Genomic DNA, 56484 nt, shown 5'->3' with positions numbered 1-56484 from the left:
CGTAATGACGGATGTGCGGACGGCTCAGCCCCGCCTCGGCGGAGATCAGCTCCTGGGTCGCGCCGGCGAGGCCGTGCAGGGCGATGGCCCGTTTCGCGGCGGCGATGATCTGCGGTCGACGCTCGTCTGCGAGGCTCCTTCGGCCCATCCCGGTTCCTCTCCATCGATTCATCGCGAGCCTAGTCACCTCGGCGCCCGCGTCCGCGTGCCGCCCCCGGCACGCCGCGTCGGCGGCCGTCGCACCGATGTGCCGGGGGGCGGAACGAGGGGTGCCGTCGCCCAGGGGTCCGCGGCAGGCTGATCCCGACATCCGCATCCGTCGAGGAGGACACCGGTGAGTCACGTCGACATCAACGCCGTCGCCCAGATCGCCCGTCACGCCGCGTGGCACGGCGAGCGGGTCGCAATCGTCTACGAGGAGCGCCCCGTCACCTATGCCGAGTTCGCCGACATCGTCGGCCGGTACGCGGCGGCACTCAAGGCCGACGGCGTGGGGCCGGGCGACCGCGTCGCCTACGCCGGCCTCAACAGCCTGACCTTCCTGACGACCTACTTCGCGTCGATCTGGGTAGGGGCGGCCTTCCTGCCTCTGAACTTCCGGCTGGCCGCTCCCGAGGTTCACGCGGTGCTGCGGGACGCCCGTCCCGACGTGCTGGTCGCCGAACCCGCGCAGGCGGCCTCGATCGACGGCCACCTCGAGGATCTCGGCATCCGCTGTGCGCTCCTGGTCGACGACGACCCCGCCCTCGAGCCGCCGGGACCGCTCACCGGGCACTGGCAGTCCTTCGCAGCCTTCTGCTCGTCCGACCAGGAGGTCTCTCCCCACGTGGCGCTCGTCGACGACGATCTGGCCGCGCTGCTCTACACCTCCGGCACGACCGGCACGCCAAAGGGTGTCATGCTCACGCACGGCAACCTGTGGTGGAACTGGGTCAATGTCGACTCGGTGGTCGACACGCGCATGGGCGACGTGTGCCTCGCCGTGGCGCCGCTGTTCCACATCGGCGGGTTCAACGCGCTGACGCTGCGAACCCTCGTCCGCGGTGGCACGGTGCTGCTGCGGCGGTCGTTCGACCCGGCGCGGGCGCTGGAGGACATCCAGGCCTTCGGGGTGAACACGATGTTCCTCGTGCCCGCGATGCTCGCAGCGATCGCACGCCAGGACGGCTTCGAGAGCGCAGATCTCAGCTCGCTGCGATCGGCGATCGCCGCCGGGGCTCCGGTGCCGCCCGCGCTCATCTCGCTCTACGCGAAGAAGGGCGTGCTGCTGCAGCAGGCCTGGGGGCTCACCGAGACGGCCCCGTTCTCGACCTACCTCGAGGCATCCATGACGGACGCCAAGCTCGGCTCGTGCGGGATCGGGATGCCGTACACGCAGGTGAAGGTCGTCGATCCGGCGACCCTCGAGCCGATCGACCGGCCCGGCGTCCGCGGCGAGCTCTGGGTGCGCGGCCCGAACGTGTCGAGGGGGTACTGGAACAATCCCGAGGCGACCCGGGCGGCATTCACCGACGACGGCTGGTTCCGTACCGGAGACCTCGGCTACGCCGACGAGGACGGCTACCTGTTCATCGTCGACCGGCTCAAGGACATGATCATCTCGGGCGGCGAGAACATCTATCCCGCCGAGATCGAGAACGCGCTGAGCGGGCATCCCGCCATCGCCGACGTCGCCGTGGTCGGCGTGCCCGACGAGAAGTGGGGCGAGGCGGTGTGCGCCGTGGTGGCCTTCGCCGGTGCCGAGCTGAGCATCGACGACATCCGCGAGCACCTGACCGGCGAGCTCGCCCGCTACAAGCTCCCGAGCCGGCTGGTCGTGTGGCCCGCCATCCCCCGCAACGGCGCCGGCAAGCTCGACAAGTCCACCATCCGTGCGCGGGTGAAGGAGACGGATGCCGCAGGCATCGCCGTCGCCGACGGCGCGCCCTTCACCGAGAACGTGCACGTCCCGTCTCGGCGGGACCGAAAGGAACGAGCCTCATGACCGCATTCGCCGACGGGTACGACCCCGGTCCGCAGATCGCTCACTGCGGGGCGATCAACCTGGGCACGAAGGACCTCGCGACCTCGCTGCACTTCTTCGGGGACCTCCTCGGAATGGAGATCGTGCACCGCGAGGGGAGCACCGCCTACCTGCGGGGGTACCAGGAACTCGCGCACCACTCGCTCGTGCTCACGGAGCAGCCCGAGAGCGTGGTGAACTCCTACAGCTTCCGCGTCCGGCGTCCGCAGGATGTCGAGCTGTTCGCGGCCGAGTTCGAGCGCCAGGAGATCGAGACCGTCGAGGTGCCCGCAGGCGCGGAGGTGGGCCGCGGCACGGCGGTGCGGTTCCTGGTTCCCGGAAGCGGGCATCCGTTCGAGCTCTACTACGACATCGACAAGCCCGGCGCGCCGGAGGAGATCTCGTCGAAGCTGCCGAGCAACAGCTCCCGCCGCCGGGGTCTCGGTGTCCGACGGATCGACCACTTCAACGTGCAGACCTCGAGGGAGACGATCAACCAGGCCGAGGGCTGGGTGCGTGAGAACCTAGGTTTCCGCCGCCGCGAGTACGCGCTGCACCGGGATGACACGACGGTGCTGGCCTCGTGGATGTCGGTGACGCCCCAGGTGCACGACCTGGCGATGGTCGCGAACTCGTTCGGCAAGACCGCCCAGCTGCACCACGTCGCCTTCAACCTCGAGAATCTCTCGGACGTGCTGACGGCGGCCGACGTGCTCCGCGACTACGACGTCACCTTCGACCTCGGCCCCGGCAAGCACGGGATCGGGCAGGCGATGTACCTCTACGTGCTCGACCCGGGCTCGGGCCATCGGGTGGAGATCTACGCGGGCGGGTATCTGATCTTCGAGCCGGACTGGGAGCCGATCAAGTGGGAGCGTGAGGCCTTCCCCGATGGACTCACGTGGTACGGCGACCCCTTCGTGTTCGGCGGCGACGCGCGCAGCCTCGGGACGACGCCCTCCGCCGTCCTCTGAGACGATCGGCCGGGCGAGCCGCATCGGCGATGATGGGGGGAGCATGCCGCCACGCGAAGGAGCCGGAGCCATGGATGCGAACGACATGGTCGCGCGGAACCTCCGCCGCTTCCGCGAGGACCGCCGCCTGTCGCTCGCCGAGATTGGACGGCGGGCGGGACTGTCGAAGCAGACCGTCGCGAGCATCGAGTCCGGCGAAGGGAACCCCACCGTCGACACGATCGAGCGGCTCGCCTCTGCGCTCGGCGTCAGCATCCGCGCGCTCGTGAGCGAGTTGGGCAACGAGGTGCTCGTCCAATGGCGCGACGCCGTCCCGTGGCGGGATGACGGCACGCTGCAGGTGCGTCAGCTCGACCACGCGTTCGGCTCGGGATACGTCACGAACAGCGTGCTGCGCCTCGAGGCCAACCGCGGCCCATCGACGCGCAAGCCGCAGGGCCGGGGAGCCCTGCGACACTGCCTCGTGCTCGAGGGCCGGGTGCGCATCGGCCCGGCCTCGGCCCCGGTGATGGCGCAGGCGGGAGACTTTCTGCGCTTCCCGGCGGATGCGCCGCATCTGTTCGAGGCGATCACACCTCAGGCGACGGTCTTCGTGTGCACGACGATCCCGCAGCTGTCGATGGACGGGCAGAGCAGCACCTTCTGAGCCGCTTCGGCGTGCACGTGTCGCACGTCATCGCCGACGCCGTCGCGCACGTCCTAGAGCCCGCCGCAGCCGACGCGGCTGCGGATTCATCACGGAAGGAACAGACAGCATGACCACCACCGACACCCATGCCGAGCACAGCCTGGCGGAGCACGCGCACGGCGCCGATTGCGGCCACGAGGCCGTCGAGCACGGCGATCACTTCGACTACGTGCATGACGGGCACAAGCACGCCGCCCACGCCGACCACTACGACGAGCACTGACCGGCGCTCGTCCGCGCAAGGGGGCGTCCCGCTTCGGCGGCACGTCCCCTTCGTCATGCCGGCTCAGTCGGCCGACCGAAGGCCGGCTGACCGGGTGCGTGAGCACGCGCACCCATGAGCAGGATCCGAGGCGGCGACGTCGAGTGATCGCCAACGGAGCGTCGGCGCGGAGCAACGCACGAGAGGGGCACGCACCTGAACGTCGACCGGTGTGGCGAGGGGCGCACGGCCAAGAACCAGCCTCACCTCAGCCGCCGCGCGTCAGCTTTCTGAATCTCAGGCAGAAGGCAGCCTCGCCCCACCTGCCCATCCGGCTCGGTCCACTCCCTCTGATTCGAGTGTCGCGGACTCATCTCCAGTCGTCATCAATTTGACAGACGGTCCACCGAGCCGCCAAGATACGGACGGTGGTAATGATAACCATTCTCATTTATGGATAGCGATGTTCACGTCGTGCGTGGGTTGCGGGCAGAAACGGGGTAGGCGATGGGCCGGGTCAGGAGTCGCCGACGAATCCTCGCTCGCGTCACCACGCTGTCGCCTCGCGATTCGAATCGCGACAGCGTCGCAGGTCTGAGGATGCACGCACGGCGCATGCATGGCCGGGGTCACCTTGCCCGCGGCGAAGCACCTCGCTGCGGCTGCGGCCCTGACGTCCTGTTGCGCGCGGCCTGGAACCTCCAGCCGAGACGCGTCGGACGTGCGATATGGGTTCCGGTCCGATGCCAGCACGTCGGATTTGTGCGGACGCAGTTCATCTACTCGGACCGAATGCTGGGCGCGCTCCGGTAGCAGGGCAGTCTGAGCCCCCCTTGCGTAGACCGTGTCTGCGCCTGCTGGAGCGTGCGAGCCATCCATCCACGCAATCAACTCAAGGAGAACGAACATGTCCACCATCACCCATGACCGCCAGAGCGCAGTCCGCAGGAACAAGACCCTTCTCGGATCGGTCGTCGCTGGAATCGCGGCGGTCGCCCTCAGCATCGGTGCGCCGGTCGCCGCGAACGCCGCGACCGTCGTCACCGGGGCGCAGACCGGTGAATGGGACCTCATCGCCGTCAGTAACACCCCGCTCGAAGTCGTCAACTTCGATCACTCGGGCGCGGGCAGCTACAAAGACGTCGACGCCCCGGCGGGCTGGTTCGCCGTCGGCTCGGGCAAGGTCGTCGACGGTGACGACGCCACCTCGATCACCCCGGTCGGTGGTGGCGGCATCCGCATCGACGATGCCTTCGCTTCCCCCACCGTGAACCGCACCTACACGGTCCAGCTCACGAGAGTTCCCGCGGGGACCAACGTGAAGATCACCGATCCGACCAACCCCTCGACGGTCTACTTCGACACTTCCGTCGGCGACAACACCGAGTCGTTCGTGCTCCCGGCGGGCGCCACGGCGGACTTCCACGAGCACTTCACGTGGACGTTCACGACCTCGGCGTCGCAGGCGCAGATCGGCGTCAAGGTGACGGGCTCGGGTCTGGGCCCCGGCGGCAAGACGAACAACATCCTCTTCACGTTCTAATCGGCTGCCCTCTGACCACGCGCTCCTGGCTCCGTCCATCTGGCGGAGCCAGGAGCTGCGTGCAGCTCCCGCTTCCTGTCCCGCACTGTCTGCTGAAAGCCTCCCGATGAAGAAGACTCCCTTGAAGCTGCTCCTCGCGCTGGTCGCGGTCGTCGCCCTCGTCGGGGGGATGGCACAGCCCGCTGTCGCTGACACCCCGATCCTGCTCGACGGCGCCGTGCTGCCGGGCGTCGCCGTTGCGGCGGAAGGCACTGCCCTGGTGGCCGCCACGGCCGATGGTCGGGGCTCGGTGGAGTCTGTGTTCGCGGTGACCGAAGGCACAGCCAGCACGCGTGTCGTGGTGGATGCCGCCGGGCTGCCCACCGGGGCATCGCTGAGCGGGGTGCGACTCGAGCTGCGTTCGGTCATGACCCCGCAGGGCGGTGCGGTTCACGCCACACCTGCGGGCGGAGCGCGCGTCTGGGGGACGGCAGAGGGACAGGCCCAGACGCTCGACGTCGACGCGGAGGGGGCGATGCTCGACTGGGCCTTCACCGTACCCGGCGACTACGAGCTCGTGGTCGGTGCCGAGACGCGCTACGCCCTGCCAGATCAGCCCGAGGCCACCTCCACGGCGGCGGACACGACCTACCGGTTCCACGTGACCACGGCAGAAGAATCTGCAGAGGACTCTCCCGACCTGGGGCGGGATTCCGACGATCGGGAAGCCGTCTCCGAGCCGGCTACCGAGCACCCTGACCAGGCTCTGGCCGCGGCGCCGGCGGGTGTGCCGCCCGTTCACGTGCTGAGCGAGGGCACTGTCGACATCTCGAACCGCTGGGAGGACGGCAATCTGCGTCTGCGACTGATCGATGAGAGCGGCACGGTCCTCGATCCCGGCGAGACGGTGTTCTCGCTGCCGAACGTCGAGTCCTGGCCCGGCACCGGGTTCGAGCCCGCGGAGCAGGGCTGGAAGAACTGGAATCTGCTGGTCCCGTCTCACAGCGATGTGTGGCGCACTGAGGCAGCCGCGGACTCCTCGGCAGGCAACGACCTGCTGCTGCGCACTGACGCGCACGGGGTGTCTGCGGAAAACGGCTTCGAGCTGATGATGAGCGTCGCCGAGGCGGTGTCGCCGGAGGGCGGTGCGTTCACCACCTTCCGCGGTGATGATGGATATCCGGCTGGTCGGTGGCATTCTGGCGCCATCGGGGCGGTGTCGCCCCGGCAGTCGTTGACGCCGGACGCCGAGGGCCCGGTCGAGAGCGAGGCATCTGGGTTCGCGTTCACCGCTGCCGGAATCTATTGCCTCACGCTGGACAGCGAAATGCTCGACCTGGAAACGGGTCTCATCGCGAACAACCGCGCGACGCTCACGTTCGCGGTGGGTGTGGATCCGGCCACTGTGACCCCCTGCGCCCAGCCCACTGCGACCGGGTCGTACGACCCGTCGCCCACCCCGACCGTCGAGCAGGGGGTCACGGTGATCGGAGCCGGCGACGTGCACCTCTCGCCCGTACCGGCCGATGACGGCACCCTGCGGATGGATCTGAACCGGGTGGTCGGCGGTCGCACCACCACCCTCACGCCCCAGAGGACGGTGTTCTCGCTGCCGCGACAGGATGCCGCCTGGCCAGCGGAGGGCACGGACGCCACGAACCAGAAGCTCTGGGGGCAGATCGCCGCACCCGGCACACGGCTGTGGCGCACAGCCGGCAGCCCCGCCTACGCTCCCTTCTCCGACCCAGGGATTCCCCTGACTCTGCTGCCGCAGGCCGACACCACCCCCGCCGAAGAGCTGGTGGACGGCGCGTACTCGCTGCGATTGGTGGCCACCGAGACCCCGGCAGGAGGCTACGTCGCAAGCTATGCATCGGGGAACAACGATTGGATCACCGATTCGAGCGTCGTGGCGCAATGGGACTCGCGCGAGGAGGGAAGCGCTGGGTCAGTATGGGCCACTGGGGTCGAAGACGGCTACTACCCGTTCGCTGACCCATTCAACATCGTGGGGCTGGCGTTCACCGCACCCGGACGCTACTGCCTGACCGTGGAGTCTCGAGGCACCTTCGTGGGGGCGGAGGCTCCTGCGATCGGTTACTCGACGCTCACCTTCGCCATCGGCATCGATGCCACGACTGTCCAGCCCTGCGCCCAGTCCCATGGCGGCGACGGGCCGACCGATCCCGGTGATGAGGACATCTACGATGACCTGGATCCGACCGTCACCTGGTTCCACCAAGGACACCTCGACATCGGACCCATGCTCGTCGACGGGGAGCTGGAGCTGCACACCGGCGACGTCCACGACACCGGTGCATTCCCCACTGTGGCAGATGCGGTGTGGGTCGGCCGCGGACCGAACATCGACTTCACTGTCCCGGACACGGCCACTGGGAGCGGAGCAGACTACAGCGCGATAGGGCCTCTCGGTACGCCGTACTACGGGTTCTCTGCGAGCAACGCGTTCATGACCTCGACGCTCTGGCCGGGTCTGACGCATGAAAGCCTCCCACAGGCGTTGACCGAGGGGAAGCCGACCTGGACTCTTCTCGGCTACACCGGTCCCGAAGGGGGCACCTTCGCCATGCCCGACAGGAATGTGAGTTCGACCGCGCTGCCGGCATCGTTCATCGGTCCGACGAGTCACCAGCATCTGGAATGGGCGTTCACGAAGGAGGGCGTGTATTGCCTGAACTTCGAGGTCCGCGCCCGCGACGCCGCGACCGGGACGGACGAGGTCGTGCGTGACCAGCTCACGATCGCGATCGGCGACTCGGTCGACCTGCACACCGTGCAGCCCTGCGCACGGACCCATCCTGATGGTCCTGTTTCCGAGCTCGCCCCTATCGATCTCGATGGTCTCAGCGACGAGGGACTGGTGCCCTCCGCGGGCGACCGCGTCCAGTTCGCTCCGGTGTTGAGCCCGGACGGGCTCGATGTCGCGACCAAAGTCGTTACCCACCCGTGGGCGACGAGCTGGCACGACCCGGAGTCCGTCGTGATAGGCGGCTTCATCGACCAGGGCGACGGCTGGCGCATCCCCTCCTGGCAGGGCGTGGAGTTCACTCACTCCGGTGAGTATCTCCCGCGGGGCGACATCCGGGGAGACGCAACCATCCGTGTGGGGGAGGTCGACGGGCCGGGAACAGTCAGCTTCGACTACTACAAGAACCGATCGTTCGGCACCCGCGCCGGCGAGTCGCGCAGTGTCACGCTGTGGCCGCAGTTCATCTTCGCCAATCAGCCGTCGTTCTCCCTGCCCGGGATCTACTGTGTTCCGTTGACCTGGTCCGCGACACTCGCCGATGGCACGGTCTCCGCAGCCACGAAGACGATCACCTACGCGGTCGGGGTCGAGGATCCCGCCACCGTCACTCCTTGCGCGGAAGGAGGGGAGGGCACGGATCCCGGAGGGGAAGGCCCTGGGGAGCCGGAGCCCGTGGAATGGGATGTGCCGAACGGTACGAAGACCGCTTCCGGGGCGACGATCCTCGGCCTCGGTCACGTCGACGTCGCATCCGTTCTGAACGGCGACGTTTTCGGCACGCGCATCAAGGACACCACCGAAAGTAGCGAGCCTGTCTGGCGCGACCCGGCGAAGACCGTGCTGCAGGCGAAGCCGGCCGCGCGGACGAGCGTTCCCGATCTCCCCGAGTATGCGTTCCTCGGGGCCGCCGGTTCTGCCACGTGGATCCTCCCCGAAACCCAGGACGACGCGCTGCTTTGGCCGGGCTGGTCCACGGAGGCGATCGCGGATGACGCCACGCGAGACGCATTCCGCTGGTCGCTCGTCGACAGCAGCGGGCCGGGCGAATTCGCCCTGTTCCAGACAGGGGTGTTCGGCGAACCCAGCGTGATGTTCAACACCCGGGACGGCATCACCGCCGCCGACACATCCGCAATTCCCAAGCACACCCACGCCCATGGGACTTGGGCGTTCAGCGCCGAAGGCGTCTATTGTCTCGCCTTCGAGCGCGCAACGACCCTCAGCTCCGGCAAACCAGTGAGCGATAGCTTCACTCTTGCCGTTGCGGTCGGCGCCGTCGACGTGCGCAAGGTCGACCCCGCCGCCTGCTTCACCGCCGCCCCGGGGCACCCTGCCGATGACGACCGCACCCCCGTCCCGGATGAGGAGCTCACGGACGCGACCGCAGGCACGGTGAGCGTTCTGGGCGGGGAGAACGGATTCATCCCGGGTCAGCTGCTGACTGCACAGCTCGACCGGGATCGTGCTGGCTCCTGGGTGTCGGTGTGGTTGCACTCCACCCCGCACTGGCTCGGTTGGGCGCAGGTCGGCCAGTCGGGCGCGGTCCAGGTCCGCTTGCCGGCGGGTGCGACGACGGGTGGTCATCGACTGGTGGTGAAGACCGCCGGGGGAGACCTCCTCGGCTGGGACTCCCTGTCCATCGTCCGCGCGCCTACCACACCATCGCCTCCGGGATCTGTCCCGGGCGGCGACGCCCCGGGAGCGGTCCAGGTGTCTGCGACACAGTGCGTCGCAGGGGCGACGATTTTGTCGTCCGGTCACATCGACTACGGCTCCCGCATCGTGGGCGGCAAGCTTGAATCGCTGATCGGTGACGACACGTCCGGCGCGAAGGTCTACCGGGAGCCGGGCGGTACGATCTTGTGGCTCAAGCCGTCCAGCCGTGTCACCCTCCCGTCCGGCTATGGGCAGGTGGGGGCGGCCGGGTCGAGCGTGTGGCAGGTGCCGCAGACGCAGAACCCGGACCTGATCTGGCTGGGCTGGTCGACCGAGGCACTGAACGCCGCCAACACCCGCGGGCCTGTCACCTGGACGATCAACTCGATCGACGGCCCCGGCGCGCTGCGCGTCTACCTGTCCGGCTCGTTCGGCGGCGTGCAGTCGATGGTGTTCAACAACGGCGGCAGCTACAGCATCCCGCTCGGCGTTCACGCCCACGCGAACTGGGCGTTCTCCGCCGAGGGCGTCTACCGGATCAGCACGACGCAGACCGCGACCCTCGCGAACGGGCAGGTCTCCTCCGACACGGAGACCCTGACGATCGTGGTCGGGAATGTGGACCCGGCGTCGGCGGCGGGCTCGGGATCGGGCTGCGGCACCATTTCCAACGCGGTGCTGACCGACGATGACGGAACGAGGCTGTCCGCCGATCAGGCCGCGGCGGCTGCGGCGGCTGCGGCCCGTGACCTGCTGCCCGGCCAGGGCACCCCGGTTCCCGGCGGCGGGATCACTGACCCGTTCACCGCGCTCGCGACCGGCAACCCGGTCCCGCTGCTGCTGTCGATCCTCGGCGCGCTCCTGATCGGGGGCGCTGCGGGTACGGGGGTGCTGTGGTGGCGGCGACGGAGGGGCGGCCTTCCGGCGTGATCGACGCATACGAGGGCATGGGCGAGTTCCATGACCTGTTCATGACCGATGTCTGGGGTGGGCTGCGGCCCGCCCTGGCATCGGCCTTCGCCGACCTCGACCCGAACGCGACCGTCCTCGACGTCGGCGCCGGCACCGGGATCGGCACACGGCTGCTCGCTCGGTCCACGGCGCCCAGGTGGTCGCGATCGAGCCGTCGCTGACGATGCGGGCAGTGCTGCTGGCCCGTGTCGCCGACGACCCCGAACTGATCGACCAGGTGAGCGTGCTCGCCGGCGCCGCCCCGGACATCCTCGACGAGCTGACCGGGCCGGTCGCCGGGTTCGTCTGTGCGAACAGGCTCGGCCACCTCACCGCAACCGGGCGGCAGGAGACGTTCGCGCGCCTGGCGACCCTGCTGGAGCCGGGGCTGCGTGACGCCGGCCTGCACTTGGTCGACCCAGACGAACGGATCGGCATCGTCCGGCAGGCGGAGGCCGTCGCATGAGCCGCCGCATGTTCGCCGCCACGGCCGCGCTCGCCGCGACGGTGCTGACGCTGACCGGATGCGCGAGCAAGCCGCTGCTGTCGGCCGAGACCGACCGGCTGCAGGTCATCACGACGACAGGGCTGCTGCGCGATCTCGTGCAGAACGTCGGCGGCGACCGGGTGGACGTCGCCTCAATCGTGCCGGACGGCGCGGACCCGCACATCTACGAGCCGACGCTGCGGGATGCCCGCAACGTCGTGTACGCGGACGTCGCTTTCTCCAACTATGCGCTGCTGGAGGAGCACAACGTCATCAAGACTCTCGACTCCAACCTGCAGGCCGGCGCGGTGAACGTCTCCCTCGCAGAGGAAGCGGTGAAGTACGCCGCGGAGATCATCCCGCTGGTGGAGAACGTCAACCTCGACACGGTGTGGCTCGGTCTGCGTGCGCACGGCGACGGCGCCGCCCGCTACGGCGCGACCCGCACCTCCGAGGTGCTGCTGTCGGCCACCGAGGTCACCGGGCCGGGCGACGTGTTCGCGTACCTGACGGGCACGTTCGGCGACACGGACGTGTACTTCGACTCGTCCAACGGGTTCGACGCGAGCAACGGCTACAAGGACGACACCATGTCCCTGCCGGCCGACGCGCACACGCACCTGTCGTGGACATTCACCGAGCCCGGCATCTACACCGTCACGCTCGACGCCCGCGTGCAGGTCGACGACACCTCGCGCCCGCAAGAGCTCGGGCAGGCGACGTTCACCTTCGCAGTCGGCGTCAACCCCGCCGACGCGGGGATGCCGGACGCGGTGGTGCTGAACCAGGGGCACGCGGACCTGACGGCCAACCTCGAGGACGGGGCGCTGGAGGTCCGGTACGACCCGGAGGGCGGCGGGGAGCACACGCAGGTCTCCTACGCCCCGGAGGAGGTCGTGATCGACGTGCCGTCCAAGGCGCTGTCGGAGATCCCAGCCGGGTCGCAGTTCTCCTTCCTCGGCCGCGCGGGCACGCAGGTCTACCAGCTGCCGCAGGCCGTGCTCGGCAAGCACGTCCACGGCGAGATCGACCCGCACCTGTGGCAGGACGTCCGCAACGGCATGGCCTACGTGCTGCTCATCCGCGACACCCTGATCAGCGCCGACCCCGAAGGTGCCCGCGACTACACGGCGAACGCCGCCGCCTACCTCGCCGAGCTGGAGGACGTGGACGACTACGTGCGCGAGCAGATCGCGACGATCCCCGAGGCGAACCGCTACCTCATCACGACGCACGACGCCTTCGGCTACCTCGCCCACGCCTACGACATGCAGATCGCCGGATTCGTGACCCCGAACCCAGCGGCGGAGCCATCGCTGGCGGATCGCCGGAAGCTGTCGGAGACGCTGCGGACGCTGCGCATCCCGGCGGTGTTCCTCGAACCGAACCACATCGCCCGCGCGAACGTGCTCACCGAGCTCGCCGCCGAGCAGCACGTCCAGGTGTGCCTGATCTATGGCGATGCGCTGGACGACCGGGTGCCGAGCTACGTCGACATGATGCGGTTCAACGCCGACTCCCTCCGCGATTGTCTCAGCGGATGAGCGCACTCCAGCTCGCCCGGCAGGGCGACCCCATGACCGAACCGATGAGAGAGAAAGCAGTCCCCGATGACGACCCTCACCCGACCCCGCAGGCGAGCCGCCGGCGCCATGCGCGCCGGGATCGCCGCCCTCGCCCTCATGTTGCTGGCCGCGCCGACCGCCGCGTTCGCCGAGGACGGTGACGACGACCCGAACCTCGATCAGACCCTCGACGCGAACCTCGCGGTCGTCCACGGCGAGCGGACGTTGGATGCCGGGCACGTCGACATGGGGCCGAAGTTCGTCGACGGCGAGTGGACGTTCCTCATCCACGATGACGTCGCCAAGGCCGACGCGAACGCGGCGAGCGTGTGGCGCTACCCCGACGAGACCGTCTTCCACGTCCTCGACCAGGCGCAGCTGTCCGTCCCGGATGATCCGGCCTACGCCTTCGTCGGCGCGGACCCCGGCGAGCCGGTGTGGGTCGTGCCGCAGACGCAGAACCCCGAGGTCGTGTGGCTGGGCTGGAACACGCAAGACCCGGAGGTGATGCAGACGATCGACCGCGGTGTCACCCTGTCGCTCACCGGCGCGCAGGGGCCGGGGGTCGTGACGACCTACCTCCAGTCGGGGTCGTTCGGGGAGCCGCAACTGCTGTGGGACTCCCGCCTGCCCGACGCGCAGCCGATATGGGTCGACGTGAACACGCACACGCACGCGAACTGGGTGTTCACCGAGCCTGGCATCTACCTGCTTCAGCTCGAGGCGACCGCTCACCTCGTGGACGGCTCGACCGTCTCCGACACGCAAGTCATCCGGTTCGCCGTCGGCACCGCGACCGCCCCGGCCGACGCGCTCGCCGCGAGCTGGGACGGCGCTGCCGCCCCGGCCCCCGGCGAGGGCGCGGATGCGGAGGACGTGACGCTGGACGAGCCGGCGACCGCCGCCCCGGAGCCGGCCGGCGACCCGCTCGTGCCCATCCTGATCGGCGCGATCGCCCTGGTCGCGGTCGCCCTGGTCGCCGGCGTGGTCGTCGTGATCGTGCGCGGCAACCGCGCTAAGCGGCGCGCGCTCGCCGCCCGCACCCAGGACAGCGACCTCGTCCTCGATCGGGTATCCGAGGACGCGCGATGACCGCGGCGCTCGTGATCGAGAACGTGTCCGTCGAGCTCGGCGGCCGGCTCGTCCTCACCGGCACGGACATGGCCGTCGACCGCGGCGAGCTCGTCGGACTGATCGGCCCGAACGGAGCCGGGAAGACGACCCTGCTGCGCACCGTCCTCGGAGTGCTCGCCCCGAGTACCGGCCGCGTGCTGGTCGAGGGCCGCGTCTCCAAGCCCGGCCGCACCCCGATCGGGTACGTCCCGCAGCGGCACGAGTTCGCCTGGGAGTTCCCAATCTCGGTCGCGAACGTCGTCATGACCGGCCTGACTGGGCGGCTCGGGATGTTCCGCCGGCCTGGCGTCGCTCAATGGGAGGCCGTCGCGGATGCGCTGGAGCGGGTGCGCATGACGGACCTCGCGGATCGCCCCGTGGGGCAGCTCTCCGGAGGTCAGCGCCAGCGGGTGCTCGTCGCCCGCGCGCTCGCCGCGCAGCCCGCGGTGCTGCTACTCGATGAGCCGTTCACCGGCCTGGACATGCCCACCCAGGAGCTACTGTCCGTGCTGTTCGCCGACCTCGCCCGCGAGGGCCGCGCCGTGCTGATGACGACCCACGACCTGCTGTCGGCGCTGGACGGCTGCGACCGGATCGCGCTGCTGAACCGCACGATCATCGCCACGGGCACACCCGCCCAGCTCGCCGCCGACCCCGCCTTGTGGATGACCACGTTCGGCGTCGGCGCCGACTCCGCCCTGCTGCGCATCCTGGCTGCCACATCTCCTGAACGGCGCGTGACTGCATGAACCCGATCGACTTCCTCACCGACCTGCTCAACCCCGACCTCGCGTTCCTCCCGAAGGCGCTCGCCGTCGCGGTCATGTCCTCCCTCGTCTGCGGCGTCGTCGGCACCTTCGTCGTGCTGCGCGGCATGGCCTTCATCGGCGATGCCGTCGCCCACGCCGTCTTCCCCGGTCTGGCGGTCGCGTTCGTCGTCGGCGGCAACCTCGTGATCGGCGGCACCATCGCCGGCATCCTCACCGCCGTTCTCGTCGCGGTGTTCTCGCAGAACCGCAGGCTGAAGGAGGACTCCATCATCGGGGTCTTTTTCGTCGCCGCGTTCGCCCTCGGCATCGTCGTCATCTCCCAAGCCCCCGGCTACGCCGGCTCCTTGCAGCAATTCCTGTTCGGCTCGATCACAGGCATCCCCGACTCCGATCTCTACGTCGTCGGTGGGACCGGGGTGCTCGTACTCGCGGTGATCTTCGCCCTGCACAAGGAGTTCGTCACCATCTCTCTCGACCGGGAGTCCGCGCGCGCGATGGGCGTGAAGGTGTTCTGGCTCGACCTCGTGCTCTACGTCCTGGTCACCCTCGCCGTCGTCATCAGCGTGCAGACCATCGGCAACATCCTCGTGCTCGCGCTGCTCATCACGCCGGCGGCGACCGCCCGGCTGCTGACCGACCGGCTCGGGATCATGATGCTGCTCGCCCCGATCATCGGCGGCGTCTCGGCCCTCGTCGGCCTCTACATCTCCTGGTCGTGGGACTTCCCGACCGGCGGCACGATCGTCCTCGTCCTGACCGCTGCGTTCCTGCTCGCCTGGTTCTTCGCCCCCCGGCAGGGCCTCATCGCGAAGACCTGGCGGCGGCGCACCCGCGACCGCGCCGTCGAGGCGGCCCCTCCTGCCGCCGAGCCCGAGCCCGAACCCGAGCCCGACCTCGAACCTGTGAACACCGGAGCCCTCTGATGACCGACCCGACCCCCGCATCCCGCCGACGCGACTCCTTCGACGCGATAATCGAGACTCCCGTCACCGACAGCCCGGTCGAGTCAGCGCGGCCGTCCGCGTGGCGGCGGTGGGCCCTGCCGGCCGCGACGATCGTCCTAGCGGTGCTCGGTGTCGGCGCGCTCGCGGCGGCGGCGCTCACCCCGCCGCCCGCCGACGCGACCACGACGGCGGCGACGTCCACCCCGACCCCGACGCCGAGCCGGACCCCGATCCGCGTGCAGCCCACCCCCGCCCAGGCCACCCTCGGCACCCTCGCGGCCGCTGATCGGCCCGTGGCCGAACGCGCCCACCCCGCCTGGGTCACGCGGATCGCGAAGGCCGGGAACATCCCCGAGCGGGCGCTGGCCGCCTACGCCGGTGCCGCCCTCGCCGCCAACGAGACGCACCCCGGTTGCGGCATCGGCTGGAACACCCTCGCCGCGATCGGCTTCGTCGAGTCCGAGCATGGCAGCATGACCGGTGCGACCCTCCGCCCCGACGGCACCGTTGCTCCGGCGATCATCGGCATCCCGCTGGATGGGAACGGGACGAACCCCGTTCCCGACACCGACCAGGGGCGTATCGACGGTGACGCCGTCTGGGACCGCGCAGTCGGCCCCATGCAGTTCATCCCTTCCACGTGGGAAGCGGTCGGCCAGGACGGAAACCGGGACGGCAAGACCGACATCAATCAGATCGACGACGCGGCCCTGGCTGCCGCGATCCACCTGTGTGACGTCGGCGGCGACCTGACCGTCTCGGCGAACTGGATCGCCGCGATCGGTGCCTACAACCCCTCCGTCGAGTACAACAACCGCGTCGCGGATGCGGCGAGTCACTTCGCGACCCTCCGGTGAGCGCATCCACCGCGCCGTGTTCGGGCACGCTAAGATCGTCCACGTCCTCGAGGGTGCCGCGCAGGTCGATACCGCCACCGGCATCCACGAGCTGACGCCGGGCTCCGCGATGACCCTCGGGGCCGGCATGTGGTGCTCAGTACGCCCGGCACCGACTGTGCGGCTCTGGACGCTGTACTTCGACGAGTCCTTCCTCCGCGCTCACATGCGATGGGTGCTCGCCGACACGACGCGCGTCCGTCCGGGCGTGCATCCCGACGCCTGGACGTCGTGTACGGCGCTCTGCGCGGCGACACGCCCCGCGTGATACTCGCCGCGAGTGAGCATTCCTGCTCCGTAGTCTCGGGCGAGATCCTCCATCCGCTCGCGCGCGGCCATGATCCGTCCCATTGCCTCCGCGACCGCACCGCCTGTCTCTGGAGTGTCGGCCGGGAGCGTGGTGACGGCAAGACGGGCGATCACCGCTTCCCTGACAACAGCCTCCAGGCCAGAAGCGCTGACCGACAGACCGCCGCGTTCGGGGTGGCCTGGCACAGGCATGCAGCGGTAAAAGCGGCGCCTGGCGTCCGAAGGGCCAGGGAGCGTGCATCCGTTCGAGCTCTACTACGACATCGACAAGCCCGGGGCGCCGGAGGAGATCTCCTCGAAGCTGCCGAGCAACAGCTCTCGTCGCCGGGGTCTCGGTGTGCGACGGATCGACCACTTCAACGTGCAGACCTCGAGGGAGACGATCAACCAGGCCGAGGGCTGGGTGCGTGAGAACCTCGGGTTCCGTCGCCGGGAGTACGCGCTGCACCGGGATGACACGACGGTGCTGGCCTCGTGGATGTCGGTGACGCCCCAGGTGCACGACCTGGCGATGGTCGCGAACTCGTTCGGCAAGACCGTTTCCCGGCCGATGCGCCGCATCTGTTCGAGGCGATCACACCGCAGGCGACGCTCTTCGTGTGCACGACGATCCCGCAGCTGTCGATGGACGGACGCGGCAACACCTTCTGAACGGCTCGGCTCAGATGTCGAACCGCGCCACGAGCTTGCCCAGCACGTCGCCGGCGAGGAGCCGCCGGAAGCCCTCGGGCACCGCCTCGAAGGAGATCTCCTCGTGGCGCGGACGGACGCCCGTGACCGCCAGCATCCGCAGCAGCGCCCCGAATTCCACGCGCGTGCACCCCGTCGATCCGACGATGCTCAGCTGCTGGTAGAACACGCGGTGCAGCTCGGCCGGGGGCATGCCGCCGCTGGTGGCGCCGGCGACCACGATCGTGCCGCCGGGTCGCGCCGAGCGCAGCGAGTGCGCCCAGGTCGCCTCGCCGACGGTCTCGACGACCACGTCGGCCCGTTCGGGCAGGCGCGCACCCGGCTCGAACACCTCGTGCGCGCCGCACTCCCGCGCGAAGCGCCGCTTGGCCTCGGTGCGGGCGGTGGCGAACACGCGGGCGCCGGCCGCCGCGGCGAGGGCGATCGCGGCGCTGGCCACACCGCCGCTCCCGCCCTGCACGAGCACGACGTCGCCCGGCTGCACGTGCGCGCGGGTGAACAGCATCCGGTACGCGGTGCCCCACGCGACGCCGAGACAGGCCGCCTCCGAGAAGGTGAGGCCCTCGGGCTTGGGGACGACCATCGCGTCGGGCACGACGATGTATTCGGCGAGGGCACCGTCGATGGTCTCCGACAGCAGCGCGCGCCCGGGGTCGAGCGTCTGGTCGCCGCGGCCGCGTGCCGCATCGCCCATGACGGGGTGGATGACCACGTCGCGGCCGTCGTCGGTCACGCCGGCGGCGTCGCAGCCGAGCACGATCGGGATGCGGTCGGCCGGATGCCCGACGCCTCGCAGCGTCCAGGTGTCGTGCGGATTGAGCGCCGCCGCCGCCACGCGCACCCGCGTCCATCCGGTCGGCGGCTCGGGCGTCGGCCACTGCATGAGCCGGAGCCCGTCGAGGGGGGAGTCGGGATGCTGGGACAGAGCCACCGCTGCGCGCATGAGCCGATCATGACGCCACCGCCCGCAGGCGTGCCGACGGCCGTTCCAGTCCGCGGCACACCAGGTCGCTCCGCCTCGCCTGCTCGCCGACGATGGACCGGTGAACACTGACATGCCTGCACCGCACGACGACGTGCACGCCCTCGCCGAGGCGCTGCATCGTGCCGAGGAGGACCGGCGACCCATCCCCCCGCTGTCGCTCACGAGCCCGGGTCTGACGATCGAGTCGGCCTATCGCATCCAGCGGCACAACGTCGAGCTGAGGCTCGCGGCCGGGGAACGGCAGGTCGGCCACAAGGTCGGGCTGACCTCGCGCGCGATGCAGCAGCAGCTCGGGGTGGATCAGCCCGACTTCGGCGTGCTGACTGACCGGATGCAGATCGCGAACGGCGGGACGTTCGATCCGCGTACGCTGATCGCCCCGCGGATCGAGCCGGAGTTCGCGTTCCGCATCGGCGCGGACCTGCCGCCCGCACCCGATCTCGCGCAGCTGCGCGCCGCGATCGACGGCGTGGCCGTGGCGCTCGAGATCATCGACTCGCGCATCGCGGACTGGAAGATCGCACTCGTCGACACCGTGGCCGACAACGCCTCGAGCGCGCGCGTCGTGTGGGGTGAGTTCGCACCGGCGGACGAAGGGATGCTGACGGCCTTGCCCGGGCGCGAGATCACGCTGCGGCAGGACGGCGCCGTCGCCGCCACCGGAGCGGGCTCGGCCGTGCTCGGCGATCCGCTGGTGTCGCTGCACTGGCTCGCCACCGCGATCGGCGCGTTCGGCGAGCGCTTCCGGGCGGGCGACCGGGTGCTGGCGGGAGCGGTGTGCGCGGCGGTGCCGCTGACCGCGGACAGCGAGTGGCAGACCGCCGCGCCGGGACTGGCGCCCGTGCGATTCACCGCCGCGCGAGACTGAGGAGGACGACATGGCCGCCACCCGGCTTCCGAGCACGCACGAGGGCTCTCGCCCGACCTCGACCGGCGACATCCGCCGGCCCGCCGGCTGGCAGGCGGACATCGACGTGTCTGGGCTCGTGGACACCCGCAATGGCATCGTCGACCGGGCGGTGTTCACAGACCGCCGCCTCTACGAGCAGGAGCAGGCGCGCGTCTTCGCCACGAGCTGGCTCTTCCTGGGGCACGTCGACCAGCTGCAGAAGGCGGGCGACTTCTTCACCACGTTCATGGGCGAGGACCCCGTCATCGTGACGCGCGACAAGGAGGGCGGCATCCGTGCGTTCCTGAACTCGTGCCGGCACCGCGGCGCACGCGTGCTGCGCGCCGACTACGGGAACGCGCGCGCCTTCACGTGCACCTATCACGGGTGGTCGTACGACCTGCAGGGGTGTCTGGTCAGCGTCCCCAACGAGGACGGCTACCCGGAGGATCAGTGGGACCGCTCGGCGTGGGGGCTCGTGGAGGTCGCGCGCCTGGACACCTTCCTCGGGCTCGTCTTCGCGACGTGGAACCCCGACGCCCCCGACCTCCGCGACCAGCTCGGCGACATGGCGTGGTACATGGAGGCCTTCCTCGGGCGGGACTCGGAGGGCACGACCGTCGTCGGCGGCATCACCAAGTGGGTCCTCAAGGGCAACTGGAAGCTCGCCGCGGAGCAGTTCGGCACCGACTGGTACCACGTCAACATGTCGCACGCGTCGGCGCTCATGGTGCTCTCGCCGACCGGTCGCGGACCCAAACCGGAGATCGCGGCCACGCCGGGCCGTCAGTACTCCGACGATCGCGGCAACGGCACCGGCTTCCCGACGCATCCGAAGAGCCGGTTCGACGCGCAGCCGGTGCACGCGTACTACGACTACGCCGCGCTCCGCGAGCGACTGGGCGACGCCCGGGTGGAGGGCCCGCTGACGACGGGGCACGCGACGGTGTTCCCGAACTTCTCGTACCTGCCGGTCAACGGCAGCATCCGGGTGTGGCACCCGAAGGGACCCGACGAGATGGAGGTGTGGGCGTGGACGGTGCTCGACAAGTCGATGCCGCCCGACGTGCGCACCGCGCAGCGGCTCTACAACCTGCGCACCTTCGGCCCCTCGGGCATCTTCGAGCAGGACGACGGCGAGAACTGGAGCGAGATCCAGGCGATCTCGCACGGCTGGCGCACCAACTCGGTGCCGCTGAACTACCAGATGGGGCTGGGCAGCGAGCGCGACGACGGGGTGCACCCGGGGTCGACCAGCACCCTGTACAGCGACAGCGCCGGACGGCGCTTCTACCAGAGGTGGGCCGAGCTGATGAACACGCCCGCCTGGCACGAGGAGGACTCGGATGACTGAGGGGATCGCGGTCGCCCAGTTGGGCGACGTGCCCGACGGTGAGGCGGTGAAGATCGCGGCGTCCGTCACCGGCACCGTCGACGACATCGCGCTGTTCAACGACGGCGGCGACTACTTCGCCCTCGACGACACCTGCAGCCACGAGAAGGCGTCGCTGTCGGAGGGATGGCTGGAGGACGGCGTCGTGGAATGCCCGCTGCACGCCGGCAAGTTCTGCGTCCGCGACGGCTCGGTGCTGTCGATGCCGGCCACGGTGCCCGTGGCGTGCCACCGCGTCGTGATCGACGGCGACGTGATCCGCGTGGTCCCCGACCCCGATCGCCTGGTGCCGTGACCGCCCGCGAGGCCGGACGGGTCGTCGTCGTCGGCGGCGGCGTCGCCGGATTAAGCGCGGCCCGGTCGCTGCGGACGCTCGGTCACGCCGGGCGTGTGACCCTCGTCGACCCGGAGCCCTGCGCCTACGACCGGCCGCCGCTGAGCAAGAAGCTGTTCGACCCGGACTTCGGGCTCGACACGGTCACACTCGCCGACGACGCGGCGCTCGAGCGGCTCGGCATCGCGTCGCGCTTCGGCCGGCGCGCCGTGGGCATCGACGCGGAGGCCGGCTCCGTCCTCCTCGACAGCGGGGAGACGCTCGCCGCCGACACTATCCTGCTCGCCACCGGCGGACGCGCCCGGATGCCCCGCATCCCGGGCATCGAATCAAGCGCCGTCCATGTGCTGCGCACCTTCGCCGACGCGCAGCGGCTGCGCGAGGCCGTGCGCCCGGAGTCCCGCGTCGTCGTGGTGGGCGCCGGGCTCATCGGGGCGGAGCTCGCCTCGAGCCTGCGCGGCCGCGGCAGCGCGGTCACCCTCGTCGACCCGGTGGAGACGCCCCTCGTCCCGGCGGTGGGGGAGGCGATGGCCGCGGCCCTGCACGCCATGCACGAGCCGCGCGGCGTCGTCGTCGTCCAGGGACTCGTGGAGCGCATCGAGGGCGAGCAGGGCGGGGCTGCCGTGGTGCTGGTGGACGGGCGCCGCATCGAGGGCGACGTCGTGGTCGTCGGCATCGGGATCGAGCCGCGCGACGACCTAGCCCGCGCAGCCGGCCTCGAGGTCGGCGGCGGCATCGCCGTCGACGAGGAGTACCAGACGTCGGCGGCGAACGTCTTCGCCGCCGGCGACGTGGCGCTGCGCGCCGTCGCCGGTGGCGCCGCGCGCCGCGAGGAGCACTGGGAAGCCGCACAGCTGAGCGGCGAGCACGCGGCGTACGCCATGCTGGGCCTACCCGTACCCGAACGCGGCGCCGCATGGTTCTGGTCGGACCGGCACGGCGTCCATCTGGAGGCGGTGGGGCGCATGACCGGCCCGGGCACGGTGGTGCTGCGCGCCTCGAGCGGGCGCCTCGCGGTGTTCCTCGTCGACGACGGCAGGCTCGTCGGGGCGGCGGCGCTCGATGAGCCCATGACGGTGCGCGCGGCGCGGCGCCTGATCGACCAGCGGGTCCCGGTCGCGGCATCCGACCTCGCCGACCCCGCTGTCACGCTCCGTTCGCTTCTGCGGGCCGGGGCATGACCGCCCCGCTGTCGTGCCATGGCGTGCCGAGCCATGCCGTGCCGTGCCGTGCCGTGGCTCGGAACGGCCGATGGACCCCGTCGGGTCCGGGCAGGTGGGATGGATCCATGTCCGACACGCATCTGAACCCCCAGACGCTCAACGGCGCGACATCGTCCGCACCGGCCGCCGTGGCCGACCTCCCGCCCGGGGAGCTCGCAGACCCGCAGACGCACTTCGAGGTCGGGCAGTTCTACTTCCTCGAGGCGGAGCTGCTCGACGACGGCCGGTTCGCCGACTGGCTGGAGATGCTGGCGGAAGACCTCCAGTACTGGGCTCCGATCCGCAGCAACCGGCTGCGCCGGCAGCAGGCGCTGTCGATCGCCGCCCGGGGCGAGTCGGCGTTCTACGACGAGACGAAGGAGTCGCTCGCCTGGCGGATTCGCCGCTACGACTCCGGGATGGCGTGGGCCGAGGACCCGCCCAGCCGCACCCGGCACCTGGTCTCCAACGTGACCGTGCGCGAGCGGTCCGACGGGCTGCTGTCGGCGCGCAGCGCCTTCCTGGTTTATCGCAACCGCCTGCACACCGAGGTCGACGTCTACGCCGGCGGGCGCACCGATGTGCTCCGGCGGAGCGGGATCCACGGCTACGAGGTGGTCCATCGCACGATTCTGCTCGAGCAGAACGTGCTGCTGATGAAGAACATCAGCACCTTCTTCTGAACGCGATCGACGGGAATAGCGCATGACCGAGCACCTCACACGGCAGATCGAGACCACCCTCGGGGACGTCTCGGTGACGACCGTCGGCGACGGCGAACCGCTCGTGCTCCTGCACGGCGGCGGGCCGGGCGCGAGCGCGCTGGCGAACTACCGCGACAACCTCGCGGCGTTCGACGGCTATCGGCTGATTCTGCCCGATCAGCCGGGGTTCGGAGCGAGCTACCGGCCGGACGAGGCGGCCCTCGAAGAGCGGTCGATCACCGAGATCACCGCGGATGCGCTGTTCCAGACGCTCGCCGCCCTCGACGTCGAGCGGTTCTCGCTGCTGGGTAACTCCCTCGGCGGCGCCGCCGCGCTGGCGATGGCCATCGCACAGCCCGAGCGCGTCGCCCGGCTCGTCCTGATGGCGCCCGGGGGAGGGTGGGTGCCCCTCGGGCCGACCCCGACGGAGGGGCAGAAGGAGATGTTCCGCTACTACAACGGCGAGGGGCCCACCGTCGCCAAGATGAAGAGCTTCGTGCGCACCATGGTCGCCGATGCGCGGCAGTTCGACGAGGCGAGCATCCGTCAGCGCTACGAGGCATCCCTCGATCCTTCGCACGTCGAGTTCTACCACCGCTACAACGCCGCCTTCGCGCGTCGTGGCGGGATGGATGCGCTCTGGAAGGACCTCGACCGGATCACGGCGCGCACGCTGCTGGTGTGGGGACGCGATGACCGCACCATCACCCTCGACGGCGCCTGGCTCATGCTGAAGCAGATCCGTGACGTGCAGCTGCACGTGTTCGGAGGCTGCGGGCACTGGGTGCAGGTGGAGAAGAAAGACGAGTTCGAGCAGCTCGTCCGCGGCTTCCTCGACGCATGACCGGCTGGCTGGAGCACGACGTCGCCCTGGTGACGGGCGCGGGCTCGGGCATCGGCAGGGCCGTCGCGCTGCGCTTCCTCCGCGAGGGCGCGGCGGGCGTGGTGGTGTTCGATCGCGACGCGGAGCGGCTGCGCGCGACCGTCGAGGGGGCGGGGGAGCACCGGGAGCGCGTGCTCCCGGTCGCCGGCGACGTTCGCAGCCCGGCGGATCTCGAGGCGGCGGTCGCGGCGACCGTGGCGCGGTTCGGCAAGCTCGACATCGTGGTGCCCAACGCGGGCCTGTGGGACTTCCAGCGCTCCGTGACCGCCACGCCGCCGGCGCAGCTGGCGGCGATGAGCGAGGAGATCTTCGCGGTCAACGTCACCGGATACCTCCTCACCGTCGCGGCCTCGTGGCGCGAGCTGGTGTCGTCGCGCGGCAACGTCGTGATGACGCTCTCCAACGCCTCGTTCCACGTCGCCGGCGGCGGTCCGGTGTACACCGCGGCGAAGCACGCCGCGCGGGGGCTTGTCGCCCAGCTCGCCTACGAGCTGGCGCCCCGCGTGCGGGTCAACGGCGTCGCGATCGGCGGGCTCCGCACCGACCTGCGCGGACCCGAGGCTGGCGGGCTGGCCGACCGCACCATCGCGGACTCGTTCGCGCGACGGGAGGCGTCCGGCGCCGCCGGGGCGAACATGTGGATCCCGCTGCACGACGCCAGCACCGATCCCGACGACTCCACCGGGCCGTACGTACTGCTGGCCTCCGCGCGCAACGCCGGGGTCGTCACGGGCGCGATCGTCAACGCGGACGGCGGCATCGGCGTGCGCGGGTTCGCCACCGCGGCGGGAGGCGACGCGCTGTGAGCGCGCAGCCCGCCCCCCGGCATCCGTCGCCCGACGACGCCCCCCGCGCCGCGATCCGCGTGCGCCGGGCGCGCGACGGCGACCTCGTCGACGCCTACCCCGCGGGCAGCCACGACCAGGAGCTGCTCGTGACGGGCGAGGCCTCCGCCGCACAGCTGGCGGCGGCCGCCGAGAGCGCCCTCGCCGTCGATCCCCGCTGCCGCCGCGTCATCCTCGCCGTGACCGAGGGGGATCTCGACGAGATCTCCCGGGCCGAGGACGCCGGGTTTCGATACGTCGTCGACGTCGAGATCCGCGCCGGCGGGCGCTCGCTGCTGGTGCGCGAGCCCGGCTGGGTCCTCGCGCAGCCCCACGTCCTCGACGACATCCCGCTGAAGGAGTAGTCCATGCACAAGACGAAGGTCGCCATCATCGGGTCCGGCAACATCGGCACCGATCTCATGTTCAAGGTGATGAGGCTGTCGGACCGGCTCGAGATGGCGGTGCTGGTGGGCATCGACCCCGACTCCGACGGTCTCGCCCGGGCCGCGCGCCTCGGCATCGAGACCACGCACGACGGGGTGGAGGGGCTCGTCGCGAGCCCCCAGTTCGACGACATCGACATCGTCTTCGACGCGACCAGCGCCGGCGCGCACCGGGTGAACGCCGAACGGCTGCGGCCGCTGGGAAAGCGGCTGGTCGACCTGACGCCTGCGGCGATCGGGCCGTACGTGGTCCCCTCCGTCAACCTCGACGCGCACGCCGGCGAAGACGACATCAACATGGTCACGTGCGGCGGGCAGGCCACGATCCCGATCGTCGCCGCCATCGCACGGGTCGCACCCGTCCACTACGCCGAGATCGTGGCATCCATCGCCTCGCGTTCGGCCGGCCCCGGCACCCGGGCCAACATCGACGAGTTCACCGAGACCACGGCGGCGGCCATCGAACAGGTCGGAGGCGCGGCGCGCGGGAAGGCGATCATCGTGCTGAACCCCGCGGAGCCGCCGATGATCATGCGCGACACCGTGCAGGTCGTCACCTCGCGACTGGATGCCGCCACCCGCGCACGCGTCGAAGAGGCGGTCGCCGCCCAGGTGGCGGAGGTCGCGGGCTTCGTGCCGGGTTACCGGCTCAAGCAGGACGTGCAGTTCCTCGACCAGGGCGGAGAGCTCGACGCGCTCCTTCCCGCGGAACGGGTCGACGCCGGCGGCTACACACGGGTGACCGTGTTCCTCGAGGTGGCCGGCGCCGCGATGTACCTGCCCGACTACGCCGGCAACCTCGACATCATGACCAGCGCGGCGCTCCGTGCCGCCGAGAGACTGGTCGCGCTGCACCCCGCGAAGGAGCACACGCCATGACCCGCGTCTACCTGCAGGACGTCACCCTGCGCGACGGCATGCACGCCATCCGTCATCGGATCCCGCCCGCCGCCGCCGCCGAGATCGCGGGCCGACTCGACGACGCGGGGGTGGATGCGATCGAGATCGCCCATGGCGACGGGCTGGCGGGCAGCTCCCTCACCTACGGCGTCGGGTCCCACTCCGACGCCGCGTGGATCGAAGCGGTCGCGGCGCGCGTGCAGCGAGCGGTGCTGACCACGCTGCTGCTTCCCGGCATCGGGACCTTGCGCGATCTGCGGAGGGCGTTCGAGCTCGGCATCACCTCGGTGCGCATCGCGACGCACTGCACCGAGGCGGACGTCGCGGCGCAGCACATCTCCGCTGCGCGCGAGTGGGGGATGGATGTCTCGGGCTTCCTCATGATGTCGCATCTGAGCGATGCCGCCTCGCTCGCGAAGCAGGCGAAGCTCATGGAGTCCTACGGCGCCCGCTGCGTCTACGTGACGGACTCGGCGGGACGCCTCACCATGAGCGGCGTCGCCGACCGCGTGCGCGCCTACCGGGACGTCCTCGACGAGAGCACCGAGATCGGCATCCACGCGCATCAGAACCTCAGCCTCGCCGTCGCCAACTCGGTCGTGGCTGTGGAGGGCGGCGCGCGTCGCGTCGATGCGTCGCTCGCCGGGCACGGTGCGGGAGCCGGCAACACGCCGATCGAGGCGTTCGTCGCCGTCGCGCGCCTGCAGGGCTGGGAGACGGGCGCGGATCTCTTCGCGCTGCAGGATGCCGCGGACGACCTCGTGCGCCCGCTGCACGACAGGCCGGTCCAGGTCGACCGCGAGACCCTGTCGCTCGGCTACGCCGGCGCCTACTCGAGCTTCCTGCGCCACGCCGAGACCGCTGCCGCGCACTACGGCCTCGATGCGCGCGACATCCTCGTGGAGGTCGGCGCGCGCGGACTCATCGGCGGGCAGGAGGACATGATCGCGGATGTCGCGCTCGACCTCTCCGCGCGCGGTCGCTGAAGTCCCGTTCCTGGCCGACGCCCGCAAGGACGTCGGCCAGGAACCGCGCTCACCGTGCCTCGGCCAGAGTGCGGGAGGTCTGAAGCGCCCTGCTTGCGGCGTAGCAGAGCCGGCGGAGCTCGACCGCGTACTTGGTCGGATCCGCACCCGCTGGGCAGGAGACAGAGAAGGCGGCAACCGGTCGTCCGCGCGGCCCCATGACCGGACCCGCGATGCAATGGAGGTCTTCGAGGAGCTCGCCCCGATCGACCGCGACCCCCCGCTCGCGGACAGTCTCGAGCTCGCGCGCGAGGAGCTCAGGGTCGACGATGGTCCTCGCAGTCCATTGCGAGAGCGGTCCGGCCAGGGTTGCATCCATCGCGCCGGCGTCGTGGGCGAGCAGCACCTTGCCGACTGCTGTGCAGTAGGCCGGGATGCGGCCACCGATCCGACTCGGCGAGCGCACCGATCGATGGCCGTGGAGCTTGTTGAGATACACGACGTCGGTGCCGTGCAGCGCCGCGAGGTGCACGGTCTGATGCGTTGCCTGGTAGAGGTCCGCGAGGTATGGCGTGAGCAGGTCACGCAGCGCGTCGTGGATCGGGGAGTCCACTCGAGCGCCGATCTCTGCAAAGACAGGCCCGAGGCGGTAGGCCGTCCCGGCCCGCTCGACGGCCCGATTACGCTCGAGCATTCCGAGGATCCGATGGGCTGTCGACTTGCTCATCCCCGAACGTCGGGCCAGTTCGCTGACTCCGACACCGGTCTGGGTCTGCGCTCGGAATGCGACTAGGAGGCTAAGGGCCTTGTCGACCGATGCCCGGTCATCGCGCGTTCGAGTTGCCGCGTCCATGGGGCCCCCCTAGGTTTGGCGCGGAGCGGCATTCGGGTCCACATCCACGTCGATGTTTGTCGGATGTGTAAATGTATCCGAACGCGACGAGTTTTAGGTAGTTTCAAATGGCGGATCGTCACTTTTAGTGGACGCGCGAGGCTGCACTCGTCCCGAGCGTGCGTCAGTCCTACGACGTCAGACTCGTGCGCGATGCGGAAGTGTTGGGGGTGGAAGCGAGGCTCAGTGCGTTCCCATCACATGCGCGCCAAGCGGCTGGGGAAGCGGCCGGTGGGCGCCAGCGGCGGCCTGGTCAACACCGGCTGCACCGGCAGCGACCAGTAGCCCGACAGCCGTCACCGCGAGAAGCCATGGCCCGCGGAGTGGGGCGCTCACGGTGCGCCCCAACCGAACCGGTGGGTGCGAATCGCGTAGTAGGTGAACGTCTCCGCCCGCGATACGCCGGGAATCGCCCGGATCTGCTGGTTGATCAACGCGAACAGCGACTCCTGGTCGGTTGCGATTACCTCGACAAGCAGGTCGTATCGGCCGGCGGCGAGCACGACGTAGATCACGCTCTCGATGTCGTTGAGCGCTGAAGCCACGGATTCGACGTCTCCGTCGGCGACGATGCCGATCATGGCCATGCTTTGATAACCCAGCCGGAGCGGATCAGTGACGCCGACGACCTGCAGGATGCCACGGTTCTGCAGTCGCATCACACGCTTGCGTGCGCCGCCTGCGCTGAGACCGACAAGGTCGCCCAGTTCTGCGTTACCAAGCCGCCCGTCTTGTTGGAGTGCGGCGCCGCCCTGTCGACCCGGAGGGGTCGGCAGGGCGGCGTTCTCGGTGTGTCAGCGAGCGTGCGTGTCGCTCAGGATCTCCAGGCACGTGACGGCCGCGGCGGCCGACCAGGCCTGGGGGCGGCACGCGGCCGGGTAGGGCGTCGGCGACGGCGTCTGGGTGGACGCGTCGCCCGCGTGCAGCTCGGGAACGCGGTACGAGAAGCCCTCCGCGGCCGCGAGGAGACCCTCGACGACGACGCGGGCGGGTTCCCGCAGGCCGGCCTTCGCCATGCCGCGCGCGCAGATCGCGGTGTCGTGGGTCCAGACGCTGCCGCCGTGGTACGACAGCGGCCAGTAGCCGGCGGCATCCGCCGACATGGTGCGGATGCCGAACCCGCTGGCCATCGACGCGCCCACGAGGAGCTCCGCGACGCGGGCCTCGTCCTCGGCGTCGAGCAGTCCCGTGCCGAGGAGGTGGCCGATGTTGCTGGTCAGGGTGTCGACAGGCCGCTTGTCGCGGTCCAGCGCGACGGCGGGGTAGCGCCCCTCGGGCGTGGTGATCCAGAACGTCGCGGCGAAGCGCTCGCGGAGCGCCGCCCCCCACTCGCGCAGTTCAGCGGGAGCGGGAGCATCGCCGCCGAGCGGCTCGGACGCGAACGCCTCGAGCAGATCGGCACCTGCCAGCGCCGCCTCGTACGCGTACGCCTGCACCTCGCACAGCGCGATCGGCCCCGTCGCCAGGGTGCCGTCGCGCCACTGGATCGAGTCGCCCGAGTCCTTCCAGCCCTGGTTGGCAAGGCCACGGCCGGTGCGGTCGATGTAGTCGAGGAACCCGTCGCCGTCGCTGTCGCCGACGTCGAGGATCCAGCGCAGCGCACGCACGAGGGCCGGAAGGAGCTCCCGCACCTCGGCTTCGGGCATCCCGCCCCGCCAGGCGTCGCCGAGCAGGCACACCCACAGCGCCGTCGAGTCGACGCTGCCGTAGTACAGCGGCGGCAGCGAGATCCCCTCGCCGGGGATCTCGAGCGTCGTGGAACGCAGCTCATGGAGGATCTTGCCGGGCTCCTGCGCCGTCTCCGCGTCGTCGACGGTGCCCTGCAGGCGCGCGAGCACGCGGAGGGTGGATGCCGCGACCCGCGTGTCGACCGACAGCGCGAGGCGAGCCGCCCAGATCGAGTCGCGCCCGAACAGCGTGAAGAACCAGGGGGCGCCGGCGGCGTAGAACTCGTCCTCCGGGTGATCGGGCAGGGCCAGCCGCAGCGCGTCGAGGTCGCCAAGCGCGGTCTCGAGCCAGCGGGCGAGGCGCGGGTCGGTCGGGCGGATGCCGTCCGCCAGCGCGCGGGCGTCCCACGGCGCGGCCGTCGCGGCCTGGCGCACGACGAGAGTGTCGTCGAGCGCGATCTCCCACGTCACGCTCGTGGTCGACGCGGGCTCGACGACGACCGGCCACGTGGCCACGAGCGCACCCGAGTCATCGACGACGAGCTCCGCGCCGGGAGCGCGCAGCACGAACGACTGGGCGCCGCTCGAGACCGTCGTGGCGCCGTCCGCCGTCTCGACACGGACGTCGCGCGTGTCGGCGATTCCCGACTTGACGTCGTGCAGCGAGGCGAAATCGGGCTGCAGGCGCAATGTCAGCGAGGTCTCCACCGGCGTGGGAAGGCGCGAGGCCACCGTGAGTGTCTCGCTGACGACGCCGCTCTCGACCCGGCGGTCGCGGATCACGCGCACCTTGGGGTCGGGGAGGTGGTCGTCGACGCCGCGCAGCAGGCCCCCGAACACGACGCGCGCGGGCCCGTCGGGTGCCGTCGAGATCCACTCGATCGGGGACTGCGCACAAGACAGCTCGATCGCGCGGATGTGGCGGACGTCACCGTGATACACCCCGTCTATCGCAGCTGCTCCCGCATCGCCGCTGCGGCTCGACCACCACTGGGTCGGCGCTCGGAACGCGATGACGGCGTCGTTCAGCAGTGGCTGCAACGGCGGGGCGCCGGTTGCGTCGTTGTTCATTCCTTGACGGCTCCTTCACTGGTGTTCATGATTCGCCGCTGGAACACGAAGAACATCACGGCGACGGGGATCGTCATGATGAGTGCGGCGGCGAGCTTGAGGGGGTACTGGGTGCCCTGGCTGAGCTGCCCGGAGGCGAGCGAGGCCACACCCTTGGTCAGGGTCGTGAGCTCCGGCGACTGGGTCGCCACGATGAAGTGCGACAGCTCGTTCCACGATCCCTGGAACGACAGGATGATGATCGTCACCAGGGCGGGGCGGGCCATGGGCAGCACGACCGACCAGAACAGGCGGAACGTGCCTGCCCCGTCGATGCGCGCCTGCTCCTCGACCGAGGCCGGGATGGACTCGAAGAAGTTCTTCATGATGAACACGCCCGCCGCGTCCACGAGGAGCGGCAGGATCATGCCCGCGTACGAGTCGTACAGACCGAGCTGGTTGATGACGAGGAACTTCGGGATGAGGAGCACGACGGCCGGCACCGCCATTACCGCGACCACGGCGGCGTACACGACGCCGCGTCCGCGGAAGTTCAGTCGCGCCAGCGCGTAGCCGGCGAGCGAGCAGAAGAACACGCGGCCGAGCGTGACGCAGACGGTCACCACGGCGGAGTTGGCGAACCACACCGGGAAGTCGCTGCGCAGGAACAGGCGTTCGTAGGCGGCGACCGACCAGGTCTGCGGGATCAGCGAGACGGGATCGACGGCGGCCTCGGCATCCGTCTTGAACGAGGTCGCCACCTGCACCAGGAACGGATAGATGTACACCAGGGCGAGCGCGATAAGCAGCGCGTAGAGCACGACCTGCCATGCCCTCGTACGTGTGTGCCATCCGCGACGCCTGCGCGTCTGCCGGGGCTTCGGGTGCTCCTGCGCGAGCACGCGGCTCTCTTTGAGAGTGGTGCCGGTCATCGCGTCGCCTCCTTCTCGGGCGCGGCGGGCGAGGGATGCCTCGTCACGACCTGGTACTGGCGGATGCGGCGCTTCGAGACCGGTCGGTCACGCAGCACCCAGCGCTGGAAGGTGGCGAACACGATGACGATGGCGAACAGGATGAAGGCGATCGCCGCGCCCCGTCCCCAGTCCTGGTCGAGGAATGCGGACGAGTACGACAGGTACGCCGGGGTCATCGTGGTCTTCGCGGGGCCGCCCTGGGTGCCGGTGTAGATCTGGTCGAAGACCTGCCAGCAGCCGATGAGTCCGAGGGTGAGGACGGTGAACAGCGTCGGGCGCAGCTGGGGGAGGGTGATCCTCCAGAAGCGCTGCCATCCGTTCGCGCCGTCCATCATCGCGGCCTCCTGAACCTCGCCGCTGAGGTTCTGCAGGGCGGCGATGAACAACAGCATGAACGTGCCGCTCGTCGTGAACACGGCCATCAGGATGAAGGCGCTCATCGCCACGGACGGGCCCGAGAGCCAGTCCCACCAGGAGAGGCCGAGGAAGTCGTTCTCGGTCAGGAAGGCGGGGCCGGTCGTGATGCCGACCGAGGCGAGGGCGTTGTGGATGATGCCGCTGGGGTTCTGGAACCAGTTCGGCCCGTTCAGACCCAGCCACGAGAGGATCTCGTTCACGACGCCGGTCGCCGAGAACAGGAATAGCCACAGCACTGTGATCGCGACCGAGCTGGTGACGGAGGGGAAGTAGAAAGCGGTGCGGAAGAGGCCGCGGCCCTTCAGGATCGCGCGATTGACGAGCACCGCGAGGAACAGCGCGAGTGCCGTCTGCAACGGCACGACGAGCAGCACGTACCAGGCGTTGTTGCGCAGCGCCGTGCCGAAGTCCCGGGTGGGCAGGCCGCCGTCGACGGTGATGGCGGCGTAGTTCTCCAGCCCGACGAACTGCACGTTCGGCGACAGCGGGCTGCCGCGCCCCGACCAATCGGAGAAGCTGACCCACAGCGCCATCAGCACGGGGATGAGCAGGAAGACGCCCAGGATGATCAGGACGGGCAGGGTGAATATCCACCCCGCGAGCGCCTCCCCGCGCCGGAGGCCCTGCTGGGGCCTCCGGACGCGGGGCGACGCCGACGTGGCCGCGGTCATGGGCTAGCCCACGACCGCTTCGAGGTTGCCCTGCACGGTGTCGAGGATCTGCTGCGGGTCGCCGGTCTTCAGGCCCTCGAGCTGGGCGTTGAAGTCCGAGATGACCGCGGTGACGCCGTCGTTGGTGGGCACGCCCTGCGCGTAGTCGGCGCCGGCGAGGAACGCGGACAGCTCCGGGTTCGCGGCCGTCCAGTCGTCGGCGGCGGACTCGACGGACGGCATCGGGCCGAACGCCTCCGAGAACGCCAGCTGCTGCTCGGCGCTGGTCAGGTACTCGACGAGGTCGAGTGCGGCCTTCTGGTTGGGGCTGTCGGCGGCCATGCCCCAGCAGTTCGTGAACTGCATAGTGCCCTTGCCCTCGGGGCCCGCGGGCAGCTCGGCGACGGTGTAGTCGACCTCGGGGAAGTCGTTCGTCATCGCGCCGGTGATCCAGTTGCCTTCGATCGTCATCGCCGACAGCTGCTTGCCGAGCGCTTCGCCGCCCCAGCCCGCACCGAGGTCGGACGCGTACGCGAAGGTGCCCGCAGCCAGCTGCTCCTGCACGAAGGTGAGCGCCTCGACGTTCTCGGCGCTGTCGGCCACCGCTTCGGTGCCGTTCTCACTGACGAGCTTGCCGCCCGCCTGCGCCATGAACGCGCCGATGCGCTGGTACTCCGGCCCGAACGACAGGCCGGTCACGCCGTCCTTCGTGAGCGTGGCCGCGACGGTCGCGAGCTCGTCCCACGTGGTCGGGATGTCGGCATCGGTCAGGCCCGCGGCATCCCACAGTCCCTTGTTGATGATGAGCTGCAGCGTCGAGAAGTCCTTGGGTGCGCAGTAGAATTCGTCGTCGTAGGTGAAGTTCTGCACGAGCGACGGGTAGAAGTCGTCCTTGTTCTCGAGCTGGTCGCCGTAGGCCTTGAGGGAGCCGTTGCCGGCGTAGCCCGCCAGCGCCTCGGTGGCGAGGTAGAACAGGTCGGCTGGGGTGCCGGCCGCGAATCCCTGGGACAGCTGCTGCGGCAGGTCGTTGGCCACCTGCACCTTCGCGTCGACGCCGGATTCGGCCGACCAGGCGGCGACGGCGTCCTCGACGGCGGCGGTCTCGGCTTCGCCCGACGACCCGATGAGGATCGTGAGCGCGTCGTCGCTGGAGGTGAACTCGCCCGAGGCGGTGTCGTCGCCTCCGCTGAACCCCGAGCCGCAGGCGGTCAGGCCGAGCGTGGCGGTGACGAGCATTGCGCCGCCGCCAAGCAGAGCGCGAGTGGTGTGCCGTGTCATTTGACTCTTCCCCTTCGATGAGTTGTGACGAGATCGACGCGGGTGCGTCGGCTTCGATCGTAATTTGAACGATCAAAGAGCGTCATCAAGTCACCATAGAAAACCCCCAGCGAGGCTGTCAACCGGTTCGTCGTGGCCATAGGATAACGATTTGAACGATCAGAACACGCGGTGCCAGTGAAGGGGCCCATGTCAAAAGCGCCGACAGTCGAAGACGTGGCTCGCGCAGCGGGTGTCTCGAGACAAACAGTGTCGAATGTGCTCAACGCGCCCGACATCGTCAGGGAGGAGACTCGACTGAGGGTGCGTCGCGCAATCGCAGAGCTTGGGTACCGTCCTCACGTCGCCGCGCGGCAGTTGCGCACGCAGCGGAGCTCGACGATCGGGATTCACCTCGACCCGTATGCCGGCGGCATTTCAGGCGTGGTGCTCGACCGGTTCGTGCATGCCCTCACAGAGCAGGCGGGTGACCGCGGGATGCGCATCCAACTCTACGCGGCGCGGTCTCCTGCTGAGGAGATCGCGAGGATGCGGGAACTGACTGACGGAGGTGAGATTGACGCAGTCGTGATCACGGGTACATTTCACGGTGATCCGCGCACGCGATGGCTCGCTGAGAGGGACGTCCCATTCGTGGCGTTCGGGCGGCCGTGGGGTGAAGACGACTTCAGTGCGCCCTCGCATCTCTGGGTTGACGTCGACGGCGCCGCCGGTACCCGTGCCGCAACCCGTCACCTGCTTGGGCGCGCCGGATCCCGGATCGCATTTCTGGGCTGGCCAGCAGGCTCCGGCACGGGGGACGACCGGGAGCGCGGGTGGCGAGAGGCCATGGACGATGCGGGTGCGCGTGGCGAGCGTCTGGTGTGCGAGGAAGACGTCGCGCATGCTCGAGCGTTGGTCGCCGACTGCCTCGACAGCCTGGGAATGGTCGACGGCATCGTGTGTGCGAGTGACTCGCTCGCCATCGGAGCCCACCTCGCGACCGCGGATGCGCGTGTCGCGGGGCTGCCGGTGGTGGGATTCGACAACACCCCCGTGGTGGAGGCGTTGGGTCTGAGCAGCGTCGAGCAGCTTCCGGAACGCGTGGCAGCCGGGGCGATCGAGTTGCTCATGGGAAACACTGGAAGAATCATCTCCCCGCGGCCCGCCACGCCCGGCCATGCACACGTCCTCGTTGAGCCTCGTCTCATCGTGCGCTGACAGCGACGTTCAGGCCCTTTCGGTCACTGGCGTGGTCGCCAGCACGTCATGAAACGCGAGTCGGTGCGCGACCGATTCCCGCGGCGAAACCGCACAGCTTCTACGCCAGCAGTGTTGAACGAGTCGTTTCGAACCCTCCCGATGCCGTGAACTCGACACGGTCCGCGTCCCGAGGAACGGAACCGGCAGCGGCGGGCGGACCCGAGTAGGAGCGGCGTGTGACCACACGCATCCGACACGGAGCAGAGGAGAGCCGTGAGTATCGAGATCACTCACAACGTCTTGGCAGGCACGCCGTGGCCGCCGTATGAGCCGATCGCTCCCGAGCGGGTGCTCCGGGGCGCACCGAGAACATCGACAATCGCCACCGGGAGGGTGGGCGACTCCGAAGTCGGCCTCTGGCGCGTGACGGAGGGGGAGTTCACCACGGAGCACATCGGGTACGTGGAGTTCATGCAGATCGTGGAAGGAGATGGCGAGCTCGTCCACGAGAGTGGGTCGGTCCTCCCGCTCGGCCCCGGGGTGACCATCACGATGGGCGACTGGCGCGGGGTGCGCTTGTCGACGCCGTCGATCTCCATGAGCAGCTCGACGTTGCGCTGCACGCTGCGCCACGGCAGAAGGGTCGGGTCCTGGAACACGTAGCCGATCCGGTCGCGGTCGATGCCGACGCTGCCGGTGGTGGGCTCGTCGAGGCCGGCGGCCAGGCGCAGCACGGTGGACTTACCGCTGCCCGAGGGGCCGATCAGCGACACGAACTCGCCCGGCTCGATCGAGAAGCTCGTCGGCTGGAGGGCGCGCGTTCCGTCGTCGAAGGTCTTCGACACGTCGGCAAACGCGACGCCCGCGGTCGGCGCACCGTGGTCACGGCGGTCGAGGGTGCGTGAAAGCGCAAGAGAAGAGGACATGGCGAACCCTTGGGATTGATGTCAGGTCAATGGCGTCTTATCGGTAGACGCCGACGATCAAAACATGCGTTCGTAAGCCGGATTGGATCGAGCCGTCATCGGGCGACGTACGACGAAATACGGCGCCAACGAGGACACCCGCGGTGCTCTCGAGTGAGAGGTTTGTCGCCTGTTCCGTTGGTGCGGTCTCGCTCCGCGGGTGTCTCGTTGCCGTGCGACGGCCACTTCCCGTCGTCCGCGGAGACAACGGCGTTCTGCACGTCCGCGGCGCGACACATGAGACACCCGTTGCCCGGCTGGTCCTGCCCGAGCCGCGCACAGATACGACAGCCACGACGTGGTCTGGCATCCAGGCGACCGTGACCGAGGAGGGAAGCAGTTCCTCTGAGGCGTCCTACGCGCGCAGCGCCACTCGTTGAACCGGGCGCGAGGGCGGTCGTCCTCCTCCGGTGCTTTCGGTGCGTCGATGGCGCTCTCGCGAGCCAGCAACGGCGCTGGGGGACAGGGGTGATCGCCGCAACCCTGTTGCGTGTTCCTGATCGTCAACCTGTGGACACAGCCGACTCCGGGCTGTAGATCTTTGCCTTGTTGCACTCGGTCCGGGCGGGCGGGTTGTCGCGTTCTGTGGTGCGTTGATGTACTCGCTCCGAGAGAGGAATGCAGCCTAGTTGACCCGGAGCACCACCGCGCCACGATGACCACCGCGCTCGACGAGTTCGTGTGCTGAGGCGCAATCGGTGAGCGCGAACTCGCTGTCCACCCGAACGTCGAGATCCCCGGCGACGAGAAGCTGGTTGACGCGAGTCGCCGCGGCATGACGCTCCTCGTCGGTCAGGAGATACACCAGGAGGAACTCGAGTCTTACGCCCTTGAATAGGAGTTCGTAGAACGGCAGGGGCGGTGTCTGCATCCGGGCCGACCCGAAGGCCACGACGGTCGCGCGGTCGGCGAGCAGGCCCGTGAGCCGGTCCACGTTGGCGCCGAACTCGACCTCGATGGCATGGTCCACGGGCCGGTCGCCCGTCGCTTGCCGCACGTCGTCAACGAACGAAGGACTCTCGTAACTTACGAATGCATCGGCGCCCGCGCTGAGGATCGCTTCCTCAGAAGACGGGGTGCGCCCCGAGGCGATCACCCAGGCGCCGGCGTGCTTGGCGAACTGGACGGCCAGTCGCCCGACCGTGCCCGCACCTCCACTCACCAGGACGACGCGACCGGACAGATCGCCGTACCCGGTCGCGGCATGACAGGCCGTCAACGCAGGGATCCCGAGCGCCGCGCCGACTCGGTCCGATACGGAACCGGGCAGCGCGAACACAAGATTCTCATCGATGCTGATGTATTCGGCAGCGGTTCCCATCGGGCGGCGCCACTGCCCGTTGCAGAGCCACACCCGGTCGCCGACCGAGAATCGCTCCGCGCCAGGCCCCCTGTCGACGATGGTCCCGGCGCCGTCACTGTGCGGAACGACTACGTCGAACGCAGGGCGGCTTCGTCCGCCTCGAGTTCCGGCCCGTGCCTTCACATCGGAAGGATTGACGCCCGACGCGCTGATCCGGACAAGCACCTCGCCCTGGCCGGGGGCGGGGGTCGGCAGGTCTCCGTACTGCAGCACCTGGCGTGCCTGGCCGGCTCGTTCGTACCAAATGCTCCTCATCGGGGCCCCCATCGTGACTGCGCGGCGGTCCGGGCGTGTAATCAACTCGAGACCTGTTGTATGAATCATCTTTCAGGTAAGTTCGGTGCGGTGCAACGTCGCACCGCTGACGTCGAAGGAGATGTTCAATGGCACCTTCCCCCTCGCGGCCGAAGATAGGCACGGCGATCGCAGCCGTCGCCCTCGCCGCCGCCGGACTGTTCACCCTCTCATCGGGGGCGCAGGCGGTCACCGCATCCGCCGCCGCCGGTACGTGGACGACCGAGACGATCGCCGGAATGAGCGTGCGGCTCTATACGCCCAGCACCGCGCCCGCGGCATCCGCCGGCCGAGCGCTCATGATCAACCTCCACGGCTGTCTTCAGAAGGCGGCCAATCTGCAGTCCGCCGGCAACTGGACGGCCACCGCCGACGCCTACGGCATGGTGGTCGCCATCCCGGACGCGCCCGACGGCGGGGTCGTCCTCGGCTGCTGGGACTACTACGATGCCAGCCACTCGCACGCGAGCCCCGCCAGGCACGACGACAACCTCATCGCTCTGGCCACGACGCTCTCCGGGCGCTCCGCGCTGGGCATCGATCCCGACCAGGTGTATGTCTCGGGACTGTCGTCGGGAGGAGGGGAGACGATGGTGATGGGATGCCTCGCCCCCGACGTGTTTGCGGGGATCGGCATCAATGCTGGGCCGACGGTCGGTACGACGTCAGGGCAGATCGGCAGCGTCGCGGTTTCTAAGGCGCAGGGTGCCGCCACGTGCCGGGCGTTCGCCGGGACCGCTTCGTCGTCGTTCGCGACACAGGTCACCTCTATCGTTTACGGCAGCAATGACACGACCGTTGCGCCGGGGTACAACACGCTGAACGGCCAGATCATGGCCGACATCTACGGAGCGTCGACGTCGTCCACCTTCAGCCTTGCCGGGCTGGCGGGGACTAACACCAACGGTTCGGGAACGTTGTATTCGGATGCCGCCGGCCCGCGTGTCTCGGTCATCCAGAACTCGAACCTCGGCCACAACTGGCCGGCAGGCGCGGGTGCGGGTGGGTCGTACATCTCGGCCAACAGCATCGACTATCCCGCGTACGTTACGAAGTTCCTTTTCGACAACAACCGGCGCATGGACCGGTCGCCGACCCCGACCCCGACCCCGACCCCGACCCCGACGTCGACCCCGACGTCGACCCCGACCCCGACTCCGACTCCGACGCCGACGCCGACGCCGACCGATGGTTGCTTCACCGCGACCAACGCGGAGCACAAGGCCGCGGGGCGTGCGACGTCGTACGGACTGAATCCCTACAACCCGTATTACGCTGTCGGAACGCTTGCCTACCTCGGCCAGGGCGATGCGACCATGACTAGCCTCAAGTCGAACGGCAGCGGTGGGTACGCCAAAGTGAGCTCCTGCAGTTAGGACGGACGGAGCGCCGCGTTGGGCGGCGCTTCCACGTCCCGTGGCGACGGATGAGACGAACTCGTCGACGTGAAGACCGCAGCGGTTTCGGCTCCGACTGGCGGATTGCGTCTGGGTGTCGGTGGACCGCCTCCTCGCACGGCTACGCGCCGAGGCGCGCGGCACCCTCGGCGGCTGGCGTCCCGAACCCGTGGACGGTCGGGGGGTGTCGCGAGTGTTCCCGGGGCTCATGCGAATTCACCCTCGGCGACCCGCCGGAGTCCGCCCCTCATGTCGCGGTCCCCTGCCGTGAGATTCGCGCTGTGACGGCAGTCCTCCGTCCCGGAGGCGAGCTGCCACGAGACCCGCAGCAGAAAGGAAGGACAAGACAATATCGGACTCCGCACGCCAACCGCGTCATCGGGGGTCGGGGCCGGAAGGCGAGGTCCGCAAAGTCCGTGTGCTCGAGGCGTTGCGGGGAATGCGATTTCCCGCTTCGATCCTGAGGTAGCGCGCAAGCGCTCTCGGGCCGCCTGACGGAACGGCCCGTTGACCGGTGTCTGCGATCTCGCGCAGAGTGGGCACGCCCCGCGCGTTCGGACGTGCCACGTCGCGCGTGCGGGAGCCGCTGCGGTTTGCGACAGCCGGGAACCGACGAGAGGGTCAAACGTGGAAATCGAGACACCGAACAGGACGGCCTTCGTCGGCGGGCGGGTTTGGACCGAGGGATTCGCGGGATCGCGTCCGCTGGACGTGCTGGTCGAGGGCGAGCGCATCGCCGGTGTCGCGCCGGCCGGCGGTCTGGACCTCGAAGGCGCCGAACGAGTCGACCTCACCGGCAGGCTCCTCGTGCCCGGCTTCCAGGATGCGCACATTCACATGGGGACGGGCGGCCAGGACCTGCTGACCTGTGATCTCACGGCACTCACGACGCCCGGCGAGGTGTACGCGGCGCTCGCAACCTACGCCGACGCGAACCCCGATCTGCCGTGGATCCTCGGTGGCGGATGGGACCGCATGGTCTTCCCGTACCCCGAGGGGCCGAGCCGCGACAAGTTGGACGAGATCGTCGGCGGCCGGCCCGCAGCCATCTCGCCGTTCGACCGTCACGGGATGTGGGTGAGCAGCGCTGCACTTGAGGCCGCCGGCATCGGCGACGACACCCCCGATCCCGAAGACGGCGTGTTCCGTCGCGATGCGCACGGGCGACTGAGCGGCATGGTCGAGGAAGGGGCGATGGCGGCGCTGCGCGATGCGATGCCGGCGCTGTCGGTGCGAGAGCGCGCCACCGCCATCCTGCAGGCGCAGGAGCACCTGCTCTCGCTCGGCATCACCTCGGTGCAGGACGCGCTCGTCGGAACCGGTCTCGGCATGTTCGATCAGTACGAGGCGTACCTCGAGTTGCTGCGGAGCGGAGAGCTCAGGCTGCGGCTCACGACCGCACTGTGGTGGGATGCCTCGCGGGGGCTCGCGCAGATCCCCGACCTGGTCGCCCGCCGGGCGGCTCTGGAGGGCAGCGCGGGAGCGAGCCGGATCGTCGCCGACACGGTCAAGATCATGGTCGACGGCACCGATGTGGTGTTCATGGACGCCGCAGCGCTGCGCGAGGCGACGGTCGCGCTCGACGCGCTCGGATTCACCGTGCACTACCACTCCTACGGCGACGCGACGACGCACTGGGTGCTCGACGCGGTCGAGGCGGCGATCGCCGCGAACGGGCGTGCGGTGCGCCGCCACCACATCGCGCACCTGTTCTTCGTTGCCGAAGAGGACTTCGCCCGCTTCGCCAAGCTGGGTGTGACCGCGAACATCCAGGGACTCTGGGCGGGTTCGGCTGTGCCGCACGACCACCTACACGCCTCGACGATGACGGCAGACCCCGAGACCCGCGAGTACGCCTTCGGGCGTCTGCTCGCCGCAGGCGCCCGGCTTGCTGCGGGCAGCGACTGGCCGGTGACCTCACCGGACCCGTTGCTGGCGGTCCAAGCCGTGGCCGGCATGCTCACCGAGCCCGGTGAGCGCGCGCAGATCGAGGAGCACGACCGGCTCGATCCGGCGGCGATGCTCGCCGCGTACACGAGCGGATCCGCCTTCGTGAACGGCCGTGCCGGCAGCACTGGACGCATCGCCGTTGGCCATTTCGCCGACTTCGTCGTCCTCGACCGTGACGTGCTGGCAGGTGACGACGAGCTGCGCGGCGCGTCCGTCGACGAGACCTGGATCGCCGGACGCCGCGAGTACCGTCGCGGTTGACCTCCATTCCTCAGGTAGGCGAGTCCATCGCGGATCTGAGGACAGTGGCGGCCGCCGAGCGTGACGCCTACATCTAAGAGCGGCATTCGGTGCTGGCATGGAAAGGAGTACGATCGACGAGTTTCAAATCCCTCCGTCTCCCTTATCGGTCCTGCTCGTATGTGGAGGCTGAGCGCGATGTCGTGGTGGCCACTCTCTTCGCGTGAACGGCCAAGCTGCTTAACTCTGTATGCATTCAACATGAGCGAGCTACGCTGTGCACATGGGGAAGCGTCGAGTCCTACGAGTCGAAGTCGGGCCGCCGGTACAGGGTGCGCTACCGCCGTCCGGACAACAAACAGACTGACAAGCGTGGGTTTCGCACCAAGCGGGAGGCTCAGAACTTTCTCGCTACGGTCGAAACGTCGAAGCTCCGCGGGGAGTGGGTAGATCCGACTCGTTCCCGGGTGCGCCTCTCGGAGGTCGCGGAGGCCTGGTATGCCAGCAAGATCCGCGTGAAGCCGACGACGCGGTCCGGTTACCGCAACTCGCTCGACAAACATGTGCTGCCCGAGTGGGGTGGCGTTCGCATCGTCGACATCGACCACGCCGGAGTCCAGTCTTGGGTCGCGTGCCTTTCCACGACACTCTCCGCGTCGTCCACGCGTCAGGTGTACCTTGTGTTGTCCGGAGCGCTGGCCTTCGCCGTGCGCGATGGGCGACTCGCACGCAACGTCGCTGCTGACATCGAGCTCCCGCGGCTGTCGAAATCAGAGCGTCAGTATCTGAGTCACGCTCAGGTACGCGCGCTCGCTGACGAGACCGCCGAGTGGAGCACGCTCATTCGGTTCCTCGCCTACAGCGGTCTGCGCTGGGGTGAGTTGGCGGCCCTGCGCCCGGCGGATATGGATCTTGCGAATCGCATCGTTCACGTACGGAGGGCGGTCGCCGACGTTCGCGGCACGCTGGTGTGGGGCTCGCCGAAGGCGCACGAACAGCGCACTGTCCCGTACCCCTCCCTCCTGGACGAGGGAATGAGCGACCACGTCGTCAGCGGGCGGCGGTACGACCTCGTCTTCTCCACGAGCGCCGGCGCAGTGCTCCGCGGAGGCAACTTCCGGCGCCGAGTGTTCGGTCCGGCGGTCGCTCGGCTTCACCTCGCATCACCCAACGGCTTCCCGCAGATCACCCCGCACGACCTGCGCCACACGGCCGCGAGCCTCGCGATCTCCGCTGGCGCGAACGTGAAGATCCTGCAGCGGATGCTCGGGCACGCGTCGGCCGCGATGACTCTCGACGTCTACGCCGACCTCTTTCCGGAGGACCTGACGTCTGTCTCGATCGCGCTCGATCGGGCAGCCCGTGATTCATTCGTGGGCAAACCGTGGGCAAAACCCTACGATGACAGCTCCGGTGCGCCGCCTGAGGCGCCTCCAGATCGCGGTTGAGCCCGTCGATCCTGTCTCGAACACGGCCCAGGATCCGCGTAATTCCGCGGAAAAGAAGAAACCCCCTCCATGTAGAAGCTAGGAGAGGGTTTCAGTGGCTCCGACCGGCATCGATCCGGTGACCTTTCGATTTTCAGTCGAACGCTCTACCAACTGAGCTACAGAGCCGAGCGGCACATACAAGATCTGCCGCTTCCTAGACGAAAGGCCCTCTTCAAGAAAAGGGCCCGTCGCTCGGAGCGACCCTGACGGGACTTGAACCCGCGACCTCCGCCGTGACAGGGCGGCACGCTAACCAACTGCGCTACAGGGCCATGCTTATTTAGTTGTGGGCGTGACCCCAACGGGATTCGAACCCGTGCTACCGCCGTGAAAGGGCGGCGTCCTAGGCCGCTAAACGATGGGGCCGGGTGAACCTCAGGGGCTCACTGCCGAGGACCAAGCATACGTAAACATCTGCCAAAACACCAATCGAGCGCGTGGCGCCCTTGTGGAACCCCCGATCCGGGGGGGACACTGGCGGGGTGACCGCTCCCCGAAGGCGGTATTCGCCATGCGGAGCTGGGGGTTGCGCATGTTACTCATGTTGCTAGTGTGAAAACGCTGACGTCGCGAGGGGAGGACCCGTGCTGTCCGACAACGTCACCGTGAAGGCTTCCGACGAGCCCGCCCCTGACTGCGGATGCGCACCGTCGCCCGCCGAGCAGAAGCGGCTGTGGCCGCAGATGAACCGCCGCTCGGCGCTCGGTCTCGGCATCCTCGGAGTCGCCGCGCTGAGCGCGTTCGGCGCCGCCGTCAGCCCGTTCGGCAGCAGGGCGTTCGCCGCCGACTATCCGTCGTGGGACGACGTGCAGGCCGCGAAGAACAACGAGGCCGCCAAAGCCGCCGAGATCACGAACATCCAGAACCTCATCGCGGGACTCGAAGCGGACGTCGCCGCGAAGCAGCAGCTGGCCAAGCAGGCCGGCGACGAGTTCTATGCCGCGCAGCAGGAGTTCTTCGTCGCCGCATGGCGTGCCGACGAACTGCAGCGGCAGGCCGACGAGCAGGCGGCGGCGGCGGACGACGCCGCCACCAAGGCGGGTCGTGTCGCCGCACAGCTGTACCGCAACGGCGGCGACGACACGTCGATGGAGCTGTTCTTCTCGGGATCGGCCGCAGGAACCGATGATCTGCTCACGCGCCTGGGCACGATGGACAAGCTCGTCGAGCGCAACCAGGATCTCTACGCCCAGGCGGTCACCGCGCGCGACTCGGCCCAGAGTCTCAGCGACCAGGCTGCCGTGCAGCGCACGGAGCGCGACAGGCTGCAGAAGATCGCCGAACAGAAGATGATCGCCGCTCAGCAGGCCGCCGATGCCGCACAGGCTGCGCTCGACACGCAGAACGCGAAGAAGGGCGAACTTCAAGCACAGCTCGCAGCGCTGCAGGACACCACGGCGAAGACGATCGCGGAGTACCAGGAGGGCGAGCGCATTCGCAAGGAGCAGGAAGCCGCTGCCGCTGCGGCCGCCGCAGCCGCCGCCCAGGCCGCTGCGGAAGCGGCCGCAGCTGGTGGCGGAGGCGGCGGTGGAGGCGGAGGCGGTGGAGGCGGAGGCGGAGGTACCGTCGTCGGCTCCGGCTGGGCTCGACCGTCGTCCGGCTGGCAGAGCTCGGGCTACGGCTGGCGATCGAGCCAGTGCGGCAGCCAGGGATGCGCCAGCACATTCCACGCGGGCGTCGATCTCGCCGCAGGATGCGGCGCCGGGATCTACGCGGCCTCCGCGGGCCGCGTAGTCTACGCCGGCTACAACGGCGGCTACGGGAACTACGTCAAGATCGACCACGGCGGCGGCATCGGAACCGGCTACGGCCACATCCGCAACGGCGGCATCTTCGTCGGCGTCGGCCAGTGGGTGTCGGCCGGGCAGCTGATCGCGAGCGAAGGTAACACCGGTCGCTCTTTCGGCTGCCATTGCCACTTCGAGGTCTACGTCAACGGCGGCACCGTCAATCCGGTTCCGTTCATGGCGGCTCGCGGCATCTCGGTCTGACCCCCTGACAACGAAGGAGAGGTGGATGCCGGGTGCCTGGCATCCACCTCTCCTTCTGTCTCTCGTCAGAGCGTGTTCGGCGCGATGCCCTCACCCTGGGTCAGCGTCTGGCCCTCGTGCTCCTTGAAGCGGTCGAACGCCTCGCCGACCAGGCGCTCGGCCTCGGCGGCGTCCGCCCACTCGTCGACCTTGACCCACTTGCCGGGCTCGAGGTCCTTGTAGTGCTCGAAGAAGTGCGCGATCTCTTTCTGCAGGTACTCGGAGATGTCGCCGACGTCCTGGATGTGCGCCCAGCGGGGGTCCTTGGCGAGCACGGCCACGACCTTGTCGTCGCCGCCCGCCTCGTCGCTCATCTTGAGCACGCCGACCGGGCGGACGCTCGCGAGGATGCCGGGCGCCAGGTCGACGTCCAGGATCACGAGCACGTCGAGCGGGTCGCCGTCCTCGCCGAGGGTGTTCTCGAAGAACCCGTAGTTGGTGGGGTATCCCATCGGCGTGTACAGGATGCGGTCGAGGAACACACGGCCGGTGCCGTGGTCGACCTCGTACTTCACGCGGCTGCCGCGGGGAATCTCGATGACGGCGTCGTACGCGCCCATAGTGGTGCTCCTTCGGAAGACAGGGATGCCGCGACAAGCCTAGTTCCCGGTCCGGTCACGCGCTGAAACGGGCACGAATGCAGGCACTGGGTGGCCTGATCACCACACGCGCCGGGGCGAACGGTCGTGCGGCGCCCCTGTGCCTGCGGTGGTGCACGATTCGCGGATCGACCGATCGTGTACCCGCCGCGGGCCACCGCTACCGTGGAGCCGTGGACGAGCGCAGACCCGGACTGGACCCCGCCGTCGCCGAGGTGCGTCTGGCCGTGCGCCAGGCACTGGCCGTCCTCGACCCCGGCGCCGTCGTCGTGGTGGCGCTGTCGGGCGGCGCCGATTCGCTCGCGCTGGCCGCCGCGACCGCGTTCGAGGCGCCCAAGCACGGCGTGCGCGCCGTCGCGGTGACGGTCGACCACGGTCTGCAGGACGGATCGGCGGATGCCGCCGCCGCTGCCGCCGCGACGGCCGAGGCCCTGGGGCTCGAGCCCCGCGTCGTGCGCGTGGAGGTGGGCGCCGCGGGCGGTCCTGAGGCGGCAGCGCGCGAGGCGAGGTACGAGGCGCTGCGCCAGGCCGCATCCGACATCGGCGCGACGGCGATCCTCACGGCGCACACCCTGGACGACCAGGCCGAGACGGTGCTGCTCGGCCTCGCGCGCGGCTCCGGCGCGACCAGCCTGCAGGGCATGGCCGAGGCATCCGTTCTTCTCGACATCCCGCTGCTGCGCCCCCTGCTGGGCGTGCGGCGCACGACCACTCGCGCGGCCTGCGCCGCCGAGGGGCTCGTGCCGTGGGACGATCCGCACAACTCGGACCCGCGCTTCGCGCGCGTGCGGGTGCGCGAGAGGGTGCTGCCCGTGCTCGAGGCCGAGCTCGGGCCGGGGATCGCCGAGGCGCTCGCCCGGACGGCCGCGCAGCTGCGCGAAGACGCGGCGGCCTTCGACGAGATGATCGACGAGACGATCGAAGACATCGTCGAGCACGCCGAGGCGGGCATCTCGGTGTCGGCGGCGGCATTGGCGGCGAATCCGGCCGCGTTGCGCAACCGGATCATCCGGCTGGTGGTGGCCAGCGAGTTCCACCAGAGCCTCACGCGTTCGCAGACCCTTGAAGTCGCACGGCTCGCGACGGACTGGTCGGGGCAGGGCCCCATCGACCTGCCGGGATGCCGCGCACGTCGCGTCGGCGGGCGCATCGAGTTCTCAGCTGCGGGCTGAATAGACTCTCTCCATGCGCGCGGCCGACGTTTCCAGCGACATCAACGAAGTCCTCGTCACCGAGGAAGAGATCCGAGCCAAGCTCGACGAGATCGCGGCGCAGGTGGCCGCGGACTACGAGGGCAAGGATCTGCTGCTCGCGGGGGTGCTCAAGGGGGCGGTCATGGTCATGGCCGACTTCTCCCGGTCCCTCAAGAAGCACGTGACGATGGACTGGATGGCGGTGTCGTCGTACGGCGCCGGCACGAAGTCCAGCGGTGTGGTGCAGATCCGCAAGGACCTCGACACCGACATCCTCGGCAAGCACGTGCTCATCGTCGAGGACATCATCGACTCCGGCCTCACGCTCAGCTGGCTGCTGGAGAACTTCACCGCCCGCGGTGCCGCTTCCGTCGAGGTGTTCGCACTCCTCCGCAAGCCCGAGGCCGCGAAGGTCGAGGTGCACTGCAAGTACGTCGGATTCGACATCCCGACGGAGTTCGTGGTCGGGTACGGCCTCGACTACGCCGAGAAGTACCGCAACCTGCGCGACGTCGCGGTGCTCGCACCGCACGTGTACAGCTGACGGGTCACCCGGCGAGCAGCTCCACGAGCGCCACGGGCGCCGCGTACGTCGTGACGTTGTCGACGACGAGTCGGCGGCATCCGTCCAGTTCGACGGTGATCGGCGCGGTGGCATCGCCCGCGTCCAGCACGACGAGGGTTCCCGGGATCTCGTCGCAGGGCGCCGGCAGCGGCTGAGCGGATGCTGCCGCTGGAGCACGGAGTCCTCCTCGACGTTGCCTCGTGCGCGTCTCACCCCAAACTACCGGCCGCTTGGGATTACGCCCGGGGCGAATGCACAGACGCCGCCTAGGAAGCCCGCGCTACCCTGAAACAACCGTCGACGGGGGTAATCGGTCCCGCGGCGGGTCGTCGACGAAAGGGATCGGGCTCGGGCCCGCACCATGGACTTCAAGAAGATCACTCGCAATCCGCTCTTCTACGTCCTGATCATCGGGATCTTTCTCATCGTGGGGTTCTCGCTCATCTCGAGCCTGAACGGCGCGAAGCAGATCTCGACGCAGGAGGGTCTCGAGCTGCTCAAGGGCGACACCGTCACCGAGGTGGTCAACACCGACGGCGACCAGCGTGTCGACATGAAGCTCTCGAAGGAGTACGAAGGCGCGAGCGACGTGCAGTTCTACTACGTCACCGCCCGTGCCGATGAGGTCGTCGACGCGATCAACGCGGCCGACCCCAAGGACGGCTTCAACGACGAGGTGCCGCGCGCGACGTGGTTCGACGGCTTCCTCTCGCTGCTGCTGCCGATGCTGCTGCTCGGCCTGCTGTTCTGGTTCCTGCTGTCCAGCGCCCAGGGCGGCGGCAGCAAGGTCATGCAGTTCGGCAAGTCCCGGGCCAAGCTCGTCACCAAGGAGATGCCGCAGGTCACGTTCCAGGACGTCGCGGGCTCGGACGAGGCGATCGAAGAGCTCGAAGAGATCAAGGACTTCCTGAAGGACCCGTCGAAGTTCCAGGCCGTCGGCGCCCGCATCCCGAAGGGCGTGCTGCTGTACGGCCCTCCCGGAACGGGCAAGACCCTGCTCGCGCGGGCGGTCGCCGGTGAGGCGGGCGTTCCCTTCTACTCGATCTCGGGCTCCGACTTCGTCGAGATGTTCGTGGGTGTCGGCGCGAGCCGCGTGCGCGACCTGTTCAACAACGCCAAGGACAACGCGCCGGCGATCATCTTCATCGACGAGATCGACGCGGTCGGCCGTCACCGCGGTGCCGGCCTCGGCGGCGGGCACGACGAGCGCGAGCAGACGCTCAACCAGATGCTCGTCGAGATGGACGGGTTCGACCCCAAGGCGAACGTCATCGTCATCGCGGCGACCAACCGTCCCGACATCCTCGACCCGGCGCTGCTGCGTCCGGGCCGCTTCGACCGTCAGATCGGCGTGGACGCGCCCGACCTCAAGGGCCGCCAGAAGATCCTCGAGGTGCACGGCCGCGGCAAGCCGCTGGCCGACGGCGTCGACCTCGAGGTGGTCGCCCGTAAGACCCCTGGGTTCACCGGTGCCGACCTCGCCAACGTGCTCAACGAGGCCGCCCTGCTCACCGCGCGTTCGAACGCGCAGCTGATCGACAACCGCGCGCTCGATGAGGCCATCGACCGTGTCATCGCCGGTCCGCAGCGCCGCACGCGCGTGATGAAGGACAAGGAGAAGCTCATCACGGCGTACCACGAGGGCGGCCACGCTCTCGCCGCGGCGGCGATGAACCACACCGATCCGGTGACCAAGGTCACTATCCTGCCCCGCGGCAAGGCCCTCGGCTACACGATGGTGCTCCCGCTCGACGACAAGTACTCCGTCACGCGCAACGAGCTGCAGGATCAGCTCACCTACGCCATGGGCGGCCGCGTCGCCGAAGAGATCGTGTTCCACGACCCGACCACGGGAGCGTCGAACGACATCGAGAAGGCGACCAACATCGCGCGCAAGATGGTGACCGAGTACGGCATGACCGGCGACATCGGTCCGGTCAAGCTCGGCCAGTCCTCGGGCGAGGTCTTCATGGGCCGCGACATGGGCCACGGCCGCGACTTCTCGGAGCGCGTCGCCGAGCGCGTCGACTCGCAGGTCCGCGACCTCATCGAGCAGGCGCACAACGAGGCCTACCAGGTCATCAACGACAACCGCGGCATCCTCGACAAGCTGGCCCTCGCGCTGCTCGAGAACGAGACGCTCGACCACCTGGAGCTCGCCGAGATCTTCAAGGACGTCAAGCGCCTCCCTCCGCGCCCGCAGTGGCTGTCGAGCGAGCAGCGCCCGGTCTCGGAGCTGCCCCCGGTCGAGGTGCCGCAGCGTCGCGATGAGGCGGGTCTCGCCGCGAGCGTCGAGGCCGAGCAGGCGACGGCCGAGAAGGCCGCGAAGCGCCGCCCCTCGGGGCAGGCGCGTCCCGCGACCGCCTGAGCCCGCCGTGGCCGTCGACCGTGACCGTGTCGCCGCGCTGGTGCGCGAGCTCCTCGAGGCGATCGGTGAAGACCCGGAACGCCCCGGACTGAGGCAGACGCCCCAGCGGGTCGCCGACGCGTACGCCGAGTTCTTCGCGGGCGTGGGAGAGGATGCCGCTGCCCCGCTCGCCCACACGATCTCGGTGTCGCGGGGCCCGGCACCCGACACGCTGCCCTCGGGCGCGGTGATCCTGCGGGACGTGCTGTTCCGTTCGGTGTGCGAGCACCACCTGCTGCCGTTCCGCGGACACGCGCACATCGCGTATCTGCCGGGCGAGCAGGTCGTCGGTCTGGGCGCGCTGCCCAAGGTCGTCGAGATCCTGTCGTCGCGCCCGCAGGTCCAGGAGAGGCTGGGCGAGCAGATCGCCGACGTCATCGCGGGGTCCCTCGACGCCCGCGGCGTGCTCGTCGTCCTCGATGCGACCCACGAGTGCGTGACGATGCGCGGCGGGCGCCAGACGGACGCCTCGACGGTCACGATCGCCGCGCGCGGCGAGTTCGCCGAGCCCGCCGCCCGCACCGAGATCGTCGCCCTGATCGGAGCGGCCCGCTCATGACCACCCGGATCATGGGGATCGTGAACGTCACGCCCGACTCGTTCAGCGACGGCGGACGGTATGCGGATGCCGACGCCGCCGTCGAGCACGGCCTGCTGCTGCGCGCGCAGGGCGCCGACATCCTCGACGTCGGGGGAGAGTCGACCCGTCCGGGCGCCGAGCGCGTCGACCCCCGGGTCGAGCAGGAGCGGGTCATGCCTGTCGTCCGCGCCCTCGCCGAGGCCGGCATCCCCGTCAGCATCGACACGATGAACGCGTCCACCGCCGTCCTGGCCGTGGAGGCCGGCGCGCGGATCGTCAACGACGTGTCAGGCGGCCTCGCCGATCCCGACATGCTCGCGGCGATCGCCCCCACCGACGCCGACATCGCGCTCGGCCACTGGCGCGGGCACTCCACCGACATGTACGCCCGCGCCGAGTACGCCGACGTCATCGGCGAGGTGATCGGCGAGCTGCGCGAACGGGTCGAGAGCGCGGCATCCGTCGGCATCGCCCCGTCCCGCGTGATCCTCGATCCCGGAGTCGGCTTCGGCAAGCGCGGCGATCAGAACTGGGCCGTCCTGCGCGGGCTGGAACGACTCGTCGGACCGGGCTCGCGGGTGCTCGTCGGCACGAGTCGCAAGCGGTTCCTGGCCGAGGCGCTGTCGGCCGACCCTGCGGGCGTCGACGAGTGCCGCCGCGATCTCGCGACGGCCGTCACGAGCGTGCTGGCCGCACAGTCGGGCGCGTGGGCCGTCCGCGTCCACGATGTCGCGGGTACACGCGATGCTCTTCTCATCGCCCGCAGCTGGGAGGAAGGAACGGCATGGGACCCCTCGACCAGATCACGCTGACCGGTGTGCGGGCCTTCGGTCACCACGGCGTATTCGCCGACGAGCGGCGCGACGGACAGGAGTTCGTGGTCGACGCCACCCTCTTCGTCGACACGGCGCCGGCGGCGGCATCCGACGACGTCCTCGACACGGTCCACTACGGCGAGGTCGCCGAGCGGATCGTCGAGCTCGTCGGGCGTGAACCCCTGAACCTCATCGAGGGCGTCGCCGCGCGCGTCGCCGACGATCTGCTCGCGCACCCGCTGGTGCAGGGAGTGTCGGTCACGATCCACAAGCCGCAGGCGCCGATCACGGTGCCCTTCGCCGACGTGTCGGTGACGATCCGGCGCGGCGAGGGCTTCGGGGTGGGCGCATGAACCGGCGGCTCGCACAGGGCTTCGACGGCGACGCCGAGCGGCATCCGCACGCGCCCGTCGAGGCCGTGGTGGCGATCGGGGCCAACCTGGGCGACCGCGCCGAGACCATGGCGGCGGCGATCGTCGACCTCGCCCGCCTGCCGCTGGTCGACGAGGTGCGGGCCTCGGAGCCTGTCGAGTCGATCGCGCTGAAGCCCGAGGGGAGGGATGCCGCGGCCCCGGCCTACCTGAATGCCGTCGCCGTCCTCACGACGCGGCTGGCGCCGTCGGTGCTGCTGGACTACCTGCACGCGATCGAGCGCCGCCACGGCCGCGTGCGCTCCGCCGAGCGCTCGGCGCTCGAGCCCGGCTGGGAGGACCGCCTGCTCGACCTCGACCTCATCGCCTACGGCGACGTGGTCAGCGACGACCCGCGACTGCTGCTGCCCCACCCGCGCGCCGCCGAGCGCGACTTCGTGCTGGGCCCGTGGCTGGCCGTCGACCCGGATGCCACGCTGCCGGGCGTCGGGCGCGTCGACGAAGCGCTGCGCAGGCTGCGAGGCGACGGATGAAGCGCACGGGTGCCGGAGTCCTCATCGTCGCCGCGGTCCTGGGGGCCGCCGTGGGGTTCCTGATCGACCAGGTCCTGACGTCCGCCGGCCGCTCGACCTTCACGCCCGCGGTGACTCTCCCGATCCTGCTGGTGCTGCTCGGCGCGATCGTGATCGCGCTGGCCGTGCCCATCCGGCGGGCCACGCGGGGCACGTCGAAGGCGGCGGTGAATCCGTTCCGCGCGCTGCGCATCGCGATGCTGGCGAAGGCGTCCAGCATCGTCGGCGCCGCGATCGGCGGACTCGGCGGCGGCCTGTGGATCTTCCTCGCGACCCGGCCGGTCACGCCGTCGATAGGCTCGTGGGGAACGGTCATCGCGACGACCGTGTGCGGTGCCGTGCTGGTCGCCGCCGGACTCGTCGCCGAGCAACTGTGCACCATCCGGAAGGACGACGATGACGAACAGCCCGGAGATGATTCCGGACTCGAACCCCGCCTCAAGAGCCACTGACGACCAGGCCTCGTTCGAGAGGATCGTCGAGCCGAAGTCCGAGAACCGGCTCGTGCTCGAAGGCGGGGTGTGGCACCAGATCTCGCCCAAGTATGTGACGGTGCAGCTCATCACGCACGGCTCGATCCTGGCGATCGTGGTGGTCGCGACCCTCGTCCTGACTCTCGTGCTCGACCTGCAGTGGCCGTGGATCGTCGGCGGCGTGCTGGCCGTCATCCAGATCTGGACGCTGGCGATCCTGCCGCGCCAGGCGCGCGCGATCGGGTACCGCCTGCGTGAGGACGACCTCGTCTTCCGCCGGGGCATCCTGTGGCAGCGCTTCGTCGCCGTGCCGTACGGGCGCATGCAGCTGATCGACATCTCGCACGGGCCGCTCGACCGCGGTTTCGGCATCGCCCAGCTCAAGTTCGTGACGGCCGCCGCCGCGACCGGCGTCGTGATCCCCGGGCTGGCCCAGACGACGGCCGAGACGCTCCGCGATCACCTCATCGAGGTCGCCGAGAGCCGGCGCACGGGGCTATGACCGTTCCCGTCCCGCCGCCGGCTGCGCCACCGCCGCAGCTGGTCCGCTCGCCACTCAGCGACGGCGAATGGCATCGACTGCACCCGCTGACGCCGCTGCTGCGGGGCGGGCTCTTCCTGCTCGTCGTGATCGGCATCGTCTTCTCGAATCTGCGCGACCGCCTGCTGTACATCTTCCTGCCGTGGCTGGCGCCCGGCGTCGGCGACGAGGTCGTCGAGTGGGAGGAGATGGGGGGCGACCCGGTCGACTTCGTGATCGCGAACAACCTGTATGTGCTGGCCGCGCTGTCGGTGCTCGCCGTGCTGATCATCCTCGTCGCGGTGTTCTACACCTCGTGGCGGTTCCACACGTTCCGCATCACCGAGGACGACGTCGAGGTGCGCAGCGGCATCCTCTTCCGCACGCAGCGGCGGGCTCCGCTCGACCGCGTGCAGGGCGTGAACCTCACGCGCCCGATGATCGCCCGGCTGCTCGGCATGGCCAAGCTCGAGGTCGTGGGCGCCGGCATGTCGGCCAACGTCAAGCTCGAGTACCTCTCGACGGCGAACGCCGAGGCGGTGCGCGCCGACATCCTGCGCCTCGCGTCCGGTCGCCGGCTCGCGGATGCCGCCGCCCCCGGCGAGGGGCAGCGCCCGGCCAGCCGCACCGCGGCGCTCGGGCTCACGGTCAGCCGCGAGCTCGCCGGGATCATCGAGGGGTCTGAGGCCCCCGTCGGCGAGCCCGAGTCCGTCGTGCACATCCCGCTCGGCCGGCTGGTGGCATCCCACATCCTCAGCATGTCGACGATCGGCCTGATCTTCGCGGTCGTCGCGATCGTGGTCGGCGTCAGCCAGGGCGTCACGTGGATGCTGTTCGGCTTCGTGCCGGCGATCATCGGTTTCGGCGCCTACTGGGTGCGTTCGATCTTCAAATCGTTGCGGTACTCGATCGCGCCGACGCCCGATGGCGTGCGCATCACCTACGGACTGACGACGACGATCACCGAGATCCTGCCGCCCGGCCGTGTGCACGCCGTCGAGGTCACGCAGCCCATCATGTGGCGCCCGGCCGGATGGTGGACGATCCGCATCAACCGCCTCACGGGGCGCAGCGCCTCGGACGGCAGCAACGACGACTTCACGACGGTGCTCCCCGTCGGCACGGTGGCCGACGTCGAGCGGGTGCTGCGGCTCGTGCAGCCGGCGATGACCGAGCAGGAGCGCGGTCTCGTGGTGCAGCAGGGGATGTTCGGCCCGACCGCGGACGACGCGTTCACGAACACGCCCCGCCGGGCGTGGTGGATCCGTCCCCTCTCGTACCGGCGGAACGGGTTCCTGCTGACCGACGACGAACTGCTGCTGCGGCGCGGGGTCGTGTGGCGCAAGATCGTGATCCTGCCGCTCGCCCGCCTGCAGAGCTTCGGGCTGTATCAGGGTCCTCTCGATCGCCTCAGCGGCGTCACGAACGGGCGTGCGCACGTCGTGCAGGGGCCGGTCACACCATTCCTGGCGGCGATCGACCGCGACGTCGCGCTGCGGCTGTTCGACGACGTCGCGCGAGCCTCGGTGCGTGCGGCGCAGTCCGATCGCACCCATCGCTGGGCGCAGGACGAGGGGGATGGCGCAGCCCCAGCGCCGATGGCGGCCGAGGCGCCCACGAGCCCACCTGCCGGGCCCGTGCCGTCCGGAGACTCACCGACGCCGACGGCTGCGCCCGCGAACCCGGCTGCGGCGCTGCCCGCGCCCTCAGAGCCCTCGCTCCCGCCCGCCCCACCCACCGCCCGACCCGCCGACCCCACGGAGCGCCCCTCATGACACGCGACGGCAGGCTGGGCGTCGGCATCATCGGCGCCGGACGGGTCGGTCCGGTGCTCGCGGCCGCGCTCGGTGGCGCCGGGCACGCGGTGGTGGGCGTCACGGCAGGTTCCGACCCGGAGCGGGTGGAGGCGATCCTGCCAAGAGTGCCCGTGCTCGACGCGACGGAGGTCGCGCGCCGCAGCGAGCTCGTGATCGTCGCCGTGCCCCACGACCAGCTCGAGGGGCTGGTCGCGGGTCTCGCCGACGTCGGCGCGTGGCAGCCGGGGCAGCTCGTGCTGCACACCGATCCCGCCTGGGGGACCGGCATCCTCGCTCCCGCTGTGGCGAAGGGCGCCATCCCGCTCGCGGTGCACCCTGCGATCGAGTTCAGCGGAACGTCGATGGACTTCCGCGCGCTGACGGGCGCGTACGCCGCGGTGACGGCGCCGGGGCCGGTGCTGCCCATCGCGCAGGCGCTCGCCGTCGAGCTCGGATGCGAGCCGGTCGTGGTCGACGAGACCGCCCGGCCGCTGTACGCGGAGGCGATCGCGACGGCGAGCGAGTTCTCGCGTTCGATCGTGCGCCAGTCGACAGGGCTGCTGGCGGAGGCGGGAGTGCCGTTCCCGGGCGCGTACCTGCGCGCCCTCGTCCACACCACGGTCGATCACGCGTTGAGCGAGGCGGGGTCGGGTCCGCCGATCGATCCCACCGCTACGATCCAAGGATGATCAGCACCGTCGACGCCCTTCGGGCCCGCCTCGCCGAGATCCGCGCCGCGGCCCCGGGAGCGCGGGTCGCCCTCATCTCGACGATCGGATCGCTGCACGACGGCCACATCGACCTCGTGGACCGTGCACGCGAGCTGGCCGACGTCGTCGTCGTCTCGGTGTTCGTCAACCCCCTGCGGTTCGCGACCGCGGCCGAGCACGCGGCATACCCGCGGACGCCCGACGAGGACGAGAAGCTGCTCGAGTCGCTCGGCGTCGACATCGTGTTCGCGCCAGACGCAGGCGAACTCCTGCCCCACGGCAGCGCGACGACGAAGGTCAGCGCCGGCGATCTCGGACTGCGCTACGAGGGACGTGCCCGGCCGTTCTACTTCGACGGACTGTTGACGGTCGAGGCGAAGCTCCTGAACCTCGTCCGCCCCGACGTCGCGGTCTACGGGGAGCGCGATCGGCAGCGAGTGTTCCTTGTGCGGCGGATGATCCGCGACCTCTGCTTCGACGTCGAGGTCGCGACCGTGCAGACGGTCCGCCGCGACGACGGCCTGCCGGTCTCGACGAGGGTGGGCATGCTCGACGAGCGCGACCTCGTCGCCGCGGCGCTGCTGCCCGCGGCCTTGGATGCGGCCGCCGCGAATGCCGACCGCGGCATCGACGCATGCATCGCCGCCGCCCAGTCCACGCTCATGGGCGAGCCTCGCATCCGGCTGGAGTACCTGAGCGTCGTCGATCCGCAGACGTTCCTGCCGGCCGACGAGGGCTCGCAGGGGCCGGCGCTGGCGCTCATCGCGGCGACCGTCGCCGGTCACCGGTTCATCGACAACGCCGAGATCTACCTCGGCTGACCGCCGCACCCGCTCGCTGTGGGACTCAGCGAGCCCCGAGACGGCCCTCGGTAGACTCGTCGGGTCCGCGTTCTGCGGAGAACACCCCACCGAGGAGCCCATCTCGTGACCGACACGACCACGCCCGCCGAGCCGACCGAAGAAGACGTCTTCGAGCAG

General features: G+C 69.7%; 54 protein-coding genes and 3 tRNA genes (1 of these 57 only partly in view). 42 read left to right on the top strand and 15 right to left on the bottom strand.

All coding sequences use genetic code 11. The features are described from left to right. Positions 1-148, bottom strand: the 5' end (the start) of a protein-coding gene (locus tag ACTHNQ_RS04660; RefSeq protein WP_440331519.1) for a TetR/AcrR family transcriptional regulator. It extends 428 nt beyond the left edge of the window; the window shows 148 of its 576 coding nt (coding positions 1-148); its start codon is at positions 146-148; its stop codon lies beyond the left edge, outside the window. Between the two features lie 186 nt (positions 149-334). On the opposite strand from ACTHNQ_RS04660, the gene ACTHNQ_RS04655 reads away from it, so the two are divergent. The 15 genes from ACTHNQ_RS04655 to ACTHNQ_RS04585 all read left to right on the top strand — a co-directional run bounded on the left by ACTHNQ_RS04655 (position 335) and on the right by ACTHNQ_RS04585 (position 17500). Next, positions 335-1984, top strand: coding sequence for an acyl-CoA synthetase (locus ACTHNQ_RS04655; protein WP_440331517.1), 1650 nt, complete (start codon positions 335-337; stop codon positions 1982-1984). Beyond that, positions 1981-2976 (top strand): VOC family protein, encoded by a 996-nt coding sequence (locus tag ACTHNQ_RS04650; RefSeq protein WP_440331515.1) that lies wholly within the window; start codon positions 1981-1983, stop codon positions 2974-2976. Before ACTHNQ_RS04655 ends, ACTHNQ_RS04650 begins: the two co-directional genes overlap by 4 nt. Positions 2977-3046: 70 nt before the next feature. Further along, on the top strand, positions 3047-3622 hold the full coding sequence (locus ACTHNQ_RS04645; RefSeq protein ID WP_440331514.1) for a helix-turn-helix domain-containing protein: 576 nt from the start codon (positions 3047-3049) through the stop codon (positions 3620-3622). Between the two features lie 109 nt (positions 3623-3731). Next, positions 3732-3887, top strand: a complete 156-nt coding sequence (locus ACTHNQ_RS04640; protein WP_440331512.1) for a zinc transporter permease — start codon at positions 3732-3734, stop codon at positions 3885-3887. 886 nt (positions 3888-4773) lie between these two features. Next, entirely contained in the window at positions 4774-5409 is a 636-nt protein-coding gene (locus tag ACTHNQ_RS04635) for a hypothetical protein (protein ID WP_440331510.1), read from the top strand. A 121-nt stretch (positions 5410-5530) separates the two neighbouring features. Then, positions 5531-10744 (top strand): TIGR03773 family transporter-associated surface protein, encoded by a 5214-nt coding sequence (locus tag ACTHNQ_RS04630; RefSeq protein ID WP_440331509.1) that lies wholly within the window; start codon positions 5531-5533, stop codon positions 10742-10744. Then, complete coding sequence (locus ACTHNQ_RS04625; RefSeq protein ID WP_440331507.1) at positions 10741-10947, top strand: hypothetical protein; 207 nt, start codon at positions 10741-10743, stop codon at positions 10945-10947. Before ACTHNQ_RS04630 ends, ACTHNQ_RS04625 begins: the two co-directional genes overlap by 4 nt. Beyond that, positions 10923-11231, top strand: a complete 309-nt coding sequence (locus ACTHNQ_RS04620; RefSeq protein WP_440331506.1) for a hypothetical protein — start codon at positions 10923-10925, stop codon at positions 11229-11231. Before ACTHNQ_RS04625 ends, ACTHNQ_RS04620 begins: the two co-directional genes overlap by 25 nt. After that, complete coding sequence (locus tag ACTHNQ_RS04615) at positions 11228-12796, top strand: anchored repeat ABC transporter, substrate-binding protein (protein WP_440331505.1); 1569 nt, start codon at positions 11228-11230, stop codon at positions 12794-12796. Before ACTHNQ_RS04620 ends, ACTHNQ_RS04615 begins: the two co-directional genes overlap by 4 nt. 66 nt (positions 12797-12862) lie before the next feature. Next, on the top strand, positions 12863-13909 hold the full coding sequence (locus ACTHNQ_RS04610) for a choice-of-anchor M domain-containing protein (RefSeq protein WP_440331503.1): 1047 nt from the start codon (positions 12863-12865) through the stop codon (positions 13907-13909). Then, positions 13906-14679, top strand: a complete 774-nt coding sequence (locus ACTHNQ_RS04605) for an anchored repeat-type ABC transporter ATP-binding subunit (RefSeq protein WP_440331501.1) — start codon at positions 13906-13908, stop codon at positions 14677-14679. Before ACTHNQ_RS04610 ends, ACTHNQ_RS04605 begins: the two co-directional genes overlap by 4 nt. Further along, entirely contained in the window at positions 14676-15623 is a 948-nt protein-coding gene (locus ACTHNQ_RS04600) for an anchored repeat-type ABC transporter permease subunit (protein ID WP_440331499.1), read from the top strand. The genes ACTHNQ_RS04605 and ACTHNQ_RS04600 overlap by 4 nt, the downstream gene beginning before the upstream one ends. Beyond that, entirely contained in the window at positions 15623-16501 is an 879-nt protein-coding gene (locus ACTHNQ_RS04595) for a lytic murein transglycosylase (protein WP_440331497.1), read from the top strand. Before ACTHNQ_RS04600 ends, ACTHNQ_RS04595 begins: the two co-directional genes overlap by 1 nt. A 16-nt stretch (positions 16502-16517) precedes the next feature. Continuing rightward, complete coding sequence (locus ACTHNQ_RS04590; protein WP_440331495.1) at positions 16518-16808, top strand: AraC family ligand binding domain-containing protein; 291 nt, start codon at positions 16518-16520, stop codon at positions 16806-16808. A gap of 515 nt (positions 16809-17323) precedes the next feature. Next, positions 17324-17500: a hypothetical protein gene (locus tag ACTHNQ_RS04585; RefSeq protein WP_440331493.1), complete on the top strand. Its 177-nt coding sequence runs from the start codon at positions 17324-17326 to the stop codon at positions 17498-17500. Between the two features lie 10 nt (positions 17501-17510). Here ACTHNQ_RS04585 and ACTHNQ_RS04580 read toward each other — a convergent pair whose 3' ends face one another. Next, positions 17511-18482, bottom strand: coding sequence for a zinc-binding dehydrogenase (locus ACTHNQ_RS04580; RefSeq protein ID WP_440331491.1), 972 nt, complete (start codon positions 18480-18482; stop codon positions 17511-17513). Positions 18483-18582: 100 nt separating this feature from the next. Here ACTHNQ_RS04580 and ACTHNQ_RS04575 point away from each other — a divergent pair, with 100 nt between their 5' ends. From ACTHNQ_RS04575 to dmpG, 10 genes are all read left to right on the top strand, one after another. Next, positions 18583-19392, top strand: a complete 810-nt coding sequence (locus tag ACTHNQ_RS04575; RefSeq protein ID WP_440331490.1) for a 2-keto-4-pentenoate hydratase — start codon at positions 18583-18585, stop codon at positions 19390-19392. Between the two features lie 10 nt (positions 19393-19402). Beyond that, a complete protein-coding gene (locus ACTHNQ_RS04570; protein WP_440331488.1) occupies positions 19403-20767 on the top strand; it encodes an aromatic ring-hydroxylating oxygenase subunit alpha in 1365 nt (454 codons plus the stop codon). After that, positions 20760-21101, top strand: a complete 342-nt coding sequence (locus ACTHNQ_RS04565) for a bifunctional 3-phenylpropionate/cinnamic acid dioxygenase ferredoxin subunit (RefSeq protein WP_440331486.1) — start codon at positions 20760-20762, stop codon at positions 21099-21101. Before ACTHNQ_RS04570 ends, ACTHNQ_RS04565 begins: the two co-directional genes overlap by 8 nt. Continuing rightward, positions 21098-22321, top strand: coding sequence for an NAD(P)/FAD-dependent oxidoreductase (locus ACTHNQ_RS04560; protein WP_440331485.1), 1224 nt, complete (start codon positions 21098-21100; stop codon positions 22319-22321). The genes ACTHNQ_RS04565 and ACTHNQ_RS04560 overlap by 4 nt, the downstream gene beginning before the upstream one ends. A gap of 107 nt (positions 22322-22428) precedes the next feature. Further along, positions 22429-23025, top strand: a complete 597-nt coding sequence (locus ACTHNQ_RS04555) for an aromatic-ring-hydroxylating dioxygenase subunit beta (RefSeq protein ID WP_440331483.1) — start codon at positions 22429-22431, stop codon at positions 23023-23025. Between the two features lie 22 nt (positions 23026-23047). After that, positions 23048-23890: an alpha/beta fold hydrolase gene (locus ACTHNQ_RS04550; RefSeq protein WP_440331481.1), complete on the top strand. Its 843-nt coding sequence runs from the start codon at positions 23048-23050 to the stop codon at positions 23888-23890. After that, entirely contained in the window at positions 23887-24735 is an 849-nt protein-coding gene (locus tag ACTHNQ_RS04545; RefSeq protein ID WP_440331479.1) for an SDR family NAD(P)-dependent oxidoreductase, read from the top strand. The genes ACTHNQ_RS04550 and ACTHNQ_RS04545 overlap by 4 nt, the downstream gene beginning before the upstream one ends. Then, positions 24732-25118: a hypothetical protein gene (locus tag ACTHNQ_RS04540; RefSeq protein ID WP_440331477.1), complete on the top strand. Its 387-nt coding sequence runs from the start codon at positions 24732-24734 to the stop codon at positions 25116-25118. Before ACTHNQ_RS04545 ends, ACTHNQ_RS04540 begins: the two co-directional genes overlap by 4 nt. A gap of 3 nt (positions 25119-25121) precedes the next feature. Beyond that, the gene (locus tag ACTHNQ_RS04535; protein ID WP_440331475.1) at positions 25122-26078 is read left to right on the top strand and encodes an acetaldehyde dehydrogenase (acetylating); all 957 of its coding nucleotides are present in this window, start codon (positions 25122-25124) and stop codon (positions 26076-26078) included. After that, positions 26075-27085, top strand: coding sequence for a 4-hydroxy-2-oxovalerate aldolase (gene dmpG / locus ACTHNQ_RS04530; protein ID WP_440331474.1), 1011 nt, complete (start codon positions 26075-26077; stop codon positions 27083-27085). Before ACTHNQ_RS04535 ends, dmpG begins: the two co-directional genes overlap by 4 nt. A gap of 49 nt (positions 27086-27134) precedes the next feature. Here dmpG and ACTHNQ_RS04525 read toward each other — a convergent pair whose 3' ends face one another. From ACTHNQ_RS04525 to ACTHNQ_RS04500, 6 genes are all read right to left on the bottom strand, one after another. Further along, positions 27135-27917, bottom strand: coding sequence for an IclR family transcriptional regulator (locus tag ACTHNQ_RS04525; protein WP_440331473.1), 783 nt, complete (start codon positions 27915-27917; stop codon positions 27135-27137). 371 nt (positions 27918-28288) lie between these two features. Next, positions 28289-28732, bottom strand: coding sequence for an Lrp/AsnC family transcriptional regulator (locus ACTHNQ_RS04520; protein WP_440331538.1), 444 nt, complete (start codon positions 28730-28732; stop codon positions 28289-28291). 18 nt (positions 28733-28750) lie between these two features. Beyond that, a complete protein-coding gene (locus ACTHNQ_RS04515; protein WP_440331471.1) occupies positions 28751-30694 on the bottom strand; it encodes a glycogen debranching N-terminal domain-containing protein in 1944 nt (647 codons plus the stop codon). Then, positions 30691-31605 (bottom strand): carbohydrate ABC transporter permease, encoded by a 915-nt coding sequence (locus tag ACTHNQ_RS04510; RefSeq protein ID WP_440331469.1) that lies wholly within the window; start codon positions 31603-31605, stop codon positions 30691-30693. The genes ACTHNQ_RS04515 and ACTHNQ_RS04510 overlap by 4 nt, the downstream gene beginning before the upstream one ends. Continuing rightward, entirely contained in the window at positions 31602-32735 is a 1134-nt protein-coding gene (locus ACTHNQ_RS04505) for a carbohydrate ABC transporter permease (RefSeq protein ID WP_440331467.1), read from the bottom strand. The genes ACTHNQ_RS04510 and ACTHNQ_RS04505 overlap by 4 nt, the downstream gene beginning before the upstream one ends. 3 nt (positions 32736-32738) lie before the next feature. After that, a complete protein-coding gene (locus tag ACTHNQ_RS04500) occupies positions 32739-33992 on the bottom strand; it encodes a sugar ABC transporter substrate-binding protein (protein WP_440331465.1) in 1254 nt (417 codons plus the stop codon). A gap of 189 nt (positions 33993-34181) precedes the next feature. On the opposite strand from ACTHNQ_RS04500, the gene ACTHNQ_RS04495 reads away from it, so the two are divergent. Beyond that, positions 34182-35192, top strand: coding sequence for a LacI family DNA-binding transcriptional regulator (locus ACTHNQ_RS04495; protein WP_440331463.1), 1011 nt, complete (start codon positions 34182-34184; stop codon positions 35190-35192). 272 nt (positions 35193-35464) lie between these two features. Here the strand turns inward: ACTHNQ_RS04495 and ACTHNQ_RS04490 are convergent, their stop codons facing one another. Further along, the gene (locus tag ACTHNQ_RS04490) at positions 35465-36100 is read right to left on the bottom strand and encodes an ATP-binding cassette domain-containing protein (protein WP_440331461.1); all 636 of its coding nucleotides are present in this window, start codon (positions 36098-36100) and stop codon (positions 35465-35467) included. A gap of 664 nt (positions 36101-36764) precedes the next feature. Continuing rightward, positions 36765-37715, bottom strand: coding sequence for an NADPH:quinone reductase (locus ACTHNQ_RS04485; protein WP_440331459.1), 951 nt, complete (start codon positions 37713-37715; stop codon positions 36765-36767). Positions 37716-37885: 170 nt separating this feature from the next. Between ACTHNQ_RS04485 and ACTHNQ_RS04480 the strand changes: the two genes are divergently transcribed. The 3 genes from ACTHNQ_RS04480 to ACTHNQ_RS04470 all read left to right on the top strand — a co-directional run bounded on the left by ACTHNQ_RS04480 (position 37886) and on the right by ACTHNQ_RS04470 (position 42831). After that, the gene (locus ACTHNQ_RS04480; RefSeq protein WP_440331457.1) at positions 37886-39172 is read left to right on the top strand and encodes an extracellular catalytic domain type 1 short-chain-length polyhydroxyalkanoate depolymerase; all 1287 of its coding nucleotides are present in this window, start codon (positions 37886-37888) and stop codon (positions 39170-39172) included. Positions 39173-39820: 648 nt separating this feature from the next. Further along, positions 39821-41404, top strand: a complete 1584-nt coding sequence (locus ACTHNQ_RS04475; protein ID WP_440331455.1) for an amidohydrolase — start codon at positions 39821-39823, stop codon at positions 41402-41404. 311 nt (positions 41405-41715) lie between these two features. Next, entirely contained in the window at positions 41716-42831 is a 1116-nt protein-coding gene (locus ACTHNQ_RS04470) for a tyrosine-type recombinase/integrase (protein ID WP_440331453.1), read from the top strand. 95 nt (positions 42832-42926) lie between these two features. On the opposite strand, the gene ACTHNQ_RS04465 is transcribed toward ACTHNQ_RS04470, so the two are convergent. The 3 genes from ACTHNQ_RS04465 to ACTHNQ_RS04455 form a co-directional block, all read right to left on the bottom strand. Next, a tRNA-Phe gene (locus ACTHNQ_RS04465) sits at positions 42927-42999 on the bottom strand. Between the two features lie 72 nt (positions 43000-43071). Then, positions 43072-43145, bottom strand: a tRNA-Asp gene (locus tag ACTHNQ_RS04460). Between the two features lie 21 nt (positions 43146-43166). After that, positions 43167-43239: transfer RNA gene (locus ACTHNQ_RS04455), tRNA-Glu, on the bottom strand. A gap of 221 nt (positions 43240-43460) precedes the next feature. Here ACTHNQ_RS04455 and ACTHNQ_RS04450 point away from each other — a divergent pair. Then, positions 43461-44864, top strand: coding sequence for a M23 family metallopeptidase (locus tag ACTHNQ_RS04450; protein ID WP_440331536.1), 1404 nt, complete (start codon positions 43461-43463; stop codon positions 44862-44864). A 65-nt stretch (positions 44865-44929) separates the two neighbouring features. Here the strand turns inward: ACTHNQ_RS04450 and ppa are convergent, their stop codons facing one another. Further along, positions 44930-45463: an inorganic diphosphatase gene (ppa, locus tag ACTHNQ_RS04445; protein WP_440331451.1), complete on the bottom strand. Its 534-nt coding sequence runs from the start codon at positions 45461-45463 to the stop codon at positions 44930-44932. Positions 45464-45675: 212 nt separating this feature from the next. Here ppa and tilS point away from each other — a divergent pair, with 212 nt between their 5' ends. After that, the gene (gene tilS, locus ACTHNQ_RS04440; RefSeq protein ID WP_440331449.1) at positions 45676-46674 is read left to right on the top strand and encodes a tRNA lysidine(34) synthetase TilS; all 999 of its coding nucleotides are present in this window, start codon (positions 45676-45678) and stop codon (positions 46672-46674) included. A gap of 13 nt (positions 46675-46687) precedes the next feature. After that, positions 46688-47239 carry a hypoxanthine phosphoribosyltransferase gene (hpt, locus tag ACTHNQ_RS04435; protein WP_440331447.1) on the top strand — a complete coding sequence of 184 codons (552 nt, stop codon included), beginning with the start codon at positions 46688-46690 and terminating at the stop codon, positions 47237-47239. A gap of 4 nt (positions 47240-47243) precedes the next feature. Here the strand turns inward: hpt and ACTHNQ_RS04430 are convergent, their stop codons facing one another. Next, a complete protein-coding gene (locus tag ACTHNQ_RS04430; protein ID WP_440331445.1) occupies positions 47244-47369 on the bottom strand; it encodes a hypothetical protein in 126 nt (41 codons plus the stop codon). A gap of 252 nt (positions 47370-47621) precedes the next feature. Here ACTHNQ_RS04430 and ftsH point away from each other — a divergent pair, with 252 nt between their 5' ends. From ftsH to panC, 10 genes are read left to right on the top strand one after another with little or no spacing between them, the layout of a single operon-like run. After that, positions 47622-49628: an ATP-dependent zinc metalloprotease FtsH gene (gene ftsH, locus ACTHNQ_RS04425; RefSeq protein ID WP_440331443.1), complete on the top strand. Its 2007-nt coding sequence runs from the start codon at positions 47622-47624 to the stop codon at positions 49626-49628. Between the two features lie 7 nt (positions 49629-49635). Beyond that, positions 49636-50226, top strand: a complete 591-nt coding sequence (folE, locus tag ACTHNQ_RS04420) for a GTP cyclohydrolase I (protein WP_440331441.1) — start codon at positions 49636-49638, stop codon at positions 50224-50226. After that, positions 50223-51059 (top strand): dihydropteroate synthase, encoded by an 837-nt coding sequence (gene folP / locus ACTHNQ_RS04415; RefSeq protein ID WP_440331439.1) that lies wholly within the window; start codon positions 50223-50225, stop codon positions 51057-51059. Before folE ends, folP begins: the two co-directional genes overlap by 4 nt. Beyond that, entirely contained in the window at positions 51032-51415 is a 384-nt protein-coding gene (folB, locus tag ACTHNQ_RS04410; RefSeq protein ID WP_440331437.1) for a dihydroneopterin aldolase, read from the top strand. The genes folP and folB overlap by 28 nt, the downstream gene beginning before the upstream one ends. Next, positions 51412-51966 carry a 2-amino-4-hydroxy-6-hydroxymethyldihydropteridine diphosphokinase gene (gene folK / locus ACTHNQ_RS04405; protein ID WP_440331435.1) on the top strand — a complete coding sequence of 185 codons (555 nt, stop codon included), beginning with the start codon at positions 51412-51414 and terminating at the stop codon, positions 51964-51966. The genes folB and folK overlap by 4 nt, the downstream gene beginning before the upstream one ends. Continuing rightward, the gene (locus ACTHNQ_RS04400; protein WP_440331434.1) at positions 51963-52457 is read left to right on the top strand and encodes a DUF3180 domain-containing protein; all 495 of its coding nucleotides are present in this window, start codon (positions 51963-51965) and stop codon (positions 52455-52457) included. Before folK ends, ACTHNQ_RS04400 begins: the two co-directional genes overlap by 4 nt. Then, on the top strand, positions 52402-52980 hold the full coding sequence (locus ACTHNQ_RS04395) for a PH domain-containing protein (protein ID WP_440331432.1): 579 nt from the start codon (positions 52402-52404) through the stop codon (positions 52978-52980). Before ACTHNQ_RS04400 ends, ACTHNQ_RS04395 begins: the two co-directional genes overlap by 56 nt. Further along, positions 52977-54773: a PH domain-containing protein gene (locus tag ACTHNQ_RS04390; RefSeq protein ID WP_440331430.1), complete on the top strand. Its 1797-nt coding sequence runs from the start codon at positions 52977-52979 to the stop codon at positions 54771-54773. Before ACTHNQ_RS04395 ends, ACTHNQ_RS04390 begins: the two co-directional genes overlap by 4 nt. Next, complete coding sequence (locus ACTHNQ_RS04385) at positions 54770-55483, top strand: DUF2520 domain-containing protein (protein ID WP_440331428.1); 714 nt, start codon at positions 54770-54772, stop codon at positions 55481-55483. The genes ACTHNQ_RS04390 and ACTHNQ_RS04385 overlap by 4 nt, the downstream gene beginning before the upstream one ends. Then, complete coding sequence (panC, locus tag ACTHNQ_RS04380) at positions 55480-56325, top strand: pantoate--beta-alanine ligase (protein ID WP_440331426.1); 846 nt, start codon at positions 55480-55482, stop codon at positions 56323-56325. Before ACTHNQ_RS04385 ends, panC begins: the two co-directional genes overlap by 4 nt. The last annotated feature ends 159 nt before the right edge of the window (positions 56326-56484 follow it).

Source organism: Microbacterium sp. (assembly GCF_051953575.1).
Taxonomy (GTDB): domain Bacteria; phylum Actinomycetota; class Actinomycetes; order Actinomycetales; family Microbacteriaceae; genus Microbacterium.
This window is presented reverse-complemented; position numbering and strand designations above follow the sequence as displayed.

Excerpts from the sequence above, each read along its gene's own strand:
- ACTHNQ_RS04650 (WP_440331515.1), top strand. The coding sequence starts at position 1,981 with ATGACCGCATTCGCCGACGGGTACGACCCCGGTCCGCAGATCGCTCAC.
- ACTHNQ_RS04645 (WP_440331514.1), top strand. The coding sequence starts at position 3,047 with ATGGATGCGAACGACATGGTCGCGCGGAACCTCCGCCGCTTCCGCGAG.
- ACTHNQ_RS04640 (WP_440331512.1), top strand. The coding sequence starts at position 3,732 with ATGACCACCACCGACACCCATGCCGAGCACAGCCTGGCGGAGCACGCG.
- ACTHNQ_RS04635 (WP_440331510.1), top strand. The coding sequence starts at position 4,774 with ATGTCCACCATCACCCATGACCGCCAGAGCGCAGTCCGCAGGAACAAG.
- ACTHNQ_RS04615 (WP_440331505.1), top strand. The coding sequence starts at position 11,228 with ATGAGCCGCCGCATGTTCGCCGCCACGGCCGCGCTCGCCGCGACGGTG.
- ACTHNQ_RS04610 (WP_440331503.1), top strand. The coding sequence starts at position 12,863 with ATGACGACCCTCACCCGACCCCGCAGGCGAGCCGCCGGCGCCATGCGC.
- ACTHNQ_RS04605 (WP_440331501.1), top strand. The coding sequence starts at position 13,906 with ATGACCGCGGCGCTCGTGATCGAGAACGTGTCCGTCGAGCTCGGCGGC.
- ACTHNQ_RS04600 (WP_440331499.1), top strand. The coding sequence starts at position 14,676 with ATGAACCCGATCGACTTCCTCACCGACCTGCTCAACCCCGACCTCGCG.
- ACTHNQ_RS04595 (WP_440331497.1), top strand. The coding sequence starts at position 15,623 with ATGACCGACCCGACCCCCGCATCCCGCCGACGCGACTCCTTCGACGCG.
- ACTHNQ_RS04580 (WP_440331491.1), bottom strand. The coding sequence starts at position 18,482 with ATGCGCGCAGCGGTGGCTCTGTCCCAGCATCCCGACTCCCCCCTCGAC.
- ACTHNQ_RS04570 (WP_440331488.1), top strand. The coding sequence starts at position 19,403 with ATGGCCGCCACCCGGCTTCCGAGCACGCACGAGGGCTCTCGCCCGACC.
- ACTHNQ_RS04565 (WP_440331486.1), top strand. The coding sequence starts at position 20,760 with ATGACTGAGGGGATCGCGGTCGCCCAGTTGGGCGACGTGCCCGACGGT.
- ACTHNQ_RS04555 (WP_440331483.1), top strand. The coding sequence starts at position 22,429 with ATGTCCGACACGCATCTGAACCCCCAGACGCTCAACGGCGCGACATCG.
- ACTHNQ_RS04550 (WP_440331481.1), top strand. The coding sequence starts at position 23,048 with ATGACCGAGCACCTCACACGGCAGATCGAGACCACCCTCGGGGACGTC.
- ACTHNQ_RS04545 (WP_440331479.1), top strand. The coding sequence starts at position 23,887 with ATGACCGGCTGGCTGGAGCACGACGTCGCCCTGGTGACGGGCGCGGGC.
- ACTHNQ_RS04535 (WP_440331475.1), top strand. The coding sequence starts at position 25,122 with ATGCACAAGACGAAGGTCGCCATCATCGGGTCCGGCAACATCGGCACC.
- dmpG (WP_440331474.1), top strand. The coding sequence starts at position 26,075 with ATGACCCGCGTCTACCTGCAGGACGTCACCCTGCGCGACGGCATGCAC.
- ACTHNQ_RS04525 (WP_440331473.1), bottom strand. The coding sequence starts at position 27,917 with ATGGACGCGGCAACTCGAACGCGCGATGACCGGGCATCGGTCGACAAG.
- ACTHNQ_RS04515 (WP_440331471.1), bottom strand. The coding sequence starts at position 30,694 with ATGAACAACGACGCAACCGGCGCCCCGCCGTTGCAGCCACTGCTGAAC.
- ACTHNQ_RS04510 (WP_440331469.1), bottom strand. The coding sequence starts at position 31,605 with ATGACCGGCACCACTCTCAAAGAGAGCCGCGTGCTCGCGCAGGAGCAC.
- ACTHNQ_RS04505 (WP_440331467.1), bottom strand. The coding sequence starts at position 32,735 with ATGACCGCGGCCACGTCGGCGTCGCCCCGCGTCCGGAGGCCCCAGCAG.
- ACTHNQ_RS04500 (WP_440331465.1), bottom strand. The coding sequence starts at position 33,992 with ATGACACGGCACACCACTCGCGCTCTGCTTGGCGGCGGCGCAATGCTC.
- ACTHNQ_RS04495 (WP_440331463.1), top strand. The coding sequence starts at position 34,182 with ATGTCAAAAGCGCCGACAGTCGAAGACGTGGCTCGCGCAGCGGGTGTC.
- ACTHNQ_RS04490 (WP_440331461.1), bottom strand. The coding sequence starts at position 36,100 with ATGTCCTCTTCTCTTGCGCTTTCACGCACCCTCGACCGCCGTGACCAC.
- ACTHNQ_RS04480 (WP_440331457.1), top strand. The coding sequence starts at position 37,886 with ATGGCACCTTCCCCCTCGCGGCCGAAGATAGGCACGGCGATCGCAGCC.
- ppa (WP_440331451.1), bottom strand. The coding sequence starts at position 45,463 with ATGGGCGCGTACGACGCCGTCATCGAGATTCCCCGCGGCAGCCGCGTG.
- hpt (WP_440331447.1), top strand. The coding sequence starts at position 46,688 with ATGCGCGCGGCCGACGTTTCCAGCGACATCAACGAAGTCCTCGTCACC.
- ftsH (WP_440331443.1), top strand. The coding sequence starts at position 47,622 with ATGGACTTCAAGAAGATCACTCGCAATCCGCTCTTCTACGTCCTGATC.
- folP (WP_440331439.1), top strand. The coding sequence starts at position 50,223 with ATGACCACCCGGATCATGGGGATCGTGAACGTCACGCCCGACTCGTTC.
- folB (WP_440331437.1), top strand. The coding sequence starts at position 51,032 with ATGGGACCCCTCGACCAGATCACGCTGACCGGTGTGCGGGCCTTCGGT.
- folK (WP_440331435.1), top strand. The coding sequence starts at position 51,412 with ATGAACCGGCGGCTCGCACAGGGCTTCGACGGCGACGCCGAGCGGCAT.
- ACTHNQ_RS04400 (WP_440331434.1), top strand. The coding sequence starts at position 51,963 with ATGAAGCGCACGGGTGCCGGAGTCCTCATCGTCGCCGCGGTCCTGGGG.
- ACTHNQ_RS04395 (WP_440331432.1), top strand. The coding sequence starts at position 52,402 with ATGACGAACAGCCCGGAGATGATTCCGGACTCGAACCCCGCCTCAAGA.
- ACTHNQ_RS04390 (WP_440331430.1), top strand. The coding sequence starts at position 52,977 with ATGACCGTTCCCGTCCCGCCGCCGGCTGCGCCACCGCCGCAGCTGGTC.
- ACTHNQ_RS04385 (WP_440331428.1), top strand. The coding sequence starts at position 54,770 with ATGACACGCGACGGCAGGCTGGGCGTCGGCATCATCGGCGCCGGACGG.
- panC (WP_440331426.1), top strand. The coding sequence starts at position 55,480 with ATGATCAGCACCGTCGACGCCCTTCGGGCCCGCCTCGCCGAGATCCGC.